The 57671-nt window shown below is 65.6% G+C and carries 43 protein-coding genes (1 of these 43 running past the window's edge); 13 read left to right on the top strand and 30 right to left on the bottom strand.

Going from position 1 to position 57671, the window contains the following annotated elements; genetic code table 11:
• From QW863_RS24920 to QW863_RS24895, 6 genes are all read right to left on the bottom strand, one after another.
• Positions 1-1044 carry the 5' portion of a PepSY-associated TM helix domain-containing protein gene (locus QW863_RS24920; RefSeq protein WP_315717484.1) on the bottom strand. The gene continues 87 nt to the left of window position 1, outside the view, so only the first 1044 of its 1131 coding nucleotides appear in the window; the start codon lies at positions 1042-1044; the stop codon falls past the left edge of the window.
• Between the two features lie 339 nt (positions 1045-1383).
• The gene (locus QW863_RS24915; RefSeq protein ID WP_315717419.1) at positions 1384-2835 is read right to left on the bottom strand and encodes an aldehyde dehydrogenase; all 1452 of its coding nucleotides are present in this window, start codon (positions 2833-2835) and stop codon (positions 1384-1386) included.
• Positions 2836-2844: 9 nt separating this feature from the next.
• On the bottom strand, positions 2845-3594 hold the full coding sequence (locus QW863_RS24910; protein ID WP_315717418.1) for an ABC transporter ATP-binding protein: 750 nt from the start codon (positions 3592-3594) through the stop codon (positions 2845-2847).
• A complete protein-coding gene (locus QW863_RS24905; RefSeq protein ID WP_315717417.1) occupies positions 3587-5254 on the bottom strand; it encodes a branched-chain amino acid ABC transporter ATP-binding protein/permease in 1668 nt (555 codons plus the stop codon). The genes QW863_RS24910 and QW863_RS24905 overlap by 8 nt, the downstream gene beginning before the upstream one ends.
• Entirely contained in the window at positions 5251-6126 is an 876-nt protein-coding gene (locus tag QW863_RS24900) for a branched-chain amino acid ABC transporter permease (RefSeq protein WP_315717416.1), read from the bottom strand. The genes QW863_RS24905 and QW863_RS24900 overlap by 4 nt, the downstream gene beginning before the upstream one ends.
• 77 nt (positions 6127-6203) lie before the next feature.
• Positions 6204-7418 (bottom strand): amino acid ABC transporter substrate-binding protein, encoded by a 1215-nt coding sequence (locus QW863_RS24895; protein ID WP_315717415.1) that lies wholly within the window; start codon positions 7416-7418, stop codon positions 6204-6206.
• 162 nt (positions 7419-7580) lie between these two features.
• Here QW863_RS24895 and QW863_RS24890 point away from each other — a divergent pair, with 162 nt between their 5' ends.
• On the top strand, positions 7581-8531 hold the full coding sequence (locus QW863_RS24890; protein WP_315717414.1) for a helix-turn-helix domain-containing protein: 951 nt from the start codon (positions 7581-7583) through the stop codon (positions 8529-8531).
• A 1063-nt stretch (positions 8532-9594) separates the two neighbouring features.
• A complete protein-coding gene (locus QW863_RS24885; RefSeq protein ID WP_315717413.1) occupies positions 9595-12663 on the top strand; it encodes an ATP-binding protein in 3069 nt (1022 codons plus the stop codon).
• A gap of 8 nt (positions 12664-12671) precedes the next feature.
• Here the strand turns inward: QW863_RS24885 and QW863_RS24880 are convergent, their stop codons facing one another.
• The 3 genes from QW863_RS24880 to QW863_RS24870 all read right to left on the bottom strand — a co-directional run bounded on the left by QW863_RS24880 (position 12672) and on the right by QW863_RS24870 (position 18251).
• A complete protein-coding gene (locus QW863_RS24880) occupies positions 12672-15791 on the bottom strand; it encodes an NAD(P)-binding protein (protein ID WP_315717412.1) in 3120 nt (1039 codons plus the stop codon).
• 358 nt (positions 15792-16149) lie between these two features.
• Positions 16150-17529 carry an ATP-binding protein gene (locus QW863_RS24875; RefSeq protein ID WP_315717411.1) on the bottom strand — a complete coding sequence of 460 codons (1380 nt, stop codon included), beginning with the start codon at positions 17527-17529 and terminating at the stop codon, positions 16150-16152.
• On the bottom strand, positions 17529-18251 hold the full coding sequence (locus QW863_RS24870; protein WP_315717410.1) for a response regulator transcription factor: 723 nt from the start codon (positions 18249-18251) through the stop codon (positions 17529-17531). The genes QW863_RS24875 and QW863_RS24870 overlap by 1 nt, the downstream gene beginning before the upstream one ends.
• A gap of 413 nt (positions 18252-18664) precedes the next feature.
• Here QW863_RS24870 and QW863_RS24865 point away from each other — a divergent pair, with 413 nt between their 5' ends.
• Complete coding sequence (locus tag QW863_RS24865; protein ID WP_315717409.1) at positions 18665-20944, top strand: polysaccharide biosynthesis tyrosine autokinase; 2280 nt, start codon at positions 18665-18667, stop codon at positions 20942-20944.
• Positions 20945-21010: 66 nt separating this feature from the next.
• Here QW863_RS24865 and QW863_RS24860 read toward each other — a convergent pair whose 3' ends face one another.
• From QW863_RS24860 to QW863_RS24850, 3 genes are all read right to left on the bottom strand, one after another.
• Complete coding sequence (locus QW863_RS24860) at positions 21011-21271, bottom strand: hypothetical protein (RefSeq protein WP_315717408.1); 261 nt, start codon at positions 21269-21271, stop codon at positions 21011-21013.
• 119 nt (positions 21272-21390) lie between these two features.
• A complete protein-coding gene (gene opgC / locus QW863_RS24855) occupies positions 21391-22425 on the bottom strand; it encodes an OpgC domain-containing protein (protein ID WP_315717407.1) in 1035 nt (344 codons plus the stop codon).
• A 168-nt stretch (positions 22426-22593) separates the two neighbouring features.
• Positions 22594-23802 (bottom strand): WecB/TagA/CpsF family glycosyltransferase, encoded by a 1209-nt coding sequence (locus tag QW863_RS24850; protein ID WP_315717406.1) that lies wholly within the window; start codon positions 23800-23802, stop codon positions 22594-22596.
• Positions 23803-23946: 144 nt separating this feature from the next.
• Here QW863_RS24850 and QW863_RS24845 point away from each other — a divergent pair, with 144 nt between their 5' ends.
• Positions 23947-25488: an O-antigen ligase family protein gene (locus QW863_RS24845; protein WP_315717405.1), complete on the top strand. Its 1542-nt coding sequence runs from the start codon at positions 23947-23949 to the stop codon at positions 25486-25488.
• Positions 25489-25518: 30 nt separating this feature from the next.
• Here QW863_RS24845 and QW863_RS24840 read toward each other — a convergent pair whose 3' ends face one another.
• Complete coding sequence (locus QW863_RS24840) at positions 25519-27570, bottom strand: glycosyl hydrolase family 28-related protein (RefSeq protein WP_315717404.1); 2052 nt, start codon at positions 27568-27570, stop codon at positions 25519-25521.
• A 181-nt stretch (positions 27571-27751) separates the two neighbouring features.
• On the opposite strand from QW863_RS24840, the gene QW863_RS24835 reads away from it, so the two are divergent.
• The 3 genes from QW863_RS24835 to QW863_RS24825 all read left to right on the top strand — a co-directional run bounded on the left by QW863_RS24835 (position 27752) and on the right by QW863_RS24825 (position 31034).
• Positions 27752-28702: a glycosyltransferase gene (locus tag QW863_RS24835; protein WP_315717403.1), complete on the top strand. Its 951-nt coding sequence runs from the start codon at positions 27752-27754 to the stop codon at positions 28700-28702.
• A 76-nt stretch (positions 28703-28778) separates the two neighbouring features.
• Positions 28779-30050: an acyltransferase gene (locus QW863_RS24830; protein WP_315717402.1), complete on the top strand. Its 1272-nt coding sequence runs from the start codon at positions 28779-28781 to the stop codon at positions 30048-30050.
• 207 nt (positions 30051-30257) lie between these two features.
• Positions 30258-31034, top strand: coding sequence for an SDR family NAD(P)-dependent oxidoreductase (locus QW863_RS24825; RefSeq protein ID WP_315717401.1), 777 nt, complete (start codon positions 30258-30260; stop codon positions 31032-31034).
• Between the two features lie 46 nt (positions 31035-31080).
• Here QW863_RS24825 and asnB read toward each other — a convergent pair whose 3' ends face one another.
• The 11 genes from asnB to QW863_RS24770 form a co-directional block, all read right to left on the bottom strand.
• Positions 31081-33021, bottom strand: a complete 1941-nt coding sequence (gene asnB / locus QW863_RS24820) for an asparagine synthase (glutamine-hydrolyzing) (RefSeq protein WP_315717400.1) — start codon at positions 33019-33021, stop codon at positions 31081-31083.
• A 112-nt stretch (positions 33022-33133) separates the two neighbouring features.
• Positions 33134-34165: an NAD(P)-dependent oxidoreductase gene (locus QW863_RS24815; RefSeq protein WP_315717399.1), complete on the bottom strand. Its 1032-nt coding sequence runs from the start codon at positions 34163-34165 to the stop codon at positions 33134-33136.
• Positions 34162-35220 carry a Gfo/Idh/MocA family oxidoreductase gene (locus QW863_RS24810; protein ID WP_315717398.1) on the bottom strand — a complete coding sequence of 353 codons (1059 nt, stop codon included), beginning with the start codon at positions 35218-35220 and terminating at the stop codon, positions 34162-34164. The genes QW863_RS24815 and QW863_RS24810 overlap by 4 nt, the downstream gene beginning before the upstream one ends.
• Entirely contained in the window at positions 35220-36560 is a 1341-nt protein-coding gene (locus QW863_RS24805; RefSeq protein ID WP_409977962.1) for a glycosyltransferase family 4 protein, read from the bottom strand. The genes QW863_RS24810 and QW863_RS24805 overlap by 1 nt, the downstream gene beginning before the upstream one ends.
• Positions 36561-36661: 101 nt before the next feature.
• Entirely contained in the window at positions 36662-38161 is a 1500-nt protein-coding gene (locus QW863_RS24800; protein ID WP_315717397.1) for a lipopolysaccharide biosynthesis protein, read from the bottom strand.
• Positions 38162-38348: 187 nt separating this feature from the next.
• Positions 38349-39506, bottom strand: a complete 1158-nt coding sequence (locus QW863_RS24795) for a glycosyltransferase (RefSeq protein ID WP_315717396.1) — start codon at positions 39504-39506, stop codon at positions 38349-38351.
• Positions 39507-39567: 61 nt separating this feature from the next.
• Positions 39568-40887, bottom strand: a complete 1320-nt coding sequence (locus QW863_RS24790; RefSeq protein WP_315717395.1) for a DUF4910 domain-containing protein — start codon at positions 40885-40887, stop codon at positions 39568-39570.
• A 24-nt stretch (positions 40888-40911) separates the two neighbouring features.
• Positions 40912-41880 (bottom strand): phytanoyl-CoA dioxygenase family protein, encoded by a 969-nt coding sequence (locus tag QW863_RS24785; protein ID WP_315717394.1) that lies wholly within the window; start codon positions 41878-41880, stop codon positions 40912-40914.
• Positions 41881-41983: 103 nt separating this feature from the next.
• Positions 41984-42526 carry a dTDP-4-dehydrorhamnose 3,5-epimerase gene (locus QW863_RS24780; RefSeq protein WP_315717393.1) on the bottom strand — a complete coding sequence of 181 codons (543 nt, stop codon included), beginning with the start codon at positions 42524-42526 and terminating at the stop codon, positions 41984-41986.
• Between the two features lie 41 nt (positions 42527-42567).
• Positions 42568-43830: a class I SAM-dependent methyltransferase gene (locus tag QW863_RS24775; protein ID WP_315717392.1), complete on the bottom strand. Its 1263-nt coding sequence runs from the start codon at positions 43828-43830 to the stop codon at positions 42568-42570.
• A 54-nt stretch (positions 43831-43884) separates the two neighbouring features.
• On the bottom strand, positions 43885-44922 hold the full coding sequence (locus QW863_RS24770; protein ID WP_315717391.1) for an SDR family oxidoreductase: 1038 nt from the start codon (positions 44920-44922) through the stop codon (positions 43885-43887).
• A gap of 378 nt (positions 44923-45300) precedes the next feature.
• Here QW863_RS24770 and QW863_RS24765 point away from each other — a divergent pair, with 378 nt between their 5' ends.
• Positions 45301-46401, top strand: a complete 1101-nt coding sequence (locus QW863_RS24765; RefSeq protein ID WP_315717390.1) for a hypothetical protein — start codon at positions 45301-45303, stop codon at positions 46399-46401.
• A gap of 97 nt (positions 46402-46498) precedes the next feature.
• Here QW863_RS24765 and QW863_RS24760 read toward each other — a convergent pair whose 3' ends face one another.
• Complete coding sequence (locus QW863_RS24760) at positions 46499-47152, bottom strand: PIG-L deacetylase family protein (RefSeq protein ID WP_315717389.1); 654 nt, start codon at positions 47150-47152, stop codon at positions 46499-46501.
• Positions 47149-47946: a glucose-1-phosphate cytidylyltransferase gene (locus QW863_RS24755; protein WP_315717387.1), complete on the bottom strand. Its 798-nt coding sequence runs from the start codon at positions 47944-47946 to the stop codon at positions 47149-47151. Before QW863_RS24755 ends, QW863_RS24760 begins: the two co-directional genes overlap by 4 nt.
• A gap of 504 nt (positions 47947-48450) precedes the next feature.
• On the opposite strand from QW863_RS24755, the gene QW863_RS24750 reads away from it, so the two are divergent.
• The gene (locus tag QW863_RS24750; protein ID WP_315717386.1) at positions 48451-49923 is read left to right on the top strand and encodes an undecaprenyl-phosphate glucose phosphotransferase; all 1473 of its coding nucleotides are present in this window, start codon (positions 48451-48453) and stop codon (positions 49921-49923) included.
• Positions 49924-50131: 208 nt separating this feature from the next.
• Here the strand turns inward: QW863_RS24750 and QW863_RS24745 are convergent, their stop codons facing one another.
• From QW863_RS24745 to QW863_RS24735, 3 genes are all read right to left on the bottom strand, one after another.
• Entirely contained in the window at positions 50132-50515 is a 384-nt protein-coding gene (locus tag QW863_RS24745) for an H-NS histone family protein (RefSeq protein WP_315717385.1), read from the bottom strand.
• 997 nt (positions 50516-51512) lie between these two features.
• On the bottom strand, positions 51513-51920 hold the full coding sequence (locus tag QW863_RS24740; protein WP_315717384.1) for a hypothetical protein: 408 nt from the start codon (positions 51918-51920) through the stop codon (positions 51513-51515).
• 442 nt (positions 51921-52362) lie between these two features.
• Positions 52363-52632 carry a hypothetical protein gene (locus QW863_RS24735; RefSeq protein ID WP_409977967.1) on the bottom strand — a complete coding sequence of 90 codons (270 nt, stop codon included), beginning with the start codon at positions 52630-52632 and terminating at the stop codon, positions 52363-52365.
• 722 nt (positions 52633-53354) lie between these two features.
• Here QW863_RS24735 and QW863_RS24730 point away from each other — a divergent pair.
• The 4 genes from QW863_RS24730 (at position 53355) to QW863_RS24715 (ending at position 56878) form a co-directional block, all read left to right on the top strand.
• Entirely contained in the window at positions 53355-54464 is a 1110-nt protein-coding gene (locus QW863_RS24730; protein WP_315717382.1) for a polysaccharide biosynthesis/export family protein, read from the top strand.
• A gap of 221 nt (positions 54465-54685) precedes the next feature.
• Positions 54686-54988 carry a hypothetical protein gene (locus tag QW863_RS24725; protein ID WP_315717381.1) on the top strand — a complete coding sequence of 101 codons (303 nt, stop codon included), beginning with the start codon at positions 54686-54688 and terminating at the stop codon, positions 54986-54988.
• Between the two features lie 118 nt (positions 54989-55106).
• Positions 55107-55988, top strand: coding sequence for a sterol desaturase family protein (locus QW863_RS24720; protein WP_315717380.1), 882 nt, complete (start codon positions 55107-55109; stop codon positions 55986-55988).
• Positions 55988-56878, top strand: a complete 891-nt coding sequence (locus tag QW863_RS24715) for an alpha/beta hydrolase family esterase (protein WP_315717379.1) — start codon at positions 55988-55990, stop codon at positions 56876-56878. The genes QW863_RS24720 and QW863_RS24715 overlap by 1 nt, the downstream gene beginning before the upstream one ends.
• Positions 56879-56940: 62 nt before the next feature.
• Here QW863_RS24715 and QW863_RS24710 read toward each other — a convergent pair whose 3' ends face one another.
• Positions 56941-57360, bottom strand: a complete 420-nt coding sequence (locus QW863_RS24710) for a DOPA 4,5-dioxygenase family protein (RefSeq protein WP_315717378.1) — start codon at positions 57358-57360, stop codon at positions 56941-56943.
• Positions 57361-57671 lie beyond the last annotated feature (311 nt).

Genomic DNA, 57671 nt, shown 5'->3' with positions numbered 1-57671 from the left:
GAGTCCGCTGCACAGCACGATGATCGTGATGAGATCGAGAACGGCCCAGATGATCTTCAGCGGCAGTCCGCCGTAGTCACCGAAGTGCAGCGGCCGCGACACCTGCAGCGCGGTGAGATACCAGGCGAGCTCGGGCGCGACCATCTTGCTGCTGTCCCGGGCGTCGACCAGGACCGGCTTGAACATGCGCGCGGTAAACGGCGTGCGGCCCTTGGTCCAGATCATCAGATGCTGCGGGCTGCCGAACCGCGTCGTCGTCGGCAGGGTGATGGACGTCACCAGCCGATCCGGAAACGCGGTGCGGACGGCGCCAACGGCGGCCTCGATCGATTTCGCTTCCGCCAGCGGCTTGCCCTGATAGGGCGCGAGGAGTGCCGGCATGGTCTTCGCGCGCCAGAGGTCGAACAGCGGCACCGCCAGCGTGTTGATGGTGCCGGTCAAGCCGACCGCGAGCGCCCAGCTCACCGTGACGATACCGAGCAGATTGTGCAGGTCGAGCCATTTGAGCCGCGCCGAGCGATCCCGCACCGTGCCGAACTGCAGGCGACGCATGAACGGCCAGTATACGACGACGCCCGAGACGATGGACGCTGAGAACACCAGTCCCATCAGTCCGAGAAAGAGCTCGCCCGGCAGGCCGGTGAACATGTCGCGGTGGATGCGCAGGATCACGTCCATGACGTCCTGATGCGGCGCTTCCTCGCCGAGAACGACGCCGGTGCGCGCATCCACGGTGAGCCGATGAAACTGCCCAGGCACCGGAATGGCGGTCGGCGACATCGCGACCACGATCAGCGGCTCCGCCTGCTTCAGGCTCACGAACAGCGCATGCTGCTCCGGCAACTGCTGCTTGGCCGCCGCGATCAGGCGGTCGAGCGGCAACAGCGGCGTGTCGGCCGGCATCGCCGGCGCAGCGATCTCATCCTCGAAGAGATGATCGATCTCCTCATGGAAGATCAGCGGAAGCCCGGTCAGGCACAGCATCAGCAGAAAGATCATGCTGATCAGCGACGTCCACGTGTGAACCTGAACCCACAGCCGCATGCGCCCGAACCCACCCTTCGTCATCGACGTTGCACGTGATGAGCCGAACGTCCGGCAAGAGAAGGGCCGCAGCAAACTGAATCGGTCTAAAGCCGTTGGAATTTCTTTAAGGTAGCGCGCCTGTCCGCCGCAACCAGCGGAGCTGCAACGTGAATTTCGATCGCACCTCGCACCGTCGGTGCTCACGGACGGCGCGTGTCGCTGCCGTGAGGGCGCGCGCCGAAGTCGCCCTTGCGCGATGCCCGGATACATATGGAATCGCTTCCGCGTGGCCGCGCGGAATACGACCGGCTCTGGCTGCATCCGACGATGCGCCAGGGCCGGGCCGCAAACGCCGTCTCAGAATGGATAGTGCCGTTCGCCGGTCTGCACCGTGATCCAGCGCAGCTCGGTGAACTCGTCGATCGCGGCCTTGCCGCCGAAGCGGCCATAGCCCGAGGCCTTGACGCCGCCGAACGGCATCTGCGGCTCATCATGCACCGTCGGCGCGTTGACGTGGCAGATGCCGGACTCGATTCGCTTGGCGACAGCGAGCGCGCGGGCGATGTCGCGGCCGAACACCGCCGACGACAGGCCATATTCGGTGTCGTTGGCGACGCGCACGGCCTCGTCGACGCCGCTGACGCGCACGATGGTGACGACGGGACCGAAGCTCTCCTCGCCATAGATGCGCATCGCCGGCGTGACGTGATCGACGATGGTCGCGGGCATGATCGTCCCGCTGCCGCGGCCGCCGGCGGCCAACACGGCACCCTTGGCCACCGCGTCCTCGATCAGGCCGCCGACACGGTCGCAGGCGGCGGCGCTGACCAGCGAGCCCAGCACCACGTCGCCCTTGCGCGGATCTCCGTAAGGCAGGCTGTTGGCCTTGGCCGCGAACTTTGCGACGAATTCATCCGCCACCTTGTCGTCGACCACGATGCGCTCGGTCGACATGCAGATCTGGCCCTGGTTCATGAAGGCGCCGAACGCGGCGGCATTCACCGCGGCGTCGAGATCGGCATCGTCGAGAACGATCAGCGGCGCCTTGCCGCCGAGCTCGAGCAGCGCGCGCTTCAATTGCCTGGCACAGGCCATGGCGATGAGACGGCCGACGCGGGTCGAGCCGGTGAAGTTGACGCGCCGGATCGCGGGATGGGCGATCAGCGCCTCGACCACGGCCTGCGCATCCTCGGGCGCGTTGGTCACGACGTTGACGACGCCGTCACCGAGACCGCCTTCGGCCAGACACGCGCCGATCAGCCGGTGCACGCCCGGGCTCATCTCCGAGGCCTTCAGCACCACGGTGTTGCCGCAGGCGAGCGGCATCGCCACCGAGCGGACACCGAGGATGACCGGCGCATTCCACGGGGCGATGCCGAGCACGACGCCGACCGGCTGGCGATGCGCCAGCGCAATGTTGTCGGGCACGTCGGTCGGGATCACCTCGCCCGCGATCTGCGTCGTCATCGCCGCGGCCTCGCGCAGCATGCCCTCGGCGAGATGCACGTTGAAGCCGGCCCAGCCCGCCGTGGCGCCGGTCTCGGCCATCATCAGCGCGATGAACTCCGGGGCGTTGCGCGCCAGCGCATCCGCAGCCGCATTGAGCCGCTTGCGGCGCTCGCCCGGGCCGAGCCGGGACCACGCCGGAAACGCCGCCGCGGCGGCATCGGCGGCGCGCAGCGCGTCGTCGATCGACGCCGCCGCAACGATGGTTGCGATCTCGCCGCTGATCGGATTGAGCCGCTGGAAGGTGCGCTGATTGGTGGCGGACTGGTCCTTGCCGCCAATCAGGAGATTGATCGCGTTCATGGGGCGCTCCTAGGTCGATGGGGTTGTTGCGGTTGCGGAAGCCGGCGCGCGCGACTGGCCGAGATAGGCGCGCTGGATGTCGGGATTGTTCTTCATCTCGGGCGCCGGCCCCTCGCCGGCATTGCGTCCCTGCTCGATCAGGTAGACGCGGTCGGCGATGTCGAGGCTGGCGCGGGCGTTCTGCTCGACCATCAGGATGCCGACGCCGTCGCCGCGGATCGTTCTCAGCGCCCGGAACACCTCGCGGCTCAAGAGCGGCGACAGGCCGAGCGACGGCTCGTCGAGCAGCAGCAGGTCGGGCCGCGACATCAGCGCGCGGCCGATCGCGACCATCTGCTGCTCGCCGCCGCTCATGGTGCGCACCGCCTGCCCCATGCGCTCGGTGAGACGCGGAAACAGCGCGAGCACGTGCGCCAGCCGCGCGGCCTCGCCGTCGCGGGCGCGCGAAGGATAGGCGCCGAGCTGGAGGTTCTCGGCGACGGTGAGATCGCCGAACACGCCGCGGCCTTCCGGCACCAGCGCGATGCCGCGCTCGACGATCAGATGCGGCGCGAGCGAGCCGATGTCCGTCCCGCCGAGCCGGATCACGGCTCCGGGCGACGGCTGGATCAGTCCCGCGATCGCCTTCAGCAACGTCGACTTGCCGGCGCCATTGGCGCCGAGGATGGCGACGATCTCGCCGCGCGCGACCTCGAGCGCGACATCGGTGAGCGCCTGGTGCTTGCCATAGGCGTGCGACAGCCGCTTGATCTCAAGCATCGGGCTCTCCGAGATAGGCTGTGATCACCGCGGGATCGGCGAGCACCTCGTCCGGCGTGCCGCGCGCGATCACGACGCCCGCGCTCATGACCACGCAGCGGTCGCACAGCGCGCGGATCGCATCCATCACATGCTCGACCATCACGATGGTGATGCCGCGGTCGCGCAGCGAGGCGATCAGCCTGATGCCGGTCTCCAGCTCGGTCGGATTGAGCCCAGCCAGCCATTCGTCGAGCAGCACAAGACGCGGGTGCAGCGCCAGCGCGCGGGCGAGCTCCAGCCGCTTCTGGTCGATGTAAGTGAGATCGCCCGCCGGCATCTCCGCCATGCCATCGAGGCCGACCAGGGCGAGCAGCTCATGGATCGTTTCTGCGGCCGCACCGGTCTGGCGCATGCGGAACAACGCCGCCGCCGCGACATTCTCGGCAACCGTCAGGTCCGGCATCACCCGCACCAACTGGAAGGTGCGGGCAAGCCCGAGCCGCGCGATCCGGTGCGCCGCGAGGCCGCTGATGACGGTGCCGCCGAAGCGGATCGTGCCGGCCGAGGGCACGAGCGCGCCCGAGAGCATGTTGAGCAGCGTCGTCTTGCCGGAGCCGTTGGGGCCGATGACGCCGAGGATCTCGCCGGCGCGGACGTCCAGGCTGACCTTGTCGACGGCGCGCAGGCCGCCGAAGGATTTGCCGACGGTCTCGGCCGTGAGCAGGGTTCCGCCCTGCTCCGGTTTGGCGCCGACCACCTTGGACTCGCGCCGCCCGACCCGATCGACCAACCCGATCACGCCCCTCGGCAGCACCATCACGATGCCGATGAAGATGAGGCCGAGCACGATGCTGAAATGGTTGGGCAGCGCGGCTGTCAGCACCTCGAACAGCAGCACAAGCGGGATGACGCCGAGCACCGGGCCGATCAGCGAGCCGGCGCCGCCGAGCAGCGCCATGATCACGACCTGGAACGAGATCATCGGGTTGAACGCGATCGCCGGATCGATATAGGTCCAGCGCGGCGCCATGATCGCGCCGGTCACCGACATGAACACCGCGCTGAGGATGAAGACCCCGAGCTTCACCGCGGTCGCATCGATGCCGGAATGGCGCGCGGCGGTCTCGTCGGCGCCGATCGCGCGCAGCGCGAGGCCATAGCGCGAGCGCGTCAGCAGAAAGCCGGCGAGGAAGACCAGCGCCGTCAGCGCGCAGAGCTGCCAGTACAGCATCTCCTGGGTGATGTCGCTGAACAGATAGCGGCCGACCGATTTGTGGATGTTGACCTCGTACCAGATCACGAGCTGGCGGATCAGCTCGGCCAGGCCGAACGAGAAGATGATGAAGTAGATGCCGGACAGCCGCAGCGTCGACAGGCCGGTGATGGCCGCGACGACAGCGCCGACACCCGCAGCGGTCATCAGTTGCAGCGGCCAGCTCAGCGTCTCGCCCGTCACCGCCGCCGTATATGCGCCGATGCCGAAGAACGCAGCCGTCGCCAGCGAGACGTAGCGGGTCGGCCCGGAGAACATGGCCCAGGCGGTTGCCAGCACGGTGAAATAGAGAATGCTGATGCCGAGCGCGAGATAGTAGCCGTTGGCATAGAGCGGCAGCGTGACCACCGCGGCAACGCCGACGAGCCCGATGCACCAGGCGAGAATCTTGCCGGGGCTGATCACGACGCCGCCTTTCCGAACAGTCCGGTCGGCCGGATCAGCAGCACGGCGAGAAACATCGCAAACGTCGCGGCCAAGGTCAGCCCGGGATCGACCAGCCGGGCCACCGCGGTCTCGACGACGCCGAGCAGCAGCCCTGCGGCCAGCGCGCCCATGACGTTGCCGACGCCCCCCATGATCACGACCACCAGCGCCTTCATCGTGAATACGACGCCCATCGAGGCATTGAAGGTGAGGAACATGCTGACCAGCACGCCGCCGGCCGCGACCAGGCCGCCGCCGAACGCAAACGCCAGTCCTGCGAGCCAAGCGACATCGATGCCGACCAGCCGCGCGGCATTGGCATCGACCGCGACGGCGCGCACGGCCGTGCCGACCCTTGTCCGCGTCAGCGCGAGATAGACGCCGGTGCCGATCAGTGCGGCGAAACCAAGCGCGACCAGCCGGTTCACCGCGAGCGTCGAGCCGAGCACTGTGACGGGAATGGAGAGATAGCTGTAGCTGTAGTACTGCCCGCCGAAAGCGACCAGCATGATGCCCTGGATCACGAACAGCACGCCGAAGGTGACGAGGATGCTGTCGACCTCCTGGGCACCGGCGTCCTTGCCGCGGCGGATCAGGCGCTGCAGCAACAGCCTGTAGAGCAGCCAGTTCAGCAGTCCCGCGGCGGGCATCGCGAGCAGCAGCGCCAGCAGCGGACTCAGTTGCAGCCCGGAATAGAGCGACAGCGTGCCGAACGCGGCCGCGACCAGCGACTCGCCATAGGACAGGTTCATGATGCGCGCCACGCCATATTGCAGCGTCAGGCCGAGCGCGATCAGGGCATACATGCCCCCCAGCACCATACCGGGCAGCAGGATGTCGAACAGCAGCATGGGATGGTGCCTCTCGCGCGAGGCCCGCGGACGCGCGCGCCTTGACGCGCGTCCGCAAGCTCACGACCTCGTTCCGGCTATTTCCACTCGGGCTTCGGCACGACCGCGGCGCGTGCGCCGGGCAGCGAGGCCGGCGCCACGGCGTAGAACTCGCCGTTCTGCCACTGGCCGACGCTCCAGACCTCCTGCAGCAGGCCGTCCTTCAGCTTCACCTTGCCGATGATGGTGTCGAAAGAGCCCTCGCGGATCTCCTTGGCGACCGCGGTACGGTCGACCTTGCCAACCTTCTCGATCGCCTGCTGCAGCACCTGCAGACTGGCATAGGTGATCGGGCTCGCCCAGCGATCCGGCTCCTGCCCGGTCGCCGCCTTGTGGCGGGCGAGATAGTCCTTGAGCGCGGGCGAGTCGGCGTTCCAGCCGCCGATGCCCATCACGCCGTCGCTGCCCGCGCCGAACTTGCCCTTGAACAGCGGGAACGCCGTGCCGACGCCGACATAGAAGACCTTCGGATTGTACTTGAGCAGTTGCGCCTGCTCGGTCAGCCCGATCGTATCCGGCGGATAGCTGAAGGCGACGAAGGCATCGGCTTTGCTCGCGATCGCATCCTTGAGCAGCGGCTGCAGATCCTGCGAGCCCATCGGATAGGTCTTGTCGTAGGCGACGGTCAGTCCGGCCTTCTTGAAGGCCTCGCGCCCGGCGGCGGCCAGCTCGATGCCGAACTGGTCGGCCACGCTGACCATCGCGACGGTGCCGCCGATCTTGCCCTCGCTCTTCAGCTTGCCGAGCAGTTCGGCGAGCCCATTGGAGATCTGCGCCGACGTGCCGAGCCAGAAGGTGGCATTGGCCCAGCGCTTGGCGAGTTCTGGCGCCTTGTCGGTCACCGACGTCACCGCGAGATGCGGATAGCCGAGCCGGTTCAAGGTCGGACCGACCGCAAGGTTGAGACCGGTGCCCCAGGGCGGCAGGATGAAGTCGACCTTGTCCTGGTTGGCGAGGCGCTCGATCGCCTTCACCGCCTCTTCCGACGAGCTGCGGTCGTCATATTCGACGATCTCGATCGGCAGCCGCTTGTCGCCGAGCTTGATGCCGCCGGCCGCGTTCGCGTCCTTCACCCAGAGCTGATAGTTGGGCAGCGTGGTGATGCCGGCGCCGCCGGCATAGGGGCCGGTCTTCGAGATCGCATAACCGATGCGGATCTTGTCTTGCTGGGCCTGGGCGGCCGATACGGCAAAGCCGGCTGCGATCGCCGCCCCCGCGATCCGCAACACCTGACGACGGTTGGTCGAAGTCATCTCTCTGTCCTCCTCCCATGTTCACGCGCGCGGACCGCGCGGGTGAATCGGTGACGTTCCTCTGCCCCGGCGTCGTCCGCGGTTTTTTGTTTGCGGTCGTCGGGACTTGACGAGGGAAACACCGCAGGCTTGGGTGGCGCAATGGACAGTTCCGGTAAAAGAGTGCACTTTTCTGGGGCGACGACCGCGCGTAATGCCGCGCCTCGGACGCTGCCGCCGGCGGCCCGTGGCACCCCGGCAGCGCTCGGGGCCGAAGCCATCCCCTCGCATTTCGAGGCACGGCGCTGGGCCCTGCGCTCGGATGCCGCGCGGCCGTTCGTCCACCTGCTCTGCCTGACCGCCGGAACGGCCTCGGTGCGCTTCGCCGAAGACGAAATCCAGATCTGGGCCGGTGCGGCGCTGGTCTGGGTACCGGCGGGAGGGGCCGAGCATCTCGACGTCGCGGCAGGTTCCGCCGGGCATCTCCTGCGGCTGCGCTCCGGGCTCTGGCACCGTCACCTGCCCTCCTCGGCCGAGCCCGCCTATCTCGACCTCGCAGGCACCGAGGCCGTCCTGGCCTTCTCCGTCACGGCTGAGTTCGCCGCGGTCATCGCGCGCTCGATGGCGGCGATTGCAGCGGAGATCGAAAATCCCTCACGGCGCGGCGCGGCCTCGATCATGTCATCGGAGCTGACCCTGTGCGTGCTGCGCTTCTGGCGGCTGTTTGCCGACGAGAGCGCCGGCGAGGCACAAGGCTCCAGCGCCGAGATCCTGAGCCGCTTTCGCCGGCTCGTCGAGGAACGCTTTCATCAGCAGTTGCGGGTCGCCGACTACGCTGCGCTGCTCGGCGTCACGCCGGATCGCCTGCACGCGCTGTGCACCCGGGTGCTGCAGCGGTCACCGAGCGCGCTGATTCAGCAGCGCGTCATTCAGGAGGCGGCGACCCGGCTCGAAACCACCACCGCGACGATCAAGCAGATCGCCTTCGCGCTCGGCTTCAAGGACAGCGCCTATTTCAACCGCTTCTTCGTCAGGCACACCGGTCAATCACCGGGCGCCTGGCGCAAGGGTGTTTCGTCGCAGCGGACCAAAGGCCAGTCACGGACCATGCTCAACTTCGCCGACTGGCCGTGACGGCGCGGCGCGGCCAAGCGCCTCGGTCGTCCTCTTTGTCAGTCCAGGACGACGTGTCAGCGTCGGAGCAGCAAATCCCGAGTTCGGACGGGCGGCGCAACCGCTGGATGCTCAATGCGCCGGGAAACTGATTTCCGCTGCGCGATCAAGCTGATTTGGCCTGTCCAGTCCCCGCGCCGAAAATATTTCTCTTTCGTTTTTCCGGAAATCATGGTTCTATTCCCGCATCCCGTCTCGAGCTGAGGGGCGTATCGCGGTCGTCACGAGACGCGAGGCGGGGAGCGGTGGGCGTGGTGGATTGCAGCGCGGGTTGCTCGCGCCGACGAACAATTCGCCACGCACGGTCAAGTCGCGCGGTCCTGATATCCCGATGCTGATGTCAACTCACGTTGAGGCTTCGCTTCGCGTGGGGATGGTGGCCAGAAAGCCCGGCGCACCAGGGAGAACGCGAAGCAGCCGTTCAGCCATCGCGCAGGGAGGGCCGGGTTTCCGGCTGACCTGTGGTACCTGCCGCCTGCATTTTTTTCGCAGGCGGGCCACGGGCCTCAGTCGAGGTCCGGCCTTCCCTGCGCCCTCACGCTTCGCGAGGGCTTCACGATGCATCACCCGGACGGATCCGCCCGCCGCGGGATGGCGCGATCACGCGCGCCTGTCCGCAAGGGAGGCGACCTGATGTTTCACATTGATGTCAAATCGTCGCAGGCTTGAACGGTCCCGCCAGCATCGAGGACACCCGGGGGAGCCGTCCGATATCGTCCCCGCTCCCCGGAGCCATCGCGAGTATGGCGGCACCGTTGCTACCCTGCCACGAATGCGCTATGAGTTGAATATGATCAGCCGGTCCTGGTCGCACGCGAAATGCCAGTACCGCAAACCGATGCTTCGCGCTCGGCGCGCGACGTCGGTCGATACGGGCGCCGCGATCGCGCCCGCATCGCCAGCTCCGCGCTTCGCGCTCATTCGCATTCCGTAGCCGTGTCCGGGAGCCCGAACGCAGATGGATTGTGAAACCTGTGGCCGGCCCAATCCACCGGGCTCCGATGTCTGCGGCGGGTGTGGCGGGGTGTTGCGACAACCGTCATCCGATACGACGACGAGTTCGCGCCTGCTCGGCATGCATCGCGCCGAGCGGCGGCAGGTGACGGCGCTGATCTGCGATCTCGTCGGCTCCGTCTCGCTCACCGTCAGGCTCGATCCGGAAGATATGACCAGCGTCATCGACGCCTTCCTGACGACCTGCGAAAACGTCATCGGCCGCCATGGCGGCGCCATCACGCAATATGCCGGCGACGGCGTGCTCGCTTATTTCGGCTATCCGCGTGCGGGGGAAGACGATGCGGCCACCGCGATCCGCGCCGCCATCGCGCTGCGCGACGCCGTCGGCCGGCTCGATGCCCCGCAAGGCCAGCCACTGCGTCTGCGCATCGGCATTGCCACCGGCCTCGTCGTGGTCAGCGACCTCATGCCCCGCGCCGACGGCCGCCCGGTCGACATCGTCGGCGAGACGCCGAATCTCGCGGCGCGGCTGCAATCGATCGCCGCCCCCGACAGCATCGTCGTGGCCCGGACGACCGAGCGCATCGCGCGCGGCATGTTCGACTTCCGCGATCTCGGCACGTTCGCGCTGAAGGGATTCGCCGCACCGGTCGAGGCGTTCGAGGTGCTGGAAGAAGCCGCCGTCGCGAGCCGTTTTCACGCCCGCATTCGCGGCGAAAGCTCCCCCCTGGTCGGGCGCGACCAGGAGCTGGCGCGTCTGTTCGATTGCTGGGCGGCGGCGCGGTTCGGCAGCGGACAGGTGGTGCTGCTCCATGGCGAGCCGGGCATCGGCAAGTCGCGGCTGGTCGAGGAGCTGCGGCGGCGCGTGGCCGACGTCTCCCAGCTGCAGATGATCTGGCACTGCAGCCCCACCCGTTGTGACAGCGTGCTGTATCCGATCTCGGAACAGCTCGCGCTCATCGCCGGCTTCGACCGCACCGACGGCGCAGCGACGCGTCGCGACAAGCTCGATCGCTTCATGAACGCGCACGGCGTCACCGACACCACCGCGCGCGCCGTGCTCGCCGACGTCCTTGGCGTCGCGCCCGAACCGGACAATCCGCTGCAGACGATGACCGTCGAGAAGCGCTCGGAGGTCACGCGGGAGACGCTGCTCCGGCTGATCGACATGATGGTGCCGACCGGGCCCGCGCTGCTGGTGCTGGAAGACGCGCATTGGAGCGACACGACCACGCTCGAGCTGCTCGATCGGGCGATCCAGCGCGCCGCACAACGCCGCTGGCTGATCGTGGTCACGGCCCGGCTCGAATATGAGCCGCCCTGGGCCGCGAGCCCGAAGGTCACGCGGCTCCCGCTCGGGCGATTGAGTCAGGGCGACGCCGAGCGGATCTGCACCCATGTGGCCGCTTCGGCCGCGCTGCCGGCAGCGACGCTACGCCAGATCGTCAACCGTGGCGAAGGCATTCCGCTGTTCCTGGAGGAGCTGGCGAAGTACGTCGTCGAAGCCTCCGCGGCGCCCGCACGGGACGGCCATGCGAGCGTGGCCATTCCCGCCTCGCTGCAGGACTCCCTGGTTGCGCGGCTCGACCGATTGGGGCCGGCGCGCCGGATTGCCAATCTCGGTGCCGCCATCGGCCGCCGCTTCAGCTACGATCTGTTGTCGGCCATCGTGGCGGAGCCCGAAGCCAGGCTCGGCGAGAGCCTGGATCAGCTCGTCAAGTCCGGCCTCGTGGAGAGCAGCGGCGCGCCGCCCGACAGCCTCTACACGTTCAAGCACGCGTTGATCCGCGACGCCGCCTACGAGTCCCTGCTCCGGCGCGAACGCCAGACATTGCACGGCAGGATCGCCGCGGTGCTGCGCGATCGCTTTCCCGAGACGCGGGACACCGAGCCGGAGTTGCTGGCCTATCATTTCACCGAGAGTGGCGCGATCGCCGAAGCCATCCCGCTATGGGCGGACGCGGGCCGGCGCGCCGCCTCGCGCGCCGCGCATGTCGAAGCGGCGCGACATCTGCAAACGGCGCTCGACCTGCTGCGTCATCAATCCGCCGACGGCGAGCGCGCCGACTTGGAGCTCGAGCTCCTGATCGGGCTTGCCGTCAGCCTCGCCGCCTCGCGCGGCTACACCGTGCCCGAGGTCGGCAAGGCGCTGTCCGAGGCACGGGCGATTTGCGACGCACTCGGCAACACCGCCGGCCTGTTCGCCGTGCTGCGCGGCATCTGCAGTTTCCTGATCATCGCGGGCGATCTCGATGGTGCCGAGGAGATGGCGCATCTGTGCCTGGGAATCGGCGAGCAGACCGGCCTTCCCGAGCATCGCATCGAGAGTGGCGTTGCGTTGGGCTACATTCTCTTCGCCAGAGGCGACCTCCCCGCCGCGCGCCGGCTGCTGGCCGCCGCGGTGCAGCTCTATCAGGCATCGGACGGCGCGCGGCTGCCGCAACTGTCCTCTCAGGATCCGCTGGTCGCCGGCCAGGCCTCGCTGCTGCAGGTGCTGCATGCGATGGGCGACGATGCCGGCGCGGCCGCCGTCGCCAGCGATCTCATCGCGCATGCGCGCCGGCTCGGACGTCCGTTCGACCTCGCCTGGGCGCTGTCGTGGCTCGCCTTCTATCAGCTCGCACGCGGCGACTACGAGGATGTCCTCCTCGCCACCGAGGAGGCCCTGCGCATCTGCCGTGACCATGGCTATCCGCTCTATCAGCTGGTGGCGGGCAGCCTGCAGGCGCATGCCCGCGGCCATCTCGGCAGGACTCCGGACGAGGCGCTGGCGGCGGCATCTGAGGCGTTGCCGGCGTTCCAGACGCTCGGCATGATGCATTTCTCCTGCTTCTATCTCGGCGAGGTCGCCGGTCTGCAACTGATCGTCGGCAAGACGGCCGAGGCGATGCAGACGATCGACGCGGCGATCGACGCCGCGCGGCACTATGGCGACGGCTATTTCCTGTCGCCGCTGCATCGGCGGCGCGCCGAGATCCTGGCCGCCCTCCCCGACACCGCACCGGGCCAGGTGACGGCCGCGCTACGCGAGGCCGTCGCGGTCGCCGAGGCGCAGGGCGCGTCGGCGTTCCTGCGCCGCGCGGCGGCGCGGCTCGCCGCCATCGACGATGACGCGCCGAGGCGACAATCGGCGTGACGACCTGCTCAGGCCATGGGGCAGGCCCTGGCGACGGTGAAATCGATCTCGGCCCAGATGCGCGTGGTCGCGGTCAGGACGAGCTTGCCGTCGACGGGCGTGCCGAGCCCGAGATCGCGAATGAACGGCAGGCTATCGAGCGCGCTCATCTCGATCGACCAGTTGCCCGACTGCAATTGCCAGCTGCGCAGCCCCGTCAGGTCGAGCGCGCCGTTCAACAGCGTCTTGTAGCTCGCCGCGGTGAGACTGTCCGCCGACCGCGCCTGCTTGAGATAGAACACGGGGATCGGCAGGCCCCAGACGCCGCCCAGGAACGACGCCATGCCCGGCCCGGTCGTGAGCTGCTTCATTCGCTCTTGGTCGGCCCCGGCACAGAGCTGCCGGAATGCATCCGCCGGAGAGCCCGCCGCGGTGGGGGTCGATCCCGCCGTGCCTTCGATTCGGATGATGCGCTGCTGGGAGGCATGGGCCTCCGGCCCGTAGCAGGCAATCGCCAGTCCCGAGACGTCGAACGGATCGTTCGATGGCGCGCTGCCGGGCTGGGCGATCGTCGCGTGATATTTGGGAAAGCCCCAGACCTCCTGCCCCGCAACGACCGACCAGGCATTGTCGACGAACAGATAGGCCGGCACGAAGCCGATCGTTTTCGGCAGCACCGCGCCGCGCTCATAGCTGCCGACCAGGAGCCACAGCCCGACATCGGTCTCGGACATGGTGCCCTGCTCCGCGAACGGCGGCGTGGCCGCCTGGCTCTTGCGCACCTGGATGACGTTGACGAAGGCCATGTCCAGCATCACGCGGAACTGGTCGCGGCCCGCGACGCGGTTGAAGGAGCGGTCGAGGAACCGCTGGCAGGCGCCGAGGTCGGCCGGTACGGCGAAGCCGTAGAAGGTCGAGTCGTTGCAGATATACGGCGTCGGCGGAAGCGTGATCCATCCGGCGTAGTTGACGTAGGCGTTGGTGATGTAGGGTTCCGGACTGGTCGAGACGATCGGAATGTAGACGCCGGACAGCGCCGAGGCGGCGGCAAGGCCGGACATCGCCGCGACCTCCACGCATCCGGCGTTGATCTCGGGCACACGGGTCCAGTCGCCGGCGAGGAAGAGATTGTCGTAGCCGGACTTGCCGGGCTCCATGCGATGCCGCAGCGTGCCCGGCAGGCTCAGCACATAGCGCTCGCTCGGATTGATGTTGGCACGCCAGAACTGGAAGTCGAGCCGCGCCGATCCGCTGATGTCGCTCGGCGCGTGCAGGAAATCCCAGCGGAACGTGCTGCCGCTGCCGATGTTGGTCCACAGCGTATCGAGCCAGGACGTCATCCAGTCCTTGGATGCGTTCTTCACATAGTCCGCGGCAAGCTGCTCGTCGTTCGGCGCGCTGTCGTCACTCATGATGGCGCAGTAATAAGCGATCGAGCGTGGCCCCGGCGCCGGCCAGTCCTCGGCCGGCAGCAATTGCGACATGTCGGAATAGGTGTCGAGCGGCGGCTTGCAGGTGGTGACGATCGGTCCCATCGTCTCGAGCGACGGTCCAGGCGCCACATAGGGACCTCCGAGATCTCCGACCGCGCAGTCGAGCCAGAGCTGCAGCGCCATCGTGCGCACGGTGGGGAGATTGCCGACCATGTCGGCCCAGGCCGGCTTCTGCTGCATCAATGGCCGGCAGATCTCATCGAGCGCGCCGACCGAGATGCCGAGGACCACCTGGTCGAAATCCTCGCCGAGCTGCAGGCTGAGCCGGGCCGCCGGGGGCGGCTGCGGCGGGTTGGGGGGACCATAGGCGTTCTCGAAATTGTAGCCCTTCAGCGCGTAGTACTCGCCATTCTCGATCTCCTGCCATTTGGGCTCGGACGGCCAGCACCAGTAGTCCTTCACCAGGACCAGCGGATCATATCTGCCATCGACGAACTCGACCTGCTTGTCGATGTGGATGGTCGCGATGTTGCTGCCGTCCTCGGTCGGCTCGAGACTCGTGACCTTGTGAAAGAACTTGAAGTTCACGCCGCGCCGCGCCAGGAGCTGGTAGATCGGCGTGCAGATCGTATCCCCCATTCCAACGACGGATTTATAGAAGAACGCCCCCTTGTAGGTGAAGAACAGCCGCAGCAGTCCCTGAACGGCCGAGCAGGCCGACACCTGCTGCTGCGACGGCTCGCGGGAGCCGTTGCGAAAGGCGAAGATGTATTCATAGAGAGCGGTCACGATGGCGTTGTTGGCGGCCTCTTCATCCTGCTGCGCCAGAAAGCTGCGGAATTCGTATCTGTCGAGAACCTCCAGCCCGTCCGTCAGGCAGTCGTTCTCGATGATGCCGAGCAGCATGCAGATGCCAAGATTGGCGAGGATCAACAGCCGGCGCAGGCCTTCCTCGAGGCCGTCGATCGTCTGGTGCTCCTTGACGATGCCGCGGAACGCATGGAGCAGCGCCGCCATGTCGCCCTGGGCATCGCGGCGGATCGCTTCGACGTCACTGTGCAGCTTCTCGCCGACGCGGTGGGCCAGCTGCAGCAGCGGATGGCCCTTGCCATCAGGCGAGACGGCCGCCAGCCGGGCCCGCCGCTCGGCGGGCATGGCGGCGATCGCCTTCGCCAGTTCGGCATTCTGGTCGCCCGGCCAGTCCTCGAGATAGTAGTTCAGGTTGAAGATGATGCTCGCGATGGTCCGCAGCAGCAGGGTCGAGAGCGGTGGCACGATGTTGTCGGCGGGCGCCCACAGGCTATCCCTGCCGGGATAGACCGATTCATCGACATCCGGCTGAAACCAGAACGGCCAGGGCAGCCATTGGCCGTCGGTATACTCGGCGTAGAAGATCTCGTTCTGCCGCTTGAACGCATCATCGATCGTCCTGATCGGATCGCTCGGCGGTGCATCGAGTGCCTTCAGCGCGGCACGCAGGATGGTGAAGGCATTCTCGTAGAAGCCGGCCCAGATATGCAGTCCGTGCTCCTCGATGCGCTGGCCCTGCTTGGCGTTGCGTCCGCTGGCGGTCTTGCCCCCGAGACGCCAACCGAGCTGATAGAGAGTGATCTCGTAGCGCTCGCCGCGCGGATCGATCTCGCTCAAGGCGAAGGCCGCGCTCAACGCGCCGATGCCGCCGCCCAATATCGCCACGCGGGTCTTTGTTGCTGCCATGTCGATGATCCTGCCCTGACCTCGGACGTTCTCGCCCGGGCGAGCCGGAACGACGTCGTCCATCGGCGCACAGGTCCGCGGTCCGCGCGGCCCGTGCGGTTGAATGACATTCGGTACTATGGGTTTACAAAATCGGCGCCACGCCCAGTTCAATCCGCGTGGCGATGCAATGAGGATGCATCGAATACCTATCACAATCTCCACGCGATCATCAAGCGGGCGCATCATCGACATCGCGTAAGGAAGACGAGGCCGCCGCATCGTTCCCGCCGACTACGTCGTCATCTCAACCTTTACGAGAAGAATGACGGGCTGCCACCACTTAAGGACAGCGCCCCGATCGCGACGCTGCCGTCGATCACGTCAGATCGGAATGCACGTCGCCGGGCCCGTCGAGAAACAGCGGCAGCCGCACGACGATGCGGGCGCCGCGCGGCGCGTCGGTGATCGCGATGCTGCCGCGATGGGCCTCCACCAGCGTCCGCACCACCGCCAGTCCGAGCCCGGCTCCGCCGGTGCCGCGATTGCGCGACGTGTCCAGGCGCGTGAACGGCTCCAGCATGGCCTTGCGCTGGTCGCGGGGAATCCCCGGCCCTTCGTCGTCGACCGTCAGCACGGCGTGCTCCGGCTGGCGTTGCAGCGAGACATGCGCCGCCTCGCCATATTTGAGCGCGTTGTCAATGATGTTGGCGACGATACGACGCAGCGCGACGCGGTCGCCCAGCATCAGCTGCTCGCGCCCGTCGCCTGCATGGTCGAAGCGCACCCGCGCCTGATGCGCGCGGCGATCCTCGACCTCCGCGCGCACCAGTTCGTCGAAGGCAACGAGCTCCTGCGGCAGTTCGCCGGCACCCGCCCGGCTCGCAAGCAGCGCGTCGTCGAGCAGGCGGATCATGTCGGAGATATCGGTCACGGCACGCTGCCGCTCGGCGTCATCCGGGATCTGGTCGACGCGCAGCCGCAGCCGCGTGGCAAAGGTGCGAACGTCGTGAGCAATGCCGCCGACCAGCGCCATGCGCGCCTGCATCAGATCGGCGAGCCGGTCCTGCAGTCGCCCGAACGCCGTCACCACGGCGCGAACCTCGGGCGCATTGCGGCGAACGTCCGGCAGCGGCACCGCCGCCCCGCCGGGGTCGACCCGGTCGACGGCGGCCGCCAAGCGCGCCAGCGGCCGCGTCTCACGCTGCATGATCAGGAGCGCAAACAGCGCGACCAGCGTACCGAACAGACCCGCGCCGAAGCCGATCGGCAGCCCCTGCTGGGTCAGCACCAGCGACGCGCGCGAGTCCACGACGAGAACATCGCCGCCGTTCAGGCCAATGCGAAACTCCAGGGCATTCTGCGGCGTCCGCGCGAGCCTGGGCAACCACCGTCCCTCCGGCTCCGGCACGAAGGTGATGGTCAGCGGGCGCGCACCGAGCGCACCGGCATAGGCGTCGCGCAATCCGGACCGGACCGGCGCGGGCTCGGTGCGCGGAAGGCGGACCGCCGCGTCGGGTCCGACCAGCCGGACCTCGAAGCGGTCAGAGGACACGGCATCGAGGACCCTGCCCCGCTCAGTCCCGGGCGTTCGTTCGATCAGTTCGGCGAGCGCGGCCAGCCGCGTCGGCGGCGGCGTCGCGCCTTCGAGGTCCGCGGTCCGGGCGCGGTAGAATCGCGCCAGGGTGACGATCCAGATCGCGAGCAGACCAATGATGACGATGAGGCCGATACGCATCGCAAGCGTCAGCCGCATCATCACGCCACCGGCCTCACCGTCGCCGTGAACAGGTATCCGCCGTTGCGGACGGTGGTGATCAGGTTCGTTCCTGGGCTTGCGGCATCGAGCTTGCGCCGCAGCCGCGAGATCAGCATGTCGACGGTGCGGTCGAACGGCTCGGCGGAGCGGCCGCGCGTCCAGTCCAGGATCTGGTCGCGGCTCAACACCCGCCGTGGCCGCTGCACGAAGCAGGCGAGCAGGTCGAACTCCGCCGAGGTCAGCTGGATCGGCGCGGCCTGCGCCTCCACGATCTCGATGCTGCGGGCATCGACGTCGAGTACGAACCGGTCGAAACCGAAACGCCGGCTCGCGTCACGCGGTGGGCTCGCCTGGGTGCGCCGCAGCAGCGCCCGAACGCGGGCCAATAGCTCGCGCGGCCCGAACGGCTTGACCATGTAATCATCGGCGCCGAGTTCGAGCCCGACCACGCGATCGATCTCGTCGCTCTTGGCCGACAGCATCAGGATGGGAATGTCGTCGCTCTGCCGCAGCCGGCGGCAGATCGAAAGCCCGTCCTCTCCCGGCAGCATCAGGTCGAGAATGATGAGATCGGGCCGCCGCCGCCGCAGCACGGCATCCATCGCCGGCGCCGTGGCGGCGACCTCGATCTCGAACCCTTCCCGGCGCATGAAATCGCTGACGAGCCGGCTGATCTCCGGGTCGTCCTCCACCATCAAAAGCGTGGCCGCAGGCATGCTCATCGCCAGGACTGATGCCCAAAACCCGTAGCTTGGCAATGGGCCGGGAGCGACTGTTACAAGCCGTTACGCGGCAGCCAAATACCGGTATGCGGCCAACCGCGACGCCGGCATTGGCCGGCCGAGAAGCCGCCGCAAGCGCAAGGCATGTCCTGCACGCCGGCGACATTTAATTTTGCAGAGCCACTTGCTGAGCAAAATCAGATTTAATATAAATTAAATCGCGCGGCACTCCCAGATCATTTAATGGTTATAAAACAAAATCCTCGTTCTCGCAGGCAAACCGGGCGGCTCTGACGTCCGAAGCGCAACTGAAAAGCCCCACAAACATGCTGCACAATCCCAACGCGAGCACGGTTACCTACCCCTCCCCACAGGAGCAAGGTTGGGAACGTAGCGGACCCGGACCGTTCGACATGGCGCTGGGATTCCTGCGCCGGCACTATCTGGTGATTGCGATCACCACCGTGCTTTCGCTCCTGGCGAGCTTCGCCCTGCTGAAAATCCTGCCGCCCACCTACTCGGCCGACGTCAAGATCATGCTGGGCACCACCTCGAAGGCCGCAGTCGTCCAGCCGCAACCGCCCGTTCAGGACGAGCCGCCGCTCGACATGGAATCGCAGATCGAGATTCTCAAATCGAAGTCGATCGCGACAGCGGTCATCGACAAGCTCAATCTGGCGGACGATCCCGACTTCAACGGCAAAGCCAGCCCGCTGCATGGTGCGGTTGATGCGGTTCGCCGTCTCGTGGGTTCGGCGCCGCAGCCGAACGCGCCCTCGATGGACGATCTCCTCGACGAATTCCAGCGCAGAATGAACGCCTTCAGAATTGGCACGAGCACGGTCGTCGAGGTCGATTTCAGCGCCAGCGACCCCAATCGGGCGGCGATGATCGCCAACGCCATCGTCAAGGAGTATTTCGATCAGCAGTTGAAGGCGGACGCGAACGAGCACCGCACAATCACCGCCTGGCTTCACGACCGCCTGCAGGATCTCGGCAACGACGCGACCGCGACCGAACGTTCCGTGAACGAGCTGAAAAGCCGGTACAACATCGTCTCGGCCGACGGCAGGTTCATGGACCAGCAGCAGGTCACCGAGCTCACCAACCGTCTGGTGGCAGTGCGCACGCGTACCGCCTCGCTGATGACCCGGCTCAATCGGTTCGACGACATGCTCGCGACGAGCAGTGCCGATATGACGATCGACCGCGTAGCCGCGGTCTCCGACTTCTCCCCGGCAGAGCTCAGCGGCAATGTCAATCCGCCCGACGGTCTCTCCTTGAGCAATTCGAACAGCACGCTCATCATCAACAGCTTGCGTCAGCAATACCTCGATAACGCCAAGCGCGAGTACGAGTATTCCGCCAAATATGGCAAGGATCATATCGCGGTCGTCAATATTCGCGCGACGATGAAGAGCATCCGCCAGGCTATCGTCGACGAGGTGCGGCGCCTTGCCGACGTCGCCAAGCACGATTACGAGGAGTCCAAGCAGCAGCAGCAGGAGATCGAGAAGCAGCTTGCACAGGCCGTTGTCCGGTCGCAGGATACCAGGGCGGCCGAGCTCAGCCTCCGCGAGCTGGAGACCAGCGCCAAGAGCTATCGCACGCTCTACGACACCTTTCTTCAGCGCTACATGGGCTCAGTCCAGCAGGGCTCCTTCCCGATTGCGAAGGCGCGGGTGATCTCAGCGGCCACGCCGCCGAAGAAGAAGATCAAGCCGAAGTCCATCGTGCTGATGGCGCTCGGCCTGTTCGGGGGCCTGGCGCTCGGCGGCGGCCTCGGCCTGCTCGCAGAAGTCAAGGACCGCAGCTTTCGGACGACCGACCAGGTCGAGGATCGCCTGCGCCTGCCCTGCCTCTCGGTCGTCCCTCTGCTCAAACGAGGCGAGGTCGACCGGTTCACCAAGAAGGCGACAGTCAACGCCGTTTCCAAGGTCGAACCCGATTCCAGCCCGCGAATGGTGACGAGAGGCCCCGGAACCTGCTGGGCCGCATCCGCCATGCCCACATCGCGCTTCGCCGAATCCATCCGCTCGTTGAAAGTCGCCATCGACCAGGATCCAAGCCCGACGTCGCGGAAGGTCTTCGGACTGACGTCCGCCCTGCCCAACGAAGGCAAGTCGATCATCGCCGCGTCGCTGGCTCAGCTCATCGCAAATTCAGGCAAGCGTGTGATCGTGGTCGATTGCGACCTCAGGAATCCGTCGCTTTCCGCCATGCTGGCCCCCGATGCCAGCACTGGGATCGCCGACATCGTCCTGGGAGGATGCCAGCTCGCAGACGCAGTCTGGACCGACCCGCTGACGCGCCTGGATTTCCTGCCGGGAACGGGTGCCATGCAGCGCGACACCAGCGACATCCTCGGCAACGAGCAGATGCGCAAGCTGTTCGAGCAGCTGCGGGCAGCCTATGACTACGTCATCGTCGATCTTCCGCCGCTCGCGCCCGTTGTCGACGCGCGCGCCATCTCCGCGCTGCTCGACAGCTTCGTCCTCGTCGTGGAATGGGGGCGCACGCCGGCCGAGGTGGTCGAGCACGCGCTGAACACGGCTCCCAACGTCTACGATGCTCTGTTCGGCGTCGTGCTCAACAAGACGAACATGAAGGCGCTGAAGCGCTACGCCAATCATTTCGGCGACTACTACAACCACAAATATTACGCCCGTTACGGGAGCGTGATGGCCGAGTAGGTCGATCAGCGCGCGCCGGCCGGTGCGCGCCATGGGCCGCGGCCGGCAACGGAAATCGATCGACGGTCAGCGCTGGTGCTCGGGGCGAATGGAGGGATGGGCGATGCCGGCACGCTCCAGAGCGCTGCGGACATAGACGCCCGAGAGATAGCCCACCTGGACTGCAATCAGACCGGCGCCGGCATAGAGCACGGCCGGCAGCCCGCTGATGATCGACGCCGCGATGCACTCCATGAAGACGATCGCGGCGAGCGCCAGCAGCGTGCGAACCGTGAACATCGTCCCGGCAACCACCCCGGCTGTAAAATGAAGCGCGATCACCCACATCAGTTCATGCCTCCTCGGGCGTTTCGAGAGGCTAGCGGCCATTGGTTAGCGATGAGCTAAGCCGCCCGGGAGGATTCGAACAAGCGCATCAGGGCAACACTTTCAGGCGAAAGATGCGGCTACGGCCCGCTGAGCGGGTGCAGCATTGTCTGGCGGTTCAGCCAGTGCGCCCGGTAGAGCCAAAGCACCGCGGTGACCAGGACGACATCGAACAGGCCCATCACGGTCTGGCCGTAAACCTGCGGGTGGACGCCGCCCAGGAGGAGCGCGAGCTTGACCGATTGCCGCACCACCTCCGACCCGAGGAACGCGATCAGCGAGTTCTGGCCGACGTTGAGGATGAGCGAGACCGCCGGCGATCGCCGGGTGCGCGCGAACACCGCCCACAGCAGCGCCAACAGCAGCGGCAATGTCCAAAGCAGGTTGAGGAGCTTGTCGAACCGATAGGGGTATTTTTCGCCGTTGCTGGGAAAGCCGAGGCTGTAATCGAGCAGCAGCCCGAAGGTGAAGATCCCCGCCAGCGCCGTATAGAACGCGGGTCCGATCAAGCGGTTGGACCGATGGAGATCTCCGAGCCAGATACCGATCACGAAGAACATCTGCGCTTGGAGCGAGAACAGCAACAGAATGATGGCGGGACTCTCGAGCTTGGCTGCCGTGCTCGTGTTGCTGAACCAGGTGGAGGCCACGAAGATCGCAGCCGACGACGCGAGCACCAGGAGCCTGCCGCGCTTGAACATCGGCAGGATCACCGGCAGCAGCAGGAACATCAGCCCGTAGAACTTGAGGATTGTGATGGCGGTCGGCTCGGACTGAAACGTCAGCACGTCGAAAATCGCCTGCCCCACCGGCTCTCGCTTGTTCCCCAGAACAGCCATGCCGACCGCGACCGGCACCGAGATGACGAAATAGGCGGCGAGCACCTTCAAGCCGCGGGCGAGGAGCTCTCCGTGCCTCTCCTTGTGCAGATAGACGTACCCGACCATGAACCCCGAGATCACGACGAACAGTTCGGCGAAGGGGTTGAATTTCGTGAACAGATCGACGGAGTCCGGAAAGACGTTGGCCGTGTGATGATAGAATACGAACAACATCGCGCAGCTTCGATAGAAGTCGATCAGAAGCTCGCGCCTCTTCTGGCCTGCTGCGCTCACCGCTCAATCTCCGAATACACGTCGCTCCATGGGCGACGGTCAGCCGATGGGCGCCGGTCGGACTGACGGCTCAGGCAATCCTTCGCAACGCGGGCAAGCGTCGCGGCGGCGATCATCGAACCACCGACTGCTGAAGCCGTGATGCGACCGATGACAGGCCTCCCCCTCTCATTGCTGGTCCAGACCGCCGAAGCGGAAGATGCGGGCCATCAGCGGCGAAACGCCCACGAAGGTCGCGGTACAGCCCTGGGCTTCCAATTGCTTCCTCAGCATCAGCAGCAATCCGAGGAAGCGCGCATCCATGGCGCAGACGTTCGAGAAATCGATCGTGACCGGCTTGCGGGACGCCGAAGCGGCGCGGAACACCGGAATGGCCCGGTCTACGTGGCGCGCATCGGCGGGCCCCGACAGGCTGAGCGTGACCGCGCGCGTCCCATAGTCCTGCGTGATGGTCAGCGCCTCACCCCGCTCATGCGTGCGGCGCATCCACCAGGTCCACACCACGAACGGCAACACGTGGGTGAGCATGAGGCCGAGCATCGCCGTGCCATCGTTCCAATAGCGGCGCCAGAGATAGGGCTCCTCCTTGATGCGCCACAGCCACTCGAAGCCTGATTGGCGCAGGATCGCCGGTGCGCGCTTCACCGTCCCGGCCTGGAAGTTGAGCGCGGCGCCGAGGTGGGCGCGAACTGGAATCTCGAGGCACTCATGATTGCGCTGCAGCCATGATTGTCCCTTCACGCTGCTGAGCGAGGCAACCAGGAAGTCCGCCCCGCTGGCATTGATCTCGTCGATGATGTGATCCCGGCTCAACTCCTCGGCCGACAAATAGCCGGGGTTCAACCAGCCCACGCACTGCAATCCCGCCGACTGGCCGTTCAGCGTCCGGGCGGCCCGTTCGGCGGCCCCCTCCGGGCCACCGAAAAGAAAGAGCTTCAGCGCGTTTGCCGGCGCGGCCTCCGACTTCAGCGCGTCGAAGATATCGGCGCCGGCCGTCCGGCTCTTGATCGGAATCCCAAGCAGCCTAGCGATCCAGACCACCGGCATGCCGTCCACCGTGCAAAGATCGCTCAGGATCAGCGACTCCCTGAAGCTCCTGTTCGACTGGCTGGCGACCAGGAAGTTGAGATTGGGAGTCGAGATGAGAAGCCGGCTCCTGCGTCGGGCAGCGTCGCGGATGCGGCGCAGTACGCCGCGCATGCCGATGGCATCGACCGGTATTCCGAGGACGCAATAGACGTCGCGCGCGAGGTCGTCGGGAATCGCGGCGTCGGCCAGGGCGGCAGCATCGACCTCCGGCCGATCGCGACCCGCCCCGGAGCGCCCCACGCGATAAAGGGGGGATCCCGGCTCCTGCAATTCATGCGTGGTCAGCATCCGCCGCTCTCCCTCAATCTGCCCGCCGCACGAGGATTCCGGGTTGCGGATCCCTGCCGCACCTCCCCGACCGAATAACGTGCGACCCAAAAGCCACCATTTAATTTTAAATCATACCATTTATTTAATACGGTTTATTTGTAAATGCCAGGGCAGATTTGCGGCGCGGCTGCAGCAATATCTTCCCGGCGCACGTCGAAGTCCTTTTATTTAATTGCATCTCCGGATAATGTTCACGGACGGTATTCCCGGCGGCTGCCGGGGCCGCGCCGTTCGAATATCCTGGTGAGATCGATGCCGAGAATTTCAGCGACGACGTCGATGTCGGCCGGGCCGCGCGCCTCCGCGGGGACGTTCGATGTCTGCGCGCTGATTCCGGTCCTCGCCTTCGCCTACTCGTCCCTCATTCAGCCGCTGATCTATTTTGGCTTCCCGCCGTCGCCCGGGCTCCAGGGCCTGCTCGAGAGCCGGATCGAGAACCGGATCTTCTGGCCTGTCCTCGCGGCCATCGCCATCGTCGTTGCGATGCAACGCCTCGCCCGCGGCGAGCGGCTTGCCGCTGCGCCCAACATCATCAGTCTCTGCGTCTATTTTGGATTGGCCGGCGCCAGCATCGCGTGGGCATTCAAACCCGAATTCGCCTTCGTCCGTTTCGTCCAGGAAGCGATGGTCCTCACCGCCATCGTGCTGCCCGCCCTGCTATCGAGGCCGAGCGCCGACATCCTGCGCGGCGTGTTCCTCTGCTTTGCAGCAGGGGTGATCCTCAATGTTCTGCTGATCCCCGGCGGTTACGCGACCTACGCGCAGTACGGCAACGCGCTGGTCGACATCGGTTACCAGGGCTACTTCTCGGGCAAGAACCTGCTGGGCGAGTTTGCCGCCATTGCGTTCCTGCTCTCGGTTCACGAGTTGCTCTATCCCGGAACGCGCCGCGCGCTCGGGATCGTCGTTGCCGTCGGTGCCATCGTCCTGATCTTCTTCTCGAGCTCGAAGACCGCGCTCGGCCTCGCTCTGGTCGCCCCGATCCTGGCCATCCTGACGCTGGCGCTTGCGAGAACGCTGCGGGTTGCACCGCTTCTGATCCTGGTGGCGATCATCCTCGGCTACTTCGTGGTCGGCGAGCTCGCGGGCTTCACGACCAGCCGCATCGCCTATCTGCTGACGGGTGATTCCAGCTTCACCGGCCGAACCACCATATGGGCCTTCTCTAACTTGGAGATCGCGAAGAGGCCGCTCCTGGGATGGGGCTATCAGAGCTTCTGGCTGGTCGGTGCCGACGCACCAAGCATCACCGATGCACCCGGCTGGGTGAAGGCCATGCCGAACTCCCACAACGGCTACTACGATGCGATGCTGGAACTTGGCTATGTCGGTTTTGCCTTTCTCCTCGTGTTTCTGGCGGCCACCGTTCACGTCATCGGCCGCGTGATGAAGCACGACTACAAGCGGGCGTGGATCCTGCTGTCCGTCGCGCTGTTCGTCATGCTCTATAACCTGCTCGAAACCCTGTGGCTGCGCGCGTTCGACGTGACCTGGGTGGTATTCGTGCTCGTCACGGTCGAGGCCGCGCGATACTGGCGGAGGTCGCAACAGAGCATGCCCGCCGCTCAGCCGGCGAACAGGCGGTCGGCTCGTTGGAGCCGTACACGGCCGGCTTGGCGGCCACGGCTCGGCGTCCGCACCTGACGGGAGGCCCGTTGAAGCGTCACGCCAGCGCTATTGCGTTGATCCCGGCGCCGCCGCGAATGGCGCGCCCGCATCGAATCTCGCCTTGGCCGGTAACGTATGCAGCTTGGTATCCCCGGTTGGGTCCACCCAGGGCCACGGATGACTGCCGAAAAAGCCGGGCTTGGCTCTCAGATACAGCGACGCCGGCAGCGGCTGCGCCGCGAGAGCGTCCGTCCAGACCACCTTGCCGGTGAGATAGTCGAAATTGCCGCCGCGGATCACCGTGGCCAGCGTCTTCGGATCAGGCGCCATGGTCCATCGCTCCGGGTCGTAGCCAAGCACCCAGACGTTGCCGACACCGCCCTGCCCCCAAACCGCCGTTCCGGCCCGCATCGATGGATCGTCGTAGCTCCAACCGCTCATGCGTCCAGGTCGGCCCAGCACATTGCCGGCGAACGAATCCCACCACGAGCCATAGGCGAGACCGACGGCTCGAACGCCCGAACGATCGACGAAGCGCTGGCGCTGGCCGGTGAGATGGTTGCGGAAAAAGGTCAGATAGATCGCGTTGCCATGGGTGTAGTCGCTGTCGGCATTGTGGGACAGATTGCCTTCGAACAGGACGTGATGGGCGCCGGCCATGTGCGACGCGTTGATGCCGACCTCGACCCAGCCGGGATTGTCGAAATCGAACGAGTCGTCGGCATAGTTATAGCCGACGACGCTGCCGGCGCCGGACGACCGGAACACCATGTTCTTGCAGACGTCGACGAGGATGTTGTTCTCGATCAGGACCTCCGAGGAGCCCGTCGCCAGGCTGATCGCGTATCCGGCGCCGCCCGGCTGCGGCCACGAGCCGGCGTGGATGTAGGAGTCGCGGAGCTCGACCCGGAACGAATTGTCGATCGCCACGCCCTCGCCGAGCCATTGCGTCACCTCGACGGATCTGGCCCAGGAATAAGCAGCGGCTTCGAACCGCAACGCGCCGTCCGCCCCGCCGACGATGCTCAGATCTTCGACGCCCACCTTGGCAACGTGGATGTCGCGATTGTTGGCGGCGTGGCGACCGCTGTTCGGGTCGGTGCTATAAGGCGTGAGCTGCGCTTGGTGATCCCGGCGATAGCTGATCGTGAGCGGCGAGGTGAATGTCACCGTGCTGCCGGTCACCGAGGCGATCTCCTTGATCTCGGCGGTCGCCCGGTCGGTCCGGGCAAACCACGACATCGACTTCGGCAACACGCCGGGAGCCTGGTCATAGGGACCTCCGGCATTGGCACCGGCATTGTCGTCGCCCGGCTGAACCGGATAGTGCATGTTCCAGGCGACGCGGTCGCCTTGCCAGACCTTCGCTCCCGCTGGAAAACCCGCCGGCGTCGCCTGCCACGATGCGCCTGAGACCTCGTCGAGCAGAACGAAATCGCCCGGCTTCAAGGCCGCGGCACTGGCGAGGGCGACGGTCGACGTCCCCTGATCGCCGTCCGCCAACAGGTCCTGCGACGCGCTGCTGTCGGGGCCATTGTTCCAGCGCGAAGGTCCGACGATGATGACAGGCTTGGCGTCGTAGCTGTACGAGCTCGGGTCGACCGGCGTCAGGATTCCCTTGGTGCCGGCAATCACGACCGGCGTTCGTGCCCGCGCACCGTTGGTTTTCACCAGCCTGGTCGCGCCTGCGCCGGCGCCGCGCAGCGTCACTGGCCGGCTGATCAGGAGCGGCTCGTTGACGATGAACGTCCCGGGGCCGAGCATCACCACCTGGCCGGCGGGTGCAGCGGTCAAGGCAGCCTGAATCGCGCTGCTGTCGTCTCTCCCACTCGGAGACAGCGTGCGGTAAATGATGGTCCGGTTCGGAATACCGCCGGCTGACATCAGCCCGGGATTCCAGGCGGCGAGACGCTCCACCGGCAGCAGATTGCCGGCCAGTGACGGCCCGGTGGACGCGGTCGGCTCGGCGGCCGCGGCAACGCCGCGAAGGAACAGCAGGGCAAGCGCTGCCGTGAACAGCGCACGGATGCAGGCGGCGTCGATCCGGCGCGTCACGCGCGCGACCGGCCGGGACGAAGCCTGGGTGCAGCCGGGGATCACGAGGCCGATGTCATCCATGAGAACCTCTCGCAGGACCGGTCACACAGCCAAAACGGGCGCCGATTTAAAAACACCATGACTTTGACACGCGCCATGACATAATATTAAATCACGATTTAATTTATTGAAAGGCGGCCGGCGACGCCCTGCTCGGCAGAGCTTCGTCCCAATCTTCCGCCTTCGGCAAGGGATTTGATACGTGACGCCATCGCGCCGCTACCTGCTCATCTCGCCCTGCCGGGACGAGGCCCAATATCTCCGCCGGACTCTCGACAGCGTCGCTGCGCAATCGGTGCCGCCGGCGCTGTGGATCGTGGTGGATGACGGATCGACCGATGACACCCCGGCCATTCTCGACGAGTACGCCCAGCGCCTGCCCTATCTGCGCGTGATCCGCCGCGCCGACCGCGGCGGACGCAAGGTCGGACCCGGCGTGATCGAGGCATTCTATGCCGGCCTGGAGAGCGTGCGGCTGGAGGATTTCGACTATCTCTGCAAGCTCGACATGGACCTCGATCTGCCCGCGCGCTACTTCGAGCTGCTGATGGAGCGGATGGAGAGCGATCCGCGGGTCGGGACCACCTCGGGCAAGCCGTGGTTCGTCCACCCGCAGACCGGCGCCTTGGAGCCGGAGGTCTGCGGCGACGAGATGTCGGTCGGGATGACCAAGTTCTACCGCGTCGCCTGCTTCCAGGAGATCGGCGGCTTCGTGCGCCAGGTCATGTGGGACGGCATCGACTGCCACCGCTGCCGCATGCTCGGCTGGATCGCCGAGAGCATCGACACCGAAGCGCTGCGCTTCATCCATTTGCGGCCGCAGGGCGCCAGTCACAAGGGCATCTGGACCGGACGGCTGCGCAAGGGTTTCGGCCAGTACTTCATGGGAACGTCGCCGCTGTATCAGCTCGCGGTGGCGGTCTATCACCTGCCGGCCTATCCCGCCCTGATCGGCAGCACCGCGATGCTGTGGGGCTATTTCCGGAGCTGGCTGACGGGCCTGCCGCGCTACGACGATCTCGAATTCCGCCGCTTCCTCCGCGCCTATCAGCATGCCTGCCTGCGCCTGGGCAAGCGCGCCGCCACGGCCCGGATCAACGCGGAGCGGGCCCAACTCTGGCGCGCCAGCCACGCCGCGGCCGACACGCGATGACGCTCGGCGGCCGATCGCCGCGGCATTGACACGACGACGACGAAGCTACGTGTTTCTCCGACCCCGTCTGGACAACATGGCCAAGATTCTCGAGCTCAGCCGCTTTCGTGCCGCTTCCGCCGTGCCGCCGATAACGGCGCCTGGCGGCGAGGCGACCGCGCCGGCAGCGTCCCGCAGCACGAACGCCCATGGCAGCGCATCCCCGCTCATTCCATCACTCGACGGCATCCGCGCGCTGTCGGTGCTGATCGTGGTCCTGGGCCATTCCGGGCTTCAGGCCATGGTCCCCGGCGGCTTCGGCGTCACCATCTTCTTCTTCCTGAGCGGCTTCCTGATCTCCACGCTGATGCTGGCCGAGCATCAGCGCACCGGCGCGCTCGACGTTCCCAGCTTCTATGCGCGGCGCGTGTTCCGGCTGATGCCGCCTCTGCTGCTGTCGTTGGCGATCGCCTACGGCCTCACCGCCGCCGGCCTGCTGGACGGCGGAATGACCGTCAAGGGCCTGGCGGCCCAGGTGCTGTATTTCGCCAACTATTACGGTCTGTTCTTCGATCCCGGCAATACGGTGCCCGACGGCACCGGCATTCTCTGGTCGCTCGCGGTCGAGGAGCACTTCTACATCGTCTATCCCCTGCTGATGACGCTGCTGCTCGGATCGGCGCTGCGGCCGCGCACCATCGGCGCGCTGCTCGGGCTCGTCTGCCTCGGCGTCCTCGCCTGGCGCATCCATCTCGTGCATGCCCCTGGGTTCTTCTCCGACCGCACCTATTACGCCTCGGACACCCGCATCGACTCGATCGCCTATGGCTGCATTCTGGCGCTGGTCATGAACCCGGTGCGGCAGCGCTCTGCCTCGGGGCGGATGTCGGCGGCGCAATGGGCGCTGCTGGCCGTCGCCGCGGCGGCGCTGCTGGTCTCGCTCGTCTACCGTGATGCGGTGTTCCGGGAGACCGCCCGCTACAGCCTTCAGGGGCTGGCGCTGATGCCGTTGTTCTACTTCGCAGTCCGCTTCGCCGACGCGCCGCTGTTTCGTCATCTCAACCGCTCCTGGGTGATGACGCTCGGCACCTATTCCTATGCGATCTATCTGATCCACAACGTCGTGATCCGGACGATCGACAAGAACCTGCCCGCGATCGCTGCCAAGCCCTATCTGCTGTTTCCGCTCGCGCTCCTGATCTCTGTCATCTACGCGGCGGCGATCGAGCGCTTCATCGAGCCGTATTTCAGACAGCTCCGGCGCAAGTTCAGGCCGGCGCCTGCTGCGAGAGCAGCGCAGGACGCGTCCGGCGCAGACTGGCGGCTCGGCAACCGTCTCGCCGAGAGTCCGACGCCGCGCGCATCCTGAGCGCATCGGCACCCCTTCACCGCTCCATCGCCTGCTGCACAAATGCGTCAAATTGTGCAGTTTAAATAATTAGTCCCGCATTTAATACTGCGACCCCGACCAATGAATACTTTCGGGGACGGGTGGATGCGGATCGCGAGCGCAGTTGCACGACGAATTCGACGACATACGCTCGGTCCCCTGCCGGACGATCCGGCACTGCGACCGTTGAGGTCCCCGCTCCAGATCAATCTCTCGGGCAAGGTCGCGCTGGTCACGGGAGCGGCGGGAGAGCTCGGCCGCCCGATCGCCCGGACACTGGCGGCCTGTGGTGCAAAGGTCGCCATCCATTATCTGACGGCGCGCGCTGCTGCGGAGAGGCTGTGCGAGGAGCTGAACGAGCTCCAGCCGCAGCACGCCTGCACCATTTCGGGTGACGTTGCCGAGCTCGAGGATGTGCAGGCCATGCGCCGCGTCACCGAGGGTGTGCTCGGCCCCGTCGACATCGTCGTGAACAATGCGGTGACATGGTACGACGAACGTCCCGTCGTCGAGCAGACGCCCGACCAGTTCGACAAGGTGTTTCGCTCCTCGGTCCTGCAGGCCTGGGCGACCGCGCGGGTGTTTTCCGGCCCGATGATCGAGCGAAAATGGGGACGCCTGATTTCTCTCGGCACGGAGATGACGAGCCTGGCCTTGCCCAATCGCGCGCCCTACACGGCGGCCAAATGCGCCATGGACGGCATGCTGCGGTCCCTGGCGCGGGAGCTCGGACCGCATGGCATCACGGTCAATCAGGTCGCCCCGGGCTGGGTCGTCTCCGACAAGGACCGTCGTGACCGTGACGAGGTGCAGCCGCTCTACGAGCGGTCCGTGCCGCTCGGACGGCGCGGCTACGATCAGGACGTCGCCAACATGATCGCGTTTCTGGCCTCGGACCTCGCCGGTTTCGTGACCGGCGTTCGCGTGCCGGTGTGCGGCGGAGTCGTCATGCCGGAGGCCTGAGCACGCGCGCCTCGATGCGGCCGATTCTCGTGATGTCGATCGCGCGTCAGCGGAAGACGCGATGACGGTGGCACCAACGCACGAACACGTAGATCGACCATATGCGCGACCAATAGATCCCCGGCGCCCCATCGAGGAAGGCGCGCCAGAGGCGCTCCACGGCCGTGGGGTCCAGCCCCACCGGCGCAACGGCCTGCGGGTCCCGCAGGGTCCGGTCCATTGCATCCTGCAGGCCGCGCCGAATCCAGCGATCGAGCGGCAGCACGAAGCCGCTCTTCGGCCGGTCGAACAGCGACGGATCGAGGCCACGCAGGCCGATCCGCCTGAGCATCGCCTTGCTTCGCAGCGGCGCGTAGCGCGTCGCATCGGGCAGCCGGTCGACGCTTTCGAACAGCACCTGATCGACCAGCGGCACCCGCTGCTCCAGCGAGGCCGCCATGCTCGCCACGTCATTGTCGCGCAGCAGGCGCTCGCCGAGAAACAGGCGCTGCTCCATGACGCTGATCGCCGACAGCGGAGTGCGCGCGCGCGTCTCCGCGGTGATCTTCGCTCTCATCGCGGCCGGCAGCCCATCTGTCAGCGTATCGACGAGATCAGGCGCGAGCAGCTCGCGCTGAAAACCGGGCAGGAACAGCGCATAGGCCATCTGGTAGAGCGCCAGAAGATCGTCGCCGCGTCGAACCATCTCCGGAAGCTTGGCCCAGCGCGTCTGCGGCGCCACCGTTCCGCGCGACGGCGACAGCATCTGCGCGGCCAGCTTCGCCGCAGCGGCTTTGACGCCGGCCGGCACCCAGGCCGTGCGCTCCGACCATCGCTGCAGGATCGGCAGGTCGCGAAACGACGTATAGCCGCCGAACAGCTCGTCGCCGCCGGTCCCCGACAGTGCCACCGTGAAGCCTGCGCCGCGGATGGCGTGCGACATGAAGTATGAGTTCAGGCCGTCGAAGGTCGGCTGGTCCAGGCTGTCGAGCGCGGCATCGAGGTTGTCGACGAAGTGCTGCTCCGTCAGCACCACCTCGTGATGCTCGGTGCCGATGGCGGCGGCGATCTGGCGCGCGATCGGCCCCTCGTTCAGCTCCTGCTCCTCGAAAGCAAGCGTGAAGGTGTGGATCGGACCCGTGGCCGCGCGCTGCGCCAGATTGGCCATGACCGAGGAATCGATGCCGCCCGAGAGAAACACTGCGAGCGGCACGTCGCTGGCGAGATGCAGCCTCAGCCCCTCCTCGAGGATCTCGGCAAGATGATCCTCGTCCATCGTCGGGTCCGGAGCCCGCTCCGGGATCGACCAGAAATCCTCATCGCGGATGATGTTGCCGACGCCGTCGAACGTGGTGAGATGGCCTGGAGGCAGCAGTTCGACGCCCTTCACCGCCGTGCCGGGACCGACCACGAAGCCGTTCCAGACGCCGCTGGCGACGGCCTGCGGATCGAGCTGGGCCCTGCCCAGAAGGCCGGATGCCAGGAGAGCACGCAGCTCGGATGCGAAGGCCACCGACCAGCCCGCGTCGGGTTTCGACGCGCGGGCGACGTACAGCGGCTTGATGCCGAGGGGATCGCGCGCCAGCAGCAGCCGGCGCTCCTTCGGATCCCAGCAGGCGAACGCGAACATGCCGCGCAACCATGCCACCGCCTCCGGCCCATGCAGGCCGAGCGCGCGCAGCATCACCGCCGTATCGCCGGTCGAGCTGAACTGCTGGCCGCCGGCGACGAGGCGCTGCCGCAGGTCGGCAAAATTGTAGATCTCGCCGTTGAAGACGATGACATGCCCGGTGACCGGATCGGTCATCGGCTGCACACCGGCGGGCGACAGATCGAGGATCGCGAGCCGGCGGTGCGCCAGCAGCGCGCCCCAGCCACGCTCGTCCGCGGGCGAGGTCCAGACTCCCCCGGCATCCGGACCGCGATGGAGCATGGCATCGTTCATCCGCTGCAGCGCTGCGCGGTTGTGGTCGTCAACCCGTCCGATGATCCCAGCGATGCCACACATCAGAACATTCCGTTTGAGACGCGCGACGTCAAAATGACCGACGACACGGAACGGCCTCGCGCGCGAGATCGCGTGCGACCAGACCTCGGGCATCGCAGGACCATCTCGGCCCTCAAATGGAAGCAGCCGTTCCGGACGACCAGGACGCCGGCGCTGGCGCCGCAGCCGGCAGCGGACCGTAGGTCCGCGCCAGGCATTGTTCGTAGTCGAGCGGCGGCGTCCAGCCAAGCGTCTCCCTCAGCTTGCGGTTGTCGAAGCGCAGCGGCTTGAGCATCGCGTCGAACTTCTTGGGCGTCAGGATCGCCGGCACTTTGGTCGCCCGCCTGAACACGGTCGCAAACGCCAGCCGTACGATGCTGCTGGCGAGCCAATGCGGGATGGGCAACCGGAGGCCGCGCTCGCCGGTGCCGCGCATGTAGTCCGACAGATAAGTCCAGACCCGCTCGCCGGGACCGTCGACGATGTTCAGCGTCTGGCCGATCGCCCGCGAATCCGTCGCCGCCAGCGCGAAGACGTCGGCGCAGTTCTCGACATGGGTCATGGGGATGCGGGTCAGCGGCCCGATGACGACGTGGTGGCGTCCGATCTGCTGGCCGAGCGCGGCGAGATAGCCGTGGCCGCGTCCCCAGATGAAGCCGGGACGCAGCACGGTGAGATCCCAGCCGTTCTTCTCGACGTAGCGGCGCGTCACCCGCTCCTGCCACCATTTGGCGACGGTGTAGCCGCCACGGGTGTAGACGTCGGGCGTCTGCTGCAGCGGCGCGCTTTCGTCGAGGACGTCGCGGGTCGCAGTGTAGTCGTAGACCGAGAAGCTGCTGCACAGCACGAGCCTGCGACAGGCGCTGCCTGCCATCGCCTCGAGCAGCCGCTCGGTGCCGCCTACCGTGCCGGCGAATTGCGCGTCCTCGCCGCCGGCGACCACGGCCGCCAGATGGATCAGCACATCCACATTCTCGAACGCGCGAGCAAGGTCGCGCGAGGTGCGCAGGTCGGCCCTGACGATGTCGACCGACGACGGCCAGCCAAGGGCGTCAACGCGCGTCGCCGGACGCACCATGGCGCGAACCTCGATGCCGCGGGCCAGCAGCGCATCGACGACATGCCGGCCGAGAAACCCGTTGGCGCCAGTGACCAGGGCTTTCATATCGCCAGCTTCCTCATGTCCGCCTGCTCCGTCGGCTTCATCGCTTCGACCATCCGATTGACGGCCAGGACGTCCTCGATCGTGATCGGCAAGGCCGTTCCCGAGCCGAGCGCCTGATAGGTGCGCGCCAGGCACTCCCACAGCCCCTCATAGGCGCCTGGGCCCTTGAACTTGCGCAGCAAGGTCGAAAGCGCCGCGCGGCGGATGTCGCGGCCCTCCTCCAGTCCGCTGAAGAACGGGCGCAGCGGCTTCGGCACGTTGCGCGGGCCATCGAAGGTCAACCGCGTTTCGAACAGATTGGCGGTCGCCTGCATCCGCTCGCCATAGACCCGCAGCCAGAACGCATCGGGCTGCGCGCTCGCGCTGAAGCCGAGCGTCGCCGTGCCGCGCTCGGCCTCGACCACACAGCGAAACTCGTCGAACGGCAGCGGCGAGGCCTTGCGCTTGCTCCAGACCGTCTCCGCCTTGCGGTGTGGGCCGACGAAGGCATGCGACAGCGAGGCGAGATGCGGCAGGAAGTCGGCGATCGCACCACCCGCCAATTTGAGCGCCGGATGCGGCGAATTCGGATCGGCAAAGCCGTCGGGGCCGAGGATGTCGAGGCAGATCAGCACGTCGACATGGGTCACGGCACCGAACTCGCCGGTCTCGATGCGACGGAGTATCTCCTGCGGCGCCCGGTTGAAGACGTAGTTGTAGTCCTCGACGACATGGCGGCCGGTCTGCTTGGCGCGCAAGGTCAGGGTCTGCAGCTCGTCGAAGGTCGAGGTCGCGGGCTTCTCGACGATCACATGCGCGCCGGCCTCGAGCGCGTCCATCGCGAGTCGAAAATGCGAGGTCGGTGGCGTCGTCACGTGCACCACATCGGGCCGCACCGTCTGCAGCATCGTGCGATGATCGGTGAACCAGGACGGGATCGCGTAACGCTCGGCCGCGGCCTCCGCCGTTGCCGGCGACAGGTCGCAGATGCCGGCCAGTTGAACGCCCGGCAAGGTGTTGAGGCAGGCGAGATGCTGGCGGGCGATCTGCCCTGCCCCGATGAGCACGGCCTTCATCACGAACGGGTCTCCAGGATCTCGCAATAGAAGTCTTCGAGCGCTTGTGCGGCCGCGCTCCAGGCATATTTCTCGACCGCGACCTGCCGCGCCGCGCCGCCGATCCGCACCGCAAGATCGGGCTCGGCGAGCAGCCCGTTGACCGCATCTGCAAAGGCGTCGGGCTCGTCTGCGATGAGGATGTCGCGGCCGGGCATCGCCTCGATGCCCTCGGCACCCAGGCTGGTCGAGACGATCGCCTTGCCCATCGCCATGGCCTCGACGATCTTCAGCCGCGTGCCGCCACCGAGCCGCAGCGGGACGATCACCGCCGCTGCCGCGGCGAGGTGCGGCCGCAGGTCCGGCACGAAGCCAGTCAGTTCGATCCGCGGCCCGGCCAGCGCCGTCAACGCCGGCGGCGGCCGGCCGCCGATGATCTTGCAGCGCGCATCCGGGTGCCGGGCGGCGATACGAGGCCAGATGTCGTGCACGAAATGCGTGACCGCATCGATGTTGGGCACCGTCGACAGCAAGCCGAAATAGACCAGCGTACGGCCGTCGGGCGCGGGGTCGGTGCTGCGCGGCTGATAGAACTCGACATCGGCGGCGTTGGGGATGACCGCAGTGCGGGCGTTCGGAATGTCGTCATGCAGACGCTTCTCGTCGTCCGCGCTGCAGAGATAGACGCCATCGGCTTCGCGATAGGCCGCGATCTCCTCGCGGCGCAGCTTGCGCCAGTTCGCACCGGCGTAGAGACGACGGCCCAGGCTCGCGCCCGTGGCGGCGAACTGCCGCGCCAGATCGTAGGCGATCTCATGCGAGTCGATGATCAGCCGCGGCGGCGTCGCGCCGGCCGGCGCCTGACGGAACAGGCAGTGGCCCAGATAGGGAAATTCGAGATTGACGACGTCGAACCGCGTGGTCCGCAGCACCCGATCCAGCACCCGCTGCAATTCCGGCAGGGCCACGCGCAGCCGGTCGAAGCTCCGCACCGAGACCAGCGAGCGCAGTTGCAGCAGCCGCTTTGAAAGACCGTCACGGCCGTAAGGGTTCGGCACCAGCACCACGTCGCGGCAATAGGCCTGCATGGCCCGCCGGCACTCCTCGATGTCGAAGGCGTCATCGACCATCATCACCGCCGTAAGGTCGTGGCGGCGCGCGAGCTGGGTCATCAGCCCGTGCATGCGCGCCTGTGCCCCGAACCGCGGCGGGCTCGCCGGCATGTGCGAGACGCTGAGGATGCTGAGCCGCCGGCGATCGGCGAAACCGGACGCGGACCATTCGGGGGCGCGCTGCGCCGACGGCGCAGGCGCCGCCGCCATCACATCCAAGCCTGGGTGGTTGTCGCTGGTCATGACCATTTAAAACATTTAAATCACGGGATATTTTATATGTGGCATTTAACGATTGCGATAGTTAATCGCGGCACGAGGGCGGGGTCCTGGGCTCCTTTCGCTCCCTCTCAACGCTTGCCGATGAAGTCCCGGACGATCGTACCTGCGATCCTGAGCGGCTCGCGGACCCGGAACACGCCGACGACGATCGCGAGATAGAGACAGCCGCAGAAGCAGCCGGACAGGATCATGCGCACGAGCGCGGGATAGGCTCCGAGAAACGTCGCTTGCAGCCACCAGCCGGTGGCTGCGGTTGCGACGGCGCCGATGGTCTGCGCTCCGACGGCCCGGATCACGAGCTCGGCACCGATCCCGATCGGACGTCCGGCATACATCACCGACGGCAAAGCGATCAGCGAGTATCCGGCCACGACGCCCCAGGCCACGCCGACCGGACCAAACGGCAGCCCGGCCAGCACCGCGACGACCTGCGCGACCAGAGAGATGATGCCCCAGGTCTGCCAGCGGTCCGCCCTCCCGAGCGACAGATGCAGCCAGCCCTGCGAGCCCTCGACGACGTGCGAAATGCCGCGCAGCGCGATGATGCTGAGCAGCGCTCCCGCAGCCTGCCACTTCTGCCCCAACAGCACGACGGTGAGGTCCTCCGCCGTGACGGAGAGGATCGCCGCCGCCGGCATCAGGAAGAAGGCCAGGATCGACAGTGCCGCCTCATACTTCTGCCGAAGCGCGGCCGGATTTGCCTGGAACTTGCTCAGCGCCGAGCTTCCCACCGCATGCGTCTGATTGAGCGCCGCATAGATCGAGTTGTCGTACAGGTTCATCGCATTCTGGTAGTACCCGACCTGATCGGGCCGGTAGAGCAGACCGAGCGCGATCCGGTCCACCGCCCGCGACAACGTATAGGCCACCGTGAATCCGACGACGTGGAGGCCAAAACGCACCATCGATCGCACCTCGGCGTCGAACACCGGCGCGCTGGGCCGCCAACGGCAGGCCGACCACGCGGCGACCACGACGCAAATCGATGTCACGACGGGGCGAATGACCAGCGCCCAATAGCCGTAGCCCTCGAACGCCATGGCGACGGCGGCAACCGTCCCTGCCAGCGTGCCGAACAGCTGGATCCGGCCGATGCGGCCGAACTGCAGCGTGCGCCGGAGCAGCGCCATGTGCTGGTTGGTCAGCCCGGACAGCACGAAGGTGATCGCGACGCAGAGCGCGATCGGCTCCAGTCGCGGATCACCGTAGATCCAGGCAATCAGTGGGCTGGATGCCGCGACGACGATCGCCACCGCAACGCCGATGCCGGTGCTGACCCAGAACAGACCGCTGACCTGGGCCGGAGTGATCCTGCTGCGCTGGGCGGTGGCATCGAGCAGGCCGAAGTCGATCAGCAGCGGCGCGAAGCTCGTCAGCACGGTGACGATGGCGACGAGCCCGAAATCCTCCGGCGCAAGCAGCCGGGCCAGAACGATGGCCGCTCCGATCTGAAGCACGGAATTGCCGTATTGGATGACGATGGAAATCAGGCCGCCGCGCAGCGCGCGGCGTCCGAGATCGCTCGACTCCCGATGTTCCTCGAAATAGGCGGCGACGGCTTCCGACATTTCCGTTCAATCGCTTTCAATCATCGTAACCAACCTTCCGATTCCCAGTCACGGGCCAAACAGATCCGTCCAGGGCCATGAAAATCCGACCATCGAAAATGCAGCCGGTATAGAATCGTTCGCGGCCGAGATCGGAGGCCGCGGGGAGCGATGACGTCTCCTTGTGGCTGAGAAAAGGATTGAAACGTCACTGCGCCAACAATACCGGCTTGCGATTCAACTCCTGCTCGCGCGTGATCCCTGGACCGGCCGCCATCGCGGCCAGCCTCTTCAGCCGATCCTTGCGGGCAGCGAGGCCCGGCATCGGCTGCAGACCCGTGGCCTCCAGGATCGTCTCCCACCGATACACCCAGTCATGCCGCATCAACGTCTGGACCATGCCGGTTCGCCGCATCCGGTCCTGGCGGACCGGATCGTCGTCCAGCTCCCTGATGACCCGGTCGATGTCGGGCGATGTATGCGGCACGTCGATCATCACCTCGGGCCAATCGAACAGCCGCGGAAACAGCTCGTTGTCGGGACGCTCGCCGAGCATGATGGCTCCCGCCGCCGCGCCCTCGAAATACCGATAGCCGAACTCGACCTGCCGCCCGGTCTCCTGCGGCTCGTCGAACTTGCCGGGATTGACCAGAAAATACCTGCTCCTCTTGGCGAGGTTTGCCATCTGCGTCCGGTGCTCCCGGAGATCGATGGCCTGGCTGCCGCCGATCGTGTCGTGGAGATAGAACAGGCCGCTGTCCCGCGCCATCGCGAGCAGTGATTGGTGCGTGACACGGGAGCGGCGCCCCATGCTGAAGACGTCGATGACCCTTGCGGGCGGATCGGGATAGGGACAAAACCGGATCGCATCGATGGCGAGCGGAAGATGCACGCATGCCTTGCCGATCTCCTCGCTGAGCGGCTTCACAGTACTGATCTGGAATGGCATCACGACGTCGAACTTGGCGAGGATCTTCAGGAAGTGCCGGTGCTTGGCGATCTCCTTCACCCAGAGCTCGTCCAGCAGACACACCGAGGTTCTGCACGCGCCTCTCAGATCCTCGATCGCATCGAACATGATCAGGTCCTGCGGGAATCCGCAGATCGCGAACAGAACGTCGTATTGCTGTTGCGGCTCGATCCGCGCCAGCCCGGGATTCAACAGCACGGGCGCGTGGTAGCCCAGCCGGGTGGCGAAGCTCGCCCGTCGGCTCGACGGGTCGAGCACGGGCGCAAACATCTCGGCTGAATCGACCTCGCAGATGAGGTCCTCGAACTCGACGTGAGGACCGCGATTGAGGGCTTTGCCGAAGATGTTTCGGAGTGAGAAGACGGCGATGCGGGGCTTGCCCGGCTGCGAATTCATGACGCCTCACTCTGGTGTTGTTGGATCACTTGCACGGTGCTGTGCGGAGAAGGCGGCGACGTCACGACGATGAAACCGGCGTTTGGATGAGACCCGCGTCCAGCGCGATCCGTGCGGCGGCATCGATGCGCGCGAACGGAACGTCGGCCCGGACCGCCATGTCGAGCAGGCTGTGCTTGCCATCCGCAAGGTTGAGGACCCACAGGAGGTCCATCTGCGTCGCACCGCCTGCCTCGCGCTGGCCGGCAATCGCGCGATACAGGCCGCGCCGTCCCAGTTGCGGCTCCCCTCGCCCATCGACGCGCTCATAGATGCAGTCGCGATCGAGCAGATCCAGCACCTCCTCGATGACCGCGTAGGATTGGTCGAGACAGTCCGGCTTGACGAAATTCAGATTGTCGGCCGAGGTGTGATATTCGGGGAACGTGCCGTGCACGCCGCGCATCAGGCACCCGACCGGCAGATCGAATCCCGGTGAGCAGAACTGCCGCTCGTCGTATCCATAGGGACTGAATGGCAGAATCTCATGCGGATGGCCGGCGTGCTTCAGGACATGGGCGACGGCGCGATCGATGCTCGCTCCGCTCCGGCTCTGCTTGTAGTGAAATCCACTGGGATCGCCGAGACAGGTGAGGACGAGGCCGTGTTCGACATGGCCGAGATTCCGCTCGTTGCGGTCGAGCCATGCGAGCGCGCCGATCGTTGCCGGCAGGAACAGAAATCGGTACCCGAGCCGGCGGGTCCGCTGCGCCTGCCGCATCGCCAGCGCCGTCATGACGGCAATCCCTGAGAGATTGTCGTTGGCGAGACTCGGGTGACAGATGTGACAGGTGATCAGGACTTCCTTGTCCGTCTGTCCAGGGACGAAGAATTCGCCATAGGTCAACGATCCCTGCGAGAGCTCGCTGTCGATCTCGACGCGGTAGCTGTCCTCCGTCATTTCCCGCCACAGACGGTCCGGCAGGCAGAAGCCCCAATCGTCGGCATAGTAGCCGGTCCGGTATGGAATGAGATCAGGCTGATCCGGCAAGCTATGGACGTGCTTGGCAAGCTCAGCACGGCTGAGCACTGCCTGGACCGGCTTGCTGTAGCCCATCACGTGCAGATTGTTGTCGGCGAAGTCGACGAGAACGCGGCCCGACAGGGTCGAGATCGTCGCGCGACGAATGTTCCACTCCGCCGGCACATGCCAGTCCAGGACGGGCGTCCCGGAGGGTACCTCGTGAATCGTAAGACCCACATGACGCGCGACAATGCCGAGCGTCTGCCGGACACCCGCCCCTGTGAGGCTGCGATTGATCGGAAACAGCTCAGCGACCAGATCGTGGAGATCGATCGCCGGCATTCTCGGACCAGCCGTGGATTTGAGGATGTCCAACATGGCGCGTCGACCCTACATCATCGTTCAGGCCGACGCCTGCGCGGCATGGGCTGGGAGATCGCCGGCCGGCAGCGGCACGATCGTCGGCTGGTAGACCAGATACTCCGCGGGAGCTTCCACCTGATCGTATGGCGCGACGACCTCCTCAGGCAGCCGTGCAAGATCGGTCACCCGCAGGAAGTCGCGCAGGCTCGTGCCTGTCGACTCCGAATCGACGTTGATGGCGCCGCGCCGGCCGCTGACGTCGGCAAAATGCACGGTGCGGAAATCGATGCTGAACCGCGTCACGCCCGAGGTATTCGGCACCGACGAATGCAGATGCGCTCCGGAGAAAATCGTGACGCCGCCGCTCGGCGCGATCACCCGGATATGCGGATCGAGCGCAATCTCCTGCTCCGGCTTCGGCTGCACCCGTGTATCAGTCTTGATGTGCCGCGCCGCCGATGCGCGTGAGGTCCGGTTCCACTCGTAATAGTTATAGTTTCTGGAGCCGTTCTTGATCGCTTCGTCGAAATAGCGCGGGTGGAATGCAAGGCCGTTGTCCGGCGCAATGTCATACACCGGCAGCCACCAATTGAGCTGGCACGGCGGCGCCGAGTACCAGGTGTCGCGATGAGGGTGGAATGCGAATGCGATCCCGGTGGTGAGATAGTCGTCGCTCGTTGCCGACCGCAGCCGCGGCACGTCGAAATAGGTCAGCTCGGGGTCGCAGCCAAGCTCGCGGAGCGCTCCCTGCACCAGCTCCTTCGACCGGGCGTGATGAATGAAGAATGGCTTCAGCCTGACGAGAATCTCGACGTAGCGCTCGACAGGAAGCTCGAATTGCGCCGTCCGCGGATCGTAAGGATGAAACGCCTCCTCGATCAGCTCCCTGGCGAACGCCACCAGCGCATCGAGCGAAGGCGTCGGCGAGTACAGGAACAGCGCACCCTCGTACAGTTTCTGGCGCCGCTCGTCATCGGGCATGATGGCATCAACGAAAATGTTCGTCATTCCGTGATCCTCCTCGACAAATCGTCAGAACCTTCGAGGCGATCGGGCCGCTCCGGAGCCGCCAGATTCCTCCCCCAAGACACCGCGCCGCCGCCATGCTGCTTCACCACAGCCCCCGTTCGGCAAGCGAGGGCCAGGCAGCATCCTTGGCCGACAACACCGTCACCGGCTGCGGCCATCGGATGCCGATCATCGGATCGTCGTGCCGGAAACCGTCCGAGAGCTCCTCGACATAATCCTCGCCCATCAGATACTCGACCGTCACGTCGTCGGTCAGCGTCTGGAATCCATGGGCAAAGCCCGCGGGGACGTAGAGCATCCGCGCCGTCGAGGGACCGAGCTCACAGGCATAGACCTCGCCTCGCGTCGCAGACTCCGGCCTGATGTCGACGATGACGTCGTGGATCAAGCCGGCGCTGCAGCGGACGATCTTGGCGTCAGGCTTCGGCGCACGCTGGAAATGCATTCCGCGGACGGAGCCGCGGAAACGCGTCACCGAGCTGTTGCCCTGCATCGGGACAAAGGCGACGCCTTGCTGCGCAAAAGTCTTCGCGCACCAGGTTCGCGTGAAGCTGCCGCGCTCGTCGGACCGAACGGTCAGCTCGATCAGCCGCGCATCCGAACGTCCCAGCTGGACAAACCTCATGGCTCAAAACTCTTCGCGCAATCGTGCGGCAATGCCTTGCTCTACTCCTCGATGGTGGCCTTGGGGACCGGCACGATGAAGCGGCCGCCCCAGTCGCGGATCGCCGCCATTTGCGCCTTGATCTCGCTCTTGATGTTCCACGGCAGGATCAGGACGTAGTCGGGCCTGGCTTCGAAGATCGCTTCCGGCGGCAGGATCGGAATGCGCACGCCCGGCATGTAGCGTCCCTGCTTGGACGGGGCGCGATCGACCGTGAAGTCGAGAAAATCGGTGCGGATCCCGCAATAATTGAGCAGCGTCACGCCCTTCGCCGGGGCACCGTAGCCGACGATCTTCCTGTTGTCGCGCTTCAGCGCCGTCAGCAGCTCGAGCAGCGCCCGCTTCGTCTCTTTGACCTGCTCGTTCCAGGCCATGTAGATCGCGTCGTCATGCAGCCCATAGGCCCGCTCTCGTGCCAGAACATCGGCGACGTTCGGGCTCTCCGCATGAGCGGCGCCCGCGTGGCAGACGAAGAACCGGATCGAGCCGCCATGCGTTTCCGGGAGCTCGACGTCGAACACCCGCAAGCCCGCTTGGGCGAAGATGCGCAGGCCCGCGATCAGCGACAGATAGGAGAAATGCTCGTGATAGATGGTGTCGAACTGATGCCGCTGCATCAAGGTCAGCAGGTGCTGAACCTCGAAGGTCGCGACGCCCTCGGGGGCTAGCAGGATTTTGACGCCGCCGACGAAGTCGTTGATGTCGGGAACGTGCGCAAGCACGTTGTTGGCCGTGAGGAGATCGGCCGACCAGCCCTCCTCCCGGAGGCGGGACGCATAGTCGCGGCCGAAGAACTCGACCCGGGTCTCGATGCCCTTGGCGCGCGCGGCCAGCGCAACGCTTTCGCAGGGTTCGACGCCGAGGCAGTCGATCCCCTTCTGGAGGGAGTATTGCAGCAGATACCCGTCATTTGACGCGATCTCGACATGCCGCGAGGCCGGGCCGAGCTTGAAGCGATCGGCCATGGCTTCGACGTAGCGCCGCGCGTGCTCGAGCCACGAGGTGGAGTGCGAGGAGAAATAGGCATAGTCGGCGCGGAAGATCTCGGACGCGGCCAGGAGGTCGCGTGTCTGCGCCAGACGGCACTCGCGGCAGACGAAGGTCTCCAACGGATAGAACGGCTCCGCGCGCATGTAGTTGGCCGGATCGATGTAGTCGTTCGCAACCGGCGAGGCGCCGAGGTCGATCAGCTTGAGGGTCAGGTCGTCGCCGCAGTGCCGGCACTTGGGCGCGACGCCGACGGCGGTGGGAAGGGTCAGTTCCATGATGTCTCCGTCACTGTCTTTGGCGGCTGAGGCGAAGCGTCTGCCCCGGCGCGATCACGTCCATTGCAACCTGTCGTTGATCCTGGCCGTCTCCATGTGATCCTGCAGGACCTTGAGACGGATCAGATCGGACGAGCGAAACTCGGCATCCTTGAACTGCATTCTCTTGAGACCATCGACCAGGTTCTGGATCGACTGGTCCAGGGTCACCTGCGGCTGATGATCGGGGGCGAGGGAGCGGTACAGGCCGAAATCGACCTTGTAGGAGCGGCTGTCCACCGGCGCGGAGGTGTTGATCGACACGCTGGTCCCCGGCACGCGCGCAGCCACCGCGTTGGCGAGATCCTTGACCTGGTAGTTGCGGTCGTCCGAGCCGGCATTGACGGTGAGGAAACGGCCGCCCGTCGCCGCCGGCCTGTCGATGGCCCAGTCGATCGCCCGCGCCATGTCGGCGACGTCGATCAGAGGACGCCACGGGGTGCCGTCGGAGAGCACGCTGATCTGGCGACGGGTGAGCGCGCAGGCCACGAAATCGTTGAGGACGAGGTCGAGCCGCAGCCGATCCGACATGCCGCAGGCCGTCGCAAAGCGCAGACAGGTGATGGTCATGCCGGTGTCGATCGCGGCGAGCTCCTGCTCCGATCCGATCTTCGACTTGGCGTAGGCCGTGATGGGATTGAGCGGATCGCTCTCCTTGCGCGGCGGTCCGTCGGCGATGCCGTAGACGCTGCAGCTCGACGCGAACACGAAATTCTTCACGCCGGCCGCCGCAGCCCTCCTGGCGAGCGATACGGTGGCATTCTGGTTGACGTCGAGCGTCACATCCTGGAAGCGATTGCCCATCGGATCGTTGGAGATCGCCGCCAACTGGACCACGGCGTCATAACCGCGGAGGTCGAGCGACATGTCGCGGACGTCGCCATGGATCTGCTCGTCGAGACATCGCTCCGGAACAACCGGCGCTCCGGTCAGGCAGTGCGCAAAATAGGCGTTATCGAAGCCGTGCAGCGTCGCATCCGGGCGCTGCGCCCGCAGATGCCGCGCGACGACCGGACCCACATAGCCCATGTTTCCGGTGATCAGTACCTTCAAAATCGCACCCTCTATGCCACAGGCCAAAACAAGAATTTAAATCATCCTGTAGTGGATTATAATTTAATATTCTAGCCAGCGTCCAGTGAATCCGTCGGCAAGCGACGCCGCCCGCCGATTTCTCCGGCACGGCGCACAAAACTCCGGGAAAACCCGTGTATTTACCCCGACCCGCCTGATGTCGCGATCACCCGGCCGGCGCGGCATCAGGCCCCCTCTTGATTTAATTAATTCACTCAATTAAATAATGCCGCAAAAGGAACAAATGTTGATCGCAGACCTCGGCAGCTTTAATTCGATCCCTGCAAATGAGGCGTCCCGCGCGGGATGCCCCGCCCGCCTCGATGACGCATTGATTGAAGCATTGAAAGACAGAGCATGACACTATCCGCCGGCGACTGGGTCGAAGTGCGCAGCAAGGAAGAGATCCTGGCGACGCTCGATGCTAACGGGCGCCTCGAAGGGTTGCCGTTCATGCCGCAGATGTTCAAATGGTGCGGCCAGCGCTTCCAGGTCTACAAGCGCGCCCACAAGACCTGCGACACGGTCACCGGATACAACACCGGAGAGTGGCTCGGACGGCGCCTCCCCAACGCGGTGCATCTCGAGCATCGCTGCGACGGCGAGGCCTATGGCGGCTGCCAGGCGGCCTGCCTGATCTTCTGGAAGGAGGCGTGGCTCACCCCGGTCGATCCGGCCAAACCAGCGTCGGCCGGCCCGGATCGCGCGGCTCCCCTTCCGCCGCCCGGCGGCTGCACGGTGCGCGCGGTGTGGGATGCGACCAAGTCGCCGGACCAGCAGCCGGGAAAGGGCCCGCGCTACGCCTGCCAGGCGACCGAGCTGCCGACCTACACCCAGCCGCTCAAATGGTGGGACGCCCGGCAATACGCCGAGGACATCGCGTCCGGCAATGTCTCGCTCGCGAAGATGTTCCGGGGCTTCCTCTACTTCGCCTATGTCGGCGCCACCATGGCGCGTCGTCCCCGGCTCGGCCGGCCCGCGCGTTGGATCTACGACCGCGTCCAGTCGCTGTGGGGCGGCGTACCGTTTCCGCGCAAGCGCGGCGATCTCCTGACGGACAAGGACGCGCCGATCGCCGATCTCGGGCTGCAGCCCGGTGATCTTGTCCGCGTGCGCCCGCACCAGGACATCCTGGCCACCATCGACAAACAGACCAACAACCGCGGCATGGGCTTCGACGCCGAGATGGTGCCCTATTGCGGCAAGGTGTTCCGGGTGCGAACGCGGGTCGAGAAGTTCATCGACGAACGCACCGGCTACATCCGGCGGATGAAGACGCCGGCCGTCATCCTCGACGGCGTCTATTGCCAGTCGCGCTACAGCGAGAACCGGTTGTTCTGCCCACGCGGCATCTATGCGTGGTGGCGCGAGGTCTGGCTGGAGAAGGTGCCGGCCACCGCAATCGAGCGCCCGCCGGCAGAGGAGATCGTCGAACTTCCCCGACGGGCGGCCGGCTGACCGCCGGGCGCAGCGACGCATCGCGGCCAAGCGCCGATCATCTCCTCGCCGATCGGATATCGATGCGCCCTTCGCGGCGAGCGCCTTCGGCCGCCGTTCACCCCAGTGACAGCTTGCGCGCGACGAATGCCTCGGCATAGCGCTCGGCGGCGCGGCATTCCATGCCCCGCAACCGCGCCAGTCCCATGAACGTTTCCGGGTCGAACCATTGCTTGGAGCGCTGGCTGCCGAAATGCGCCATCAGCAGCGCGACCTTCCGCTTCATGATCCGCTCGGAGACGGGCATGTAGACATTGGGCCGTCCGAGATCGCCATCCCATTTCGGAATCTCGTACTCCAGGACGAGATGATCGCGGAACGTGTTCCAGACCAGGCGGTTGACCTGCCGATGGTCCTGATGGGCGTCGTCGCGGCGGTGGGCGAGGATGACGTCGGGATTGATGCGGCCCTTGAGCTGCTCGAACCAGGCCTTGATCTCCTCGCCCTGCTCGGGGAAGAAGCCGTCGCGGAACTGCATGATCTCGAGATTGCGGCCGGCGGCCTCGGCGAGGAAATCGTCGGCAGACGCCCGCGCCTCGACGCCGCGCTCGCCATTGCCGCTGAGCACGCACCAATGAACATCCAGGCGGATGCCCTGGTCGAGCCAGGACAGCAGCGTGCCCCCGGCGCCGATCTCGATGTCGTCGGAATGCGCACCGAGGCACAGGACCGACAACCGGTCGCCGCGACCGGCGAGCTGCAGCGCCCTCATCCGTTCACCACCGCCGGAAGGCTGGAGCCGAGATGCCAAGGCGTGTCGCCGCGCTCGATCATCTCCTCGAGCACCTGGCGGTCGCGGAGCGTGTCCATGGCCCGCCAGAACCCTTCGTAGCGGTAGGCCATCAGCTCGCCGCGGTCGATCAGCCGCTTGAACGGCTGCACGACCAGCTCATCCCCCTCCTCGATATAGTCGAAGATCTCCTTGCGGAAGATGAAGTAGCCGCCGTTGATCCAGATGTTGGAATCATTGCTCGCTGCCATGCGGCCCACGGTGCCGTCGGCGTCGAATTCGGCGAGGTGGAAGCTGATCGGCGGATGGATGGCGATGAAGCAGCCGATCTTCCCGCTGCGCTTGAAACGATCGATCATCTCCGGCAGCGGCGCGTCCGTCAGGCCGTCGCTGTAGTTGGCAAGAAAGATCTCCTCGCCCTCGACCATGTGCCGAACGGCCCGCAGTCGCTGGCCGATGTTGCGCCAGATGCCGGTGTCCACCAGCGAGACCCGCCAATCCGGTGGGCGATCGCCCAGCAGCTCGACCTTCCTGCCGAACTGCGAGATCGTACAGTCGGTGGTGGACGCCTGATTGTAGTTCAGGAAATACTCCTTCACCACATTAGCCTTGTAGCCCAGGCACAGAACGAAATCCCGGTGCCCGTACTGGCTGTAATACTGCATGACATGCCAGAGGATCGGCTGATGGCCGATCGGGATCATCGGCTTCGGAATGCTGTCGGAATATTCCCGGATCCGCGTCCCGAGTCCTCCACAGAACAATACGACCTTCATGGCGCGACGTCCTTCGGGTTCTCGATCGTTGAAATGAGCATCATTATCTTCCAATCTCGCCGGCCGGCCTCGGAGACGGCTCGCCGTGCCCTCGTTTCGCCCTCCCGACTGCGCGAGGAAAACCTCCCCTGCATTCGGTCGGCTGCGGACGTCACCCGCGTCGCGGACGCCCGGCTCCGGATTAATAATCCAATTATATTTATTTTTAAATGCCGTTCTTGGCGTCCGGCATTGAAATATCCGCCGCACGAACATTAATCCGCCACACCGGCATTTGCCGGGACCGCCTGGAGGGCGCGCGCTCGGCATCGTTTCCGCGCTTCAAGAACCGCCATCCCGGTGTCATCGGCCTCGTCGCGGTATCGGGAGATGATCCGCGGTATCGGGAGATAATCCGTCGGCGCGAATAAATCCAAATGGCAATTTTTAACTGTTTAAATTAAATACCAAAACATATAATGACAGCTAACCGCTATTTAACCGAGTTTCGAACACCGACATCCCATGCATTACGTGGATCAGCCCGAGACTCTCGACCGAAACGGAATGCCGACCGTCCTCGTGGAACGGCAATTCCAAGGGCGCAAATGGCCCGTCCACTACGACTCGGTGGAGCCCTTCGCGATCGTGGCGGACATCGCAACGATCACCATGTCGAGCGTCCTGTCCGGGTTTCTGTATCACCTGCAGGATGCGGCGGGCGCCAACGACGTCAGTAAATCGCTCGGCCTGGCGATCCTCGTGTCGGCACTGTTCGTCTCGCTGATGAAGATCCGCGGGATGTACCGGCCGGCCGAGCTGCTGATCCTGCCGCGCCAGATCCGCGCGGCCTGCCTGACCTGGGTCACGGCGTTCCTCGTGTTGGCCGGCGCGCTGTTCGCGCTCAAGATCGGGAGCGAATTCTCACGCGGCAGCAGCATCGTATTCGCGATGCTCGGGCTCGTGGCGCTGATCCTGCATCGCCGGACCACCGCCTATCTGCTGGCAAAGGGGCTGGCGGAGAGACGGTTTTCGGGCCGCAACATCGTTCTGATCACCGATGAAGCCAGCAAGGACAACCCTGGACTGACCCAGGTGCTCACCGACACCGGCTTTCGCGTCCAGCGACACTTCCTGCTTCCCGAGCCCGACGCGGATCCGGATCAGCGACAGCGGATCGTCTCCAGCGTGATCGACTATGTGCGCGGCTCCGACATCGAAGAGATCGTCGTCGGCGCCAATCCCGAACCCTTGTCCGACCTGCGCACGCTCGGCGCCGAGCTGAGAGTCCTGCCGTTTCCAGTGAGTTTCGTGCCGCTCGGAACGGCGGCGGACCTCTTCAAGCGGCCGTGCCGCGAGCTCGGCAATGCGGTCTGCATCGAGCTGCAGCGCGGACTGCTGAGCCCGCTCGAACACGCCACCAAGCGGCTCATGGATGTCATGCTGGCGGGCATCGCGCTGGCATTGATGTCGCCGCTGCTGCTGCTGGTGGCGATCGCCATCAAGCTCGACTCGGCCGGGCCAGTGCTGTTCCGGCAGCAGCGCTGCGGATTCAACGGCCGATCTTTTCAGATCTACAAGTTTCGCACGATGTCCGTGCTCGAGGATGGGCCTTCGATCGTCCAGGCCCAGATCGGCGACAGCCGGTTCACCCGGCTCGGGACCTGGCTGCGCCGGACCAGCATCGATGAGCTGCCGCAGCTGCTCAACGTCCTGGACGGCAGCATGTCCCTGGTCGGTCCCCGCCCCCACGCATTGGCGCACGACAACGAATTCGACAAGCTCGTGCGCAACTACGCGTTCCGTCGCCGCGTCAAGCCCGGACTGACCGGCTGGGCGCAGGTGCATGGCTGCCGCGGCCCGACGCCCACGCGTGCGTCGATCGAACAGCGCGTCGAATTCGATCTCTGGTACATCGACAATTGGAGCCTATCGCTCGACATCGCGATCCTGCTGAGGACGCCGATCGAGCTGATCCGCGGCAACAATGCCTATTAGGCGCATTCGCAACGGATGATGACCGCGAGCCCATCGGCGGAGCCGTGCGGGCAGATCGGACCGATTTCAGGGTTTTGGCCGGCGGATCGCAATATGGGGCGTCGGACCGCTCACATGTCGCTCCCCAATCCAGACAGTGCGAATCAGGCGCCGCATCGACGCGGCACGTCGCTCAAACTCTGAACGGGCCTGACTGAAGCTACCTCGATCAGGCGCGCTGACGGCGACTTTTCGAAGCGGCAGCCCCATTGATCGCAAACTCCTCGATCCGATGCCCGGTCTTGATCGCCGCCACCAGCCAACGCGGCTGCTTGCCTCGGCCGGACCAAGTCTCGGAGGTCTGCGGATTGCGATACTTCGGCAGCACGCGGGGATATTTGCGCCGCGCCTTGCCGCTCGTGGTGTAGGACTGCCCACTCTCGCTGCCGGCACCTTCGATGGCACCGCGGCTGCGGTTGAGAACCGCCAGTCGACGTTCGAGCTCGCGCTTCTCCGACGTGATCCTCACGGCGAGGATCTGACTGATCTGCTCGTGGAGAGACCAGAGGTCATCGAAGGACATCGCCTCGAAATCGATCTTCTTGGTGGACATACAGCGACCTTTGTCTGTGATCTCTATCCTGCCGGATTAACGTCATATAATTCGGTATTTCGTTCCGCAAGTGGCTCGTGGTCGGAAAAACTGAATATTTGAGTTATACCACCCCGGCCAAGCCAAATGGTTGTAACTCAAATAAAGTGCAACCTGCAACCCCGTTTCCGAAACGATGTCGCGCCGCCTTCGAGATTGCGGCAGCATTCGTCTGCACGCCGGAAGAAGCCGCCGAATCAACACGATTCTGCGACGAATTCGCAGCATATTACGGCAAGACCGCGTCAAAGTGACGTAGTTTCGATGATCGAACTTGCGCGTATTTGATAGCTGATATTCTCCCCACGCCATGGTTTTCAAAGCTGCCGCGGCGGACTTACAACCTATTCGAGCGAGCACCCTGATAACCCGGACCGAGATATTTTTGCATGCGCACAAAATGTCGCGAGCGAGTTTAATTGAGCACGCCATCGTGAATATGCCGCAAAGCCGCCGACATTGTTCCGGCGAATCAAACGCCTTCCCCAAATATTGAACCCTTCAGGAGCGTTCGCGCGAATCAGACTCGCTCACGTCGCGCCGACAGCATCCGGGGGGCGCGCGGCGTCAGACGGGCACACCATCGGCAGCGGAACTAACTGCCGCTGCGATCGGCCGTGAGGTTGAGGACGGCTGCGGACACCCGGCGGCCGATCCCGGCACCCGTTGTCCAAAGTCATCGCTCGTGGGGGCTACGTCAGAGGCCCGTGCGCCAGGTGAAGCGGCAGCATCGCATGGTTCGCCGCGATATGGTTTCCGGCCCGTCTCGGAGCGCCGTCTTGCGGGACGCGACGGCTGAAGAACGTCCAGATGACATCCGGCCGTCGAGCGCCACCGACAAGCAGCACTGGGCAACCTGATGCGTCATCAGGGGTCAATGCCGAGCGGCTGTCGCCTCGCGTCGGCAACCGGCGCGGCCATGACGGCCGGCCGGCGCGGCGATCAAATTCCGATGCGATTATTTCTGCTGCCTGGTTCGACCCGGCACCGCCGGCCGGGGCGGAATCAAGTGAGCCGTCCCGCGGCCGTGCCGCGTGGCCATCGGGCGACGCCTGGAAGCCGTGGACTTCTTCGCGCGTTTGCCGAGGCTGCTGCTGATGGATTGGATCTCATCGAGCAAGGCATCACAAAGCTCGATCTGCGACCGCAGCGCGGATTGCTGCGAACGGCCCGACGTTGGCCGGCCGAAACGTAATTTGGCAAGGCGTATTTTATTCAGCGATTTCAGGACGGCCTTCAAAGCGCTACCGCCGCCACCCATCTCAATATCCTCAATCAACGCGGCACCAAGCTCGTCACACAAGGACGGACCCCACTCGTTGGCGAGTTTCGAGGGCTTCTTCGCCGAATGCCGCCGAACCGTCATCGCAACGATGCACGAATTCGATTTTCGGCATTAAATTAACCACTCGCGACAAGTTAATTTACCATTTGACATCAAGACATTAAATACTTCTAGCGCTCGCTGCGGTTTGCAGTAAAATGCTACCGCATTGCCAGAAAGGTATTTTTAAGTACCTTTCGTCCGGTACAATTGAAGCTTTAGTTTGTTCAGTCTACCCTTTTATGTCTCCGACCGTGCAGAATCGTCTCTACACAATTAATTTAATTCTAGATTACGTAAGAATACGGTGCGGAGCTGCCCATTTAATCGTCTGCGCGATGATCGACGCTCCCCGAACGCGGCTGGACCGGCCGAGCACCGCCCTTATCGGCCATCGCGGCCGCCATCTTGCGCCGAGCTTGACCATGACTCGGCCGAGCGGAGCGTCCAGCGCCGTTCGGAGACGTCGAGGAAGGGGCCCAGGTTACCACAACATGGGCCGCGCCGGCGCCCCGCACACCAGCGCGCGGCGGTACAGCACGCCCCGGGGCGTCTCGACGGCGACGCGCCGAATGCATCCGGGATGAATCGCGAGATTGTAATGAAACGGAGTGGCCTCGAATGCCCCGTGCAGCCGGCAGAGTCGGCTGAGATCCGGCCCGCACTCCGTCAGCGGATAGAGGCCGCGCGCCGACGCGGGATCGGATAGGCCCGTGAGGGCGATCGCGAAAGCGCCTGCGGCGATCCTGATCACGTTCGACAATTGCGTGCTCCGTTGCAAACAGCCTCAAAGGCTGGCGCAGCAGCATAGACTTGATCGGCGGCCTAGGACAACCGGCCGCCCGCATGCGGTCCCGCCGCCCGCACGGCCTTCGAATCTCGCCGATTACAGAGGCGCCTGGGCGGCGCGGGTTCGCCTCCCTCGGCTGTCCGGCTGCCTCGGCTCACCGACGCGCTGCGCGGACTGCGAGGTCGTCGCGCCTGCTCGAGCGAAGCGACTCAGGCTAACCGTTGCGCAACGGCTTTGTGCTTAAAATTGCTCGGGTTCTGTTAGGTCGAATGGATCATCCCTCCACCGCGGGACCCTCCGGCGGCGTTGACAGCCTTGAGTGGTAATATGGTAATGTCGGACTGTGGCCTAATTGGCACGGCCGGGCAAAAGCGGACCAACCGGAATGGCGGTGCGCTTTCGTCCGGTATGGCCGCCGGGTAGGTTGAAACAAGTGGGACGTTCTCCCTTCTTGGTGAGGGAGCAGCGTGGGGAACGTATTTTTGCTGTATTTGGGGAAGCGTTTGAAAGCCTTGCTCAAGCCGCCCGGGTCGACCGGTGGCGGGGCTGCTGTGCGCAAGAGCGCAGCGGGCCCGAAGGGCTTTCGTGGCCTTCGCCGTGGCTCGCGCGCGCTCTTAACTCTGGCGATCCTGGCGCTTCTGCCAGCCTGCTCCCTGCTTCCCGGGACGGGGCCGACCAGCGACGCAGTGAGCGACAATGCCACGGCCAGCGTGCGGTCGAATACGGCGCTCCCCTATGCGCTGGTCGACGTCAGCCCCGAGACGATCGGCTTCCTGTCGCAGCCCAACATGGTCACGTTCCAGGGCGTGTTTCCCGACAAGCGGCCGAAGCCGGTGCAGCTCGCCGGCATCGGTGACGTGCTGAACGTGTCCATTTTCGAAGCCGCCCCAGGCGGGCTGTTCACGCCGGCCACGGCCGCCGGCGCCCGACCTGGCAACTTCGTGGATCTGCCGGCGCAGGCGGTGGACCAGCAAGGCAATATCCGCGTTCCCTATGCGGGCGAGATCGCCGCCGCCGGCCGGACGCTGCCGCAGATCGAGCAGGAGATCGTCCTCCGGCTGCAGAAGCGCGCCCTCGAGCCGCAGGTCGTGGTCAGCCTGAACCAGCAGCATTCCAGCGTGGTGAGCGTGCTCGGCGACGTCAACACGCCGGGCGTGCTGGCCCTCAACAGCGTGGGTGAACGCCTGCTGGCGGTGATCGCGCGTGCGGGCGGCCCGAGGCACGAGGCGATCGAAAGCTACGTGACCCTGCAGCGGGACGGCAAGCGCGTGCGCGTGCTGCTCAGCCGCGTGGTGCAGGATCCGCGCGAGAACATCTTCATCCGCCCGAACGACGTCATCTACATCACGCGGGAATCCCCGACGTTTACGGCCCTCGGCGCCCTCAACCAGAACGTCTTCGGCTTCAATTCCGAGATTGCGTTCGATACGGAGACGCTGACGCTGGCCCAGGCGATCGGCAAGGCGGGCGGCCTGAACGACCAGCAATCGGATCCCGCCGAGGTCTTCCTCTATCGCTACGAGGAGCGCCCGCTGCTGCAGAAGCTCGGCATCGATACCAGCCGCTTCATCTACGACCGCATTCCGACCATCTACCACGTCAACCTGCGCGATCCCTCCGGCATGCTGCTGGCTTCGGGCTTCCAGATGCGCAGCAAGGACGTGATGTACGTCGCCAATGCCAAGGTCGTCGACTACTACAAGCTTCTGACCCTGATCAACAACACGGCGACGACGACGTCCAACACGGCCACCGCGGTGATCAACGTCAACACGGCGACGAAGACCCGGTGGTGAAGCGCAACTGCGGGCCGATAGCGGCCTGAACGGGAGCGGCGGGCCGGAGTCCGCCCCGCTCGAGGTTGCGGCATCGGACGGCCGTCGTGTGACAAGCCGTGACAATCCAGCCAATCACCGCGACCAAACGACACCGGCGATGCATCCGGCCGCGACATCGAACGCGCAGTATCCCTCTGCAGGCGACGCGATCGCCCGCGCGAACGAATTGGGAGACTGACGTGAAGACATCCATCGCGACATTTCTGCTCGTGGCAGTCCTTTCGGCGGCAGCGGCGGTCGACGCGAATGCCTGGACCCGCAGCGGCTCGGTCACCGGACCGCGCGGCACCACCTCATTTGGCGGCTCCGGCAGTTGCTCCGGGGGTGCCTGCGCCTGGCAGGGTGGCGGCACAGGTCCCGCCGGCCGCAGCTGGTCGCGCTCTGGCTCCGCGAGCTGCAGCGACGGCAGCTGCACCCGGCAGGGCCAGGGCACGGGACCGCGCGGCAATTCCTACAGCTACAGCCGCACCGTCACGCGCTGAGCGGACGCCGCGGCGCCGCTGGCCGTGGTCCTCCCGAAGCAATTGACATCGCCGGTCCGCTTGCTGTTCCGGAGCGGACCGGCACGCCGTCTCCATCCGATGACGCCGGACACGCGCCATGCCCATCCTCCCGTCCCTGCCCCCATCGACCCGCATGATCGTGCTGCTGACGGCGGTCGGCTTCATGACGCTGGAATATGGGCTCGGCCGGCTCGCCGGTCGCGAGACTCACGACCTGCGCGAGACCGCGGCCTCGTTCGCCATCGCGGTCGGACAGCACCTCATCCGCGCAATGGTCGCGCTCGTCGCAGCCGTTCCCTTCATCATCGCCTATCGCCACAGGATGTTCGATTTCGATCCGAGCCGGCCGCTGGCCCTGCTCGCATTGTTTCTCGCCAGTGAGTTCGTCTATTATTGGCACCATCGCGCCTCGCATCGGGTTCGCTGGCTGTGGGCCACGCATGCCGTGCATCACTCTTCGACGCATCTGAACCTGACGGCGGCCATTCGTCTCGGCTGGACAAGCGAGATCTCCGGACATTTTCTGTTCTATCTGCCGCTGGCGCTGCTCGGCTTCCATCCGCTCGCGATCATCGCCATGCTCGGCGTCAATCTGCTCTACCAATTCTTCATCCATACCGAGCTCGCACCGCGTCTCGGTCCGCTCGAATATGTGCTGAACACGCCGCGACATCACCGCGTTCACCACGCGGCCAACGCGTCCTGTCTCGATCGCAATTATGGCGGCATGCTCATCATTTTCGACCGGCTGTTCGGTAGTTTCGCCGAGGCCCCGGCCGGCGAGACCTTGCGCTACGGCCTCGTCGGCGTTGCGCCGAGCGTCAATCCGTTGCGGATCGCATTTGGCGAATGGCTTGCGATCGCCCGCGATCTCGCGGCAGCCCGGAGCTGGGCCATGCGGCTGCGCGTGCTCACCGCCGCGCCCGGAGAGAAGCTCCACCAAGGGGAGTCCCCCGCCAGCCGAGAAGGATGCTCATGATGTCACATCGCCGATCGTTCATGGCCGCCATGGCGGCCGCTCTGCTCGTGTCGACCACGGCGCTCGCCGCCGAGCGCGGCATCATCCTCGATACAAGCGACGGTCCGCGTCATGCGCTGGTGATGACCACGGGCAGGACGCCACAGCCGACCGTGATCGTGCTCCATGGCGCGCTCGGCAGCGGCGCCGGCACCGCCCGCACGACAGGCTTTGCCGAAGCCGCGAGAGCCCATGGCTTCGCCGCGGTCTTTCCCGACGGCGTCGACCGGCAATGGAATGACGGCCGCGACGGCCGCTCCGGCGGTCCCGATGATGTCGGCTTCATCCGCAACTTGGTCCGGCAGCTCGTCGCCGACGGCACGGCCGATTCCCGGCGCATCTATCTCGCCGGCATCTCGAATGGCGGCATGATGAGCTTCACCCTGGCCTGCAAGGCGCCGGAGCTGTTTGCCGGCATCGGCACGGTGATCGCCAACATGCCTGAAGGCATCGAGCCCTGCACCGCGCGGCCGGTGCCGGTGGTGATGATCAACGGCACGGCTGATCCCATGGTGCCCTATCGCGGCGGCGAGGTCGGGCTGCGCGGCGGGCGCGGCCGGGTGTGGAGCGCTGAAAAGACGGCGGAGTTCTTTGCGCGGCGCGACGGTTGCAGCGCACGCCAGGCCGTGGCGCTGCCGCATCGGGATCTCGCCGGCGACACCTCCGTCACGCAACTCAGCTGGCGCGATTGTCAGGTGATCGGCGGCGTGTCGCTGTATCGCGTCGAAGGTGGCGGACATGCCCTGCCCGGCCGCCGCCCGCTGGCGCCGCGCCTGCTCGGCCCGAGCAATTTCGACATCGATGCCGCCGAGGTCATTCTCCGCGCGTTCGATCTCGCGCGCACGCTGTAGTCCGGCAAGTCTGAAGGCTCCGAGCGTGCCGAGACGGAGCGGTCACCAGTGGGCACGCGAGCTCAGGCGGCGATCGTCGGCGTGGTGTTCGGTTCGCGCGGCAGCTCTGCCTCGCCGTGCGAAGGAAGATTCTCACCGCGGATGCCGAGCGGCGGTCCGATCCACAACGCGTGCGCGGTGTGATCGGCCAACGGCTCCGTCGTATTCGGATGCACGAGCACGCTGAGGCGGCCATGATTGAGCATCAGCCATGGCACCAGCGCTGGAAACACGTCGACCGCGAAGGCAACTTGATACATCGGCCGCTCGTGAGGCCCGACCAGCGCGTCATGCCAACGCCCGAGCGTCACGAGGAAGCGGTCGGCCATCCACTGCCGCAGCTGTGCCGCTTCGGCTCGAGTGGCATCATCGAAATAGATGTGGGCATGAAAGCTCGCAATTGCGCTCAGGCGATGCGGCTGCGCTGCCGAGGTCGTTTCCATCCGCGCCTCTCGATCGATTCAACCGCGTTGGCCGCACAGGCGAACCGATGCGGCGTGGTCATCCTAGCATCGCAGCCTGCCCTCGGTCGCGCCGCGAGTCATCGCCGGCGGACTCTGGCCTCGAGATCTCGGCGGGGCTCGAGCTTCGACCCCGGCAGCATGTCGCCGCGCGAACGACCGCACCATGACAAACGACAACGCCGCGCTGAGGTTTCAGCGCGGCGTTGTTGTTTTGGGTTGTGAAGAGGGGATGTCCTTTGCAGGCCTGGCAGCGACCTACTCTCCCAGGGCTTGAGCCATAGTACCATTGG

Source organism: Bradyrhizobium sp. SZCCHNR1017 (assembly GCF_032381375.1).
Lineage (GTDB): Bacteria > Pseudomonadota > Alphaproteobacteria > Rhizobiales > Xanthobacteraceae > Bradyrhizobium.
This window is presented reverse-complemented; position numbering and strand designations above follow the sequence as displayed.

What these genes read in the sequence shown, in the direction of transcription:
- QW863_RS24915 (WP_315717419.1), bottom strand. Translation starts at nt 2,835, where the DNA reads ATGAACGCGATCAATCTCCTGATTGGCGGCAAGGACCAGTCCGCCACC.
- QW863_RS24910 (WP_315717418.1), bottom strand. Translation starts at nt 3,594, where the DNA reads ATGCTTGAGATCAAGCGGCTGTCGCACGCCTATGGCAAGCACCAGGCG.
- QW863_RS24900 (WP_315717416.1), bottom strand. Translation starts at nt 6,126, where the DNA reads ATGCTGCTGTTCGACATCCTGCTGCCCGGTATGGTGCTGGGGGGCATG.
- QW863_RS24895 (WP_315717415.1), bottom strand. Translation starts at nt 7,418, where the DNA reads ATGACTTCGACCAACCGTCGTCAGGTGTTGCGGATCGCGGGGGCGGCG.
- QW863_RS24880 (WP_315717412.1), bottom strand. Translation starts at nt 15,791, where the DNA reads ATGGCAGCAACAAAGACCCGCGTGGCGATATTGGGCGGCGGCATCGGC.
- QW863_RS24875 (WP_315717411.1), bottom strand. Translation starts at nt 17,529, where the DNA reads ATGATGCGGCTGACGCTTGCGATGCGTATCGGCCTCATCGTCATCATT.
- QW863_RS24870 (WP_315717410.1), bottom strand. Translation starts at nt 18,251, where the DNA reads ATGAGCATGCCTGCGGCCACGCTTTTGATGGTGGAGGACGACCCGGAG.
- QW863_RS24865 (WP_315717409.1), top strand. Translation starts at nt 18,665, where the DNA reads ATGGCGCTGGGATTCCTGCGCCGGCACTATCTGGTGATTGCGATCACC.
- QW863_RS24860 (WP_315717408.1), bottom strand. Translation starts at nt 21,271, where the DNA reads ATGTGGGTGATCGCGCTTCATTTTACAGCCGGGGTGGTTGCCGGGACG.
- QW863_RS24850 (WP_315717406.1), bottom strand. Translation starts at nt 23,802, where the DNA reads ATGCTGACCACGCATGAATTGCAGGAGCCGGGATCCCCCCTTTATCGC.
- QW863_RS24845 (WP_315717405.1), top strand. Translation starts at nt 23,947, where the DNA reads ATGCCAGGGCAGATTTGCGGCGCGGCTGCAGCAATATCTTCCCGGCGC.
- QW863_RS24840 (WP_315717404.1), bottom strand. Translation starts at nt 27,570, where the DNA reads ATGGATGACATCGGCCTCGTGATCCCCGGCTGCACCCAGGCTTCGTCC.
- QW863_RS24830 (WP_315717402.1), top strand. Translation starts at nt 28,779, where the DNA reads ATGGCCAAGATTCTCGAGCTCAGCCGCTTTCGTGCCGCTTCCGCCGTG.
- asnB (WP_315717400.1), bottom strand. Translation starts at nt 33,021, where the DNA reads ATGTGTGGCATCGCTGGGATCATCGGACGGGTTGACGACCACAACCGC.
- QW863_RS24815 (WP_315717399.1), bottom strand. Translation starts at nt 34,165, where the DNA reads ATGAAAGCCCTGGTCACTGGCGCCAACGGGTTTCTCGGCCGGCATGTC.
- QW863_RS24810 (WP_315717398.1), bottom strand. Translation starts at nt 35,220, where the DNA reads ATGAAGGCCGTGCTCATCGGGGCAGGGCAGATCGCCCGCCAGCATCTC.
- QW863_RS24805 (WP_409977962.1), bottom strand. Translation starts at nt 36,560, where the DNA reads ATGGTCATGACCAGCGACAACCACCCAGGCTTGGATGTGATGGCGGCG.
- QW863_RS24800 (WP_315717397.1), bottom strand. Translation starts at nt 38,161, where the DNA reads ATGTCGGAAGCCGTCGCCGCCTATTTCGAGGAACATCGGGAGTCGAGC.
- QW863_RS24795 (WP_315717396.1), bottom strand. Translation starts at nt 39,506, where the DNA reads ATGAATTCGCAGCCGGGCAAGCCCCGCATCGCCGTCTTCTCACTCCGA.
- QW863_RS24790 (WP_315717395.1), bottom strand. Translation starts at nt 40,887, where the DNA reads ATGTTGGACATCCTCAAATCCACGGCTGGTCCGAGAATGCCGGCGATC.
- QW863_RS24785 (WP_315717394.1), bottom strand. Translation starts at nt 41,880, where the DNA reads ATGACGAACATTTTCGTTGATGCCATCATGCCCGATGACGAGCGGCGC.
- QW863_RS24780 (WP_315717393.1), bottom strand. Translation starts at nt 42,526, where the DNA reads ATGAGGTTTGTCCAGCTGGGACGTTCGGATGCGCGGCTGATCGAGCTG.
- QW863_RS24775 (WP_315717392.1), bottom strand. Translation starts at nt 43,830, where the DNA reads ATGGAACTGACCCTTCCCACCGCCGTCGGCGTCGCGCCCAAGTGCCGG.
- QW863_RS24765 (WP_315717390.1), top strand. Translation starts at nt 45,301, where the DNA reads ATGACACTATCCGCCGGCGACTGGGTCGAAGTGCGCAGCAAGGAAGAG.
- QW863_RS24760 (WP_315717389.1), bottom strand. Translation starts at nt 47,152, where the DNA reads ATGAGGGCGCTGCAGCTCGCCGGTCGCGGCGACCGGTTGTCGGTCCTG.
- QW863_RS24755 (WP_315717387.1), bottom strand. Translation starts at nt 47,946, where the DNA reads ATGAAGGTCGTATTGTTCTGTGGAGGACTCGGGACGCGGATCCGGGAA.
- QW863_RS24750 (WP_315717386.1), top strand. Translation starts at nt 48,451, where the DNA reads ATGCATTACGTGGATCAGCCCGAGACTCTCGACCGAAACGGAATGCCG.
- QW863_RS24745 (WP_315717385.1), bottom strand. Translation starts at nt 50,515, where the DNA reads ATGTCCACCAAGAAGATCGATTTCGAGGCGATGTCCTTCGATGACCTC.
- QW863_RS24740 (WP_315717384.1), bottom strand. Translation starts at nt 51,920, where the DNA reads ATGACGGTTCGGCGGCATTCGGCGAAGAAGCCCTCGAAACTCGCCAAC.
- QW863_RS24720 (WP_315717380.1), top strand. Translation starts at nt 55,107, where the DNA reads ATGCCCATCCTCCCGTCCCTGCCCCCATCGACCCGCATGATCGTGCTG.
- QW863_RS24715 (WP_315717379.1), top strand. Translation starts at nt 55,988, where the DNA reads ATGTCACATCGCCGATCGTTCATGGCCGCCATGGCGGCCGCTCTGCTC.
- QW863_RS24710 (WP_315717378.1), bottom strand. Translation starts at nt 57,360, where the DNA reads ATGGAAACGACCTCGGCAGCGCAGCCGCATCGCCTGAGCGCAATTGCG.